The following is a 57,671-nucleotide window of genomic DNA, read 5'->3' as shown; positions in this document are numbered from 1 at the left end:
GCCACCTGATGCGCCCCGGCCTGCTCGAGCAGTACGGCCGCGAAGTCCGACACGCCCGCTTCTGGCCAGAGGTCTGGGGCAGCGTCCGGCTGGTTCTGCGCTGGCTGGTCCTGGCGCTCGTCCTTGAGGCGTTCTTGCAACGTTTCGTACCCGCTGCGTGGGTGGCCTCGCTCTTCAGCGACGACGCGGGCGCCTCCATTCCAATGGCCGCGATCATCGGCGCGCCGATGTACTTGGACGGCTACGCGGCACTGCCCCTCGTGCGCGGGCTAATGGAGAAGGGGATGAGCTTCGGCGCCGCCCTAGCGCTGATGGTCTCCGGCGCCGCGGTGAGCCTCTACGTCGCGGTGGCGGTCGCCTCGATCGTCCGCATCCGCGTCTTCGTGCTTTATGTGGGAATTGCGATGTCCGGCGCCTGCGCGGCCGGTTACGTGGCCGCCTTGTTCGTCTAGATGCGCCAGCGGGTGATAGCGGTGAGCGGACGACCGGGCACTGCCGTCCACGGTCAGGCAAGACGCGGTATTGCCGCTGGCCCCGCCGTGGCTTCACGCTCCAACCGAACGAAGACGACCCTCCAGCTCAAGATGGTGGTCTCCCGTCCCTGCCGCCAGCCAGAGACCTCAATTCGAAGACACCCGCATTCAGTTTGGTGACTGATCCTCCATTTCCGGCTTGTCCAAGCTTGGGAGCACGAACCATTTATCATGTGATTACAGATTTTTATATGATTTATGTGATATCTTTTCCAGATTAGTTCCGGCGACCGTTACCCAAGCCTCCTGCTCCCATCGCTACTATCGAGGGACACAACACAGGCGGGGGCGATCAGCAACCATGCCGCAAAAGGCGATCGGATTCATCGGCCTCGGCAACATGGGGAGGCCGATAGCGGGAAACCTCGTCCAATCGGGGCAGGACACCATCGTGTACGACGCTGCCGGCACGGCAGCGCGGGCGCCGCAGGGCGCGCAAATTGCCGATTCCACTGAAGCGCTCGCAGGCGTGGTCGACGTGATTCACCTCTGTGTGCCTGACGGACGCGCCTCGGAAGCGATCGCCCGCGACATACGCGGCGCGACCGACCGCCAAACCCGGCTTGTCGTGGATCACTCGACCATTGGTACCGAGGCCGCCCAACGCGTGCACAGTTTCCTTGCTGGCGCCGGCATCGAGTACGTGGATGCGCCCGTCTCAGGCGGTGTGAGTGGCGCGGTGAACGCCACCCTGGCGATCATGTACTCGGGCTCAGAAGATACGTTGGCGCAGCTGCAGCCGACCTTCGAAGCCATGGCCGGCAACGTGTTTCGCGTGGGCAGCAGGCCCGGCCAGGGCCAGGCCATGAAGGTGCTCAACAACTTTCTTTCGGGCACCGCGATGGCGGCAACCGCCGAGGCTGTTGCGTTCGGCGTGAAGCAGGGTTTGGACATGAGGATGATCCTTGACGTCGTGAACGTGTCGAGCGGCCGCAACACTGCGACCGCCGACAAGTTCCCCAATCGGGTCGTGACAGGGACCTATGACGCAGGCTTCTCAAGTGCTCAGTTCGTCAAGGATCTCCGGCTCTACCGCAACGCGGCCGGCGCAATCGGCGCATCCTGCCCGATCAGTCCCGCGGTGTCGGAAATCTGGCAGAGCCTCGACGCCGACGAGCCGAACGCGGACATCACCCGCATCTACACGTTTGTACATCCCGAGGACGGCGAATAGTCGTTCTCCGCATTGCCGAGTCCGTGTTCGAATCCCTTCGGTCGCCCGCACGGCCCGCAAGGATCGCCGTAAGCCCGGCACACCTCCCCGGCCGCGGTTTCCGCCGAAACGGAGGCCCTGCAATCCTCGTCCATCTGGAAGTGCAACGCGGACCCGACCCCACCGACAACGGGCGACCGAAGGGCGGTGAAATTGCTGCTCGGCGGGCCGGCTTGGGCGCCCAACTCCCCTTGCACTAACATCCGCGTCGACCCGTGCGAGCGGCGCGGACCGACGGATGGCCCGTCGGAAGGTTGTTCCGGTACGGATGCACCGGAAGCTGACCATCAGCGGTCCGGCGTTTGCCTGAGTGCGACGACACGCATCACGGCAACGAGCGTCACATGGGTTCGACGGGAGCCAGACTCAGGCTGGGCGAACTTGGCGGAGCAGGACATGTCGCGACACGCCGAACCAGATCGGGGGCCCGGCCGGAGGACCAGGGTCACCACCAGTCACTGGGGTGCGATCGAGGTAACAACCAAGAACAACCGCGTGATTGCCGCTGGCCCCTTTTCGGAAGACCCGAATCCGCCGCCCATCTCCGACATTGTTCCCGCCGCCATCCACCACCGCACGCGGGTCGCTCGCCCGTCGGTCCGCAAGGGATGGCTGGACGGCGGCCCGGACCGCGCCCGTGGGCGCCGGGGGAAAGACGCGTTCGTCGAGCTTCCATGGGACGAGGCGCTGGATATTGCCGCCGCGGAACTTCGGCGGGTCCGGGACGAACACGGCAACGGCGCGATCTTCGGCGGCTCCTACGGCTGGGCAAGTGCCGGCCGTTTCCACCATGCCCTGAGCCAGGTCCACCGCTTCCTGAGCTCGATCGGCGGCTACGTCGCGTCGGTCGCGAGCTACAGCACGGCCGGCGCGCAGGCGATCATTCCGCACGTGTTCGGCATGCCGTTCCTCAAGTTGCTGTGGGGCTATCAGAATTCGTGGCCCATGATCGAAGCGCATACCGAGACCCTCGTGATGTTTGGCGGGATCAACCCGAAGAACTCGCAGGTCAGCATGGGCGGGGTCACGCGGCATCAGGCGCTCGGGTGGCTGGAACGCTATCGGGCGAAGGGCATTCACCTCGTCAACGTCGCCCCGCAACGCACGGACACGATCGCGGGTTCAGAGTGGCTGCCCGTCATTCCCGGCACCGATACCGCGCTGATGATGGGAATCGCCCACGTTCTGGAAACCGAGGGGCTCTTCGACCGGGCATTCCTCAGCCGGTGCGCGGTCGGCTACGACCGGTTCCGCCCGTACCTTCTCGGCGACGTGGACGGCCAGCCCAAGTCCCCGGAATGGGCAGCCGAGATCTGTGGAATCGAAGCCGAGACCATCCACGGCCTCGCTCGCAGGATGGCGAGAACCCGTACGTTGATCACCGTCGCATGGGCGCTGCAGCGGGGACAGCACGGAGAGCAGCCCTACTGGATGGCGGCGGTGCTGGCGGCGATGTTGGGACAGATCGGCCTGCCCGGCGGCGGCATCGGCTACGGCTACGGCGCCATCGGCGGTGTCGGGGTTCCGCTCAAGCGCCTGTCCGGTCTCAGGCTGCCGCAGGGAGATAATCCCGTCGACGATGCGATTCCCGTGGCTCGGATCGCCGACATGCTGCTCAATCCGGGTGGTCCATATGACTTCAACGGACAGAGCAGGACCTACCCGGATATCCGGCTGGTCTACTGGTGCGGCGGCAACCCGTTCCATCACCACCAGGACCTCCACCGGTTGAACCAGGCCTGGGAGCGGCCCGACACGATCATCGTCCATGAACCCTGGTGGACGGCCACGGCTAAGCGGGCTGACATCGTCTTTCCGGCCACGACTCCGTTCGAGCGCGAAGACATCGGGCGCTCGCCAAACGATGCCTACCTGTTTCACATGGACCGGCTGATTGAACCGGTAGGCGAAGCCCGTGACGACTATGAGATCTTCGTGGAGCTGGCGCATCGCCTGGGCCATGGCGAGGCGTTTTCGGAGGGCCGGACCGCCACCGACTGGCAGCGCCACCTCTACGACCGATTCCGTCAGGACGCGGCCCGCCACGGAGTCGAAACGCCGGGCCTTGACGAGCTACGCCAGCGGAACTGGGTTGAGCTTCCCATCGAAGGCGCCGAATTTGCGCCGGTTCCCCTGGCCGACTTCCGCGACGACCCGGCGACACATCCGCTTGACACGCCTTCCGGCCGAATCGAAATCTTCTCCGAAACGATTGCGGATTTCGGATATGACGAGTGCCCAGGCCACCCAGTTTGGAATGCTCCCGACGAATGGCTGGGCGCACCGTCCGCCGCGACCCACCCGCTCCATCTCGTGTCACCGCAACCGGGTGACAAGCTGCACAGCCAGATGGAGAGCGCCCTCGCCGACCTCGAGGGCGCTCGCCCGATGCCGGTCATCATGAATCCCGAGGACGCCCGGGCTCGTACGATCAGCGATGGGGACATGGTGATCGTCTTCAATGACCGAGGCCGATGTCGCGCCAGAGCCAGGCTTTCGGACGACATTCGGGAACGCGTGGTCGCCATATCCACAGGCGCCTGGTTTGACCCCGACGACGAAGACACCGACCGTCAGGGCAACCCGAACGTGCTCACGCGTGATATCGGCACGTCGCGCATCGGCCAGGGCTGCACCGCGCACACGACCCTGGTCGACGTCGCCAGGGCTTGAACCATTCGCATCGGGCGGTGCCAAGGCACCGCGTCAGGCTACAAGGTCGGAGCACTGCAACCGCCGTATGCGCCCTCAGCGGGGCAGTCAGGCCGCCTGCGCGCGACCACTCCGAACAGCGAAGACAGCGGACTCGAGGCAGCTTCCGGTGCGGCGCTACCCGCTGCCGAGCACCGCTTCGGCGGGCTGGGCAGCGAAGCTGTCCTGGGTCGAGCCTGGAACCGGTGTGAGGTAGTCCAGCACGTTGCGCTGAAAGAACTCCAGCGGTGCCTCGGCGCCGGCTCCGGCGGCGAGGCGCCCACACCGGTACGCCGGCGAGCGCAACGAGCGCTGCAGCTTTTCGCAAATCCACACGTCTTCCCAGTGGAAGTCCCCGATCTCGAGCGGATGCTGCTTGAGGCACGAGAGTCGAAGCAGACCGCTGGCAGGGTCGTAACCGGGCATGTCCTCGACGTTCTCTCCGCCGAGCCACCTTCTCCACTCCCCGCCCTTCCGTCCCCACGCGCGCGTGTGCAAGCGGGTGAGGTCGGCCGTCACGGCATCCAGTCTCGACACGACCAGCTCAGTTGGCGTGGCCGTCACGATGGTGTTCGGAAACAGTACGAACACACCGCCGTATTCGCCTGTTTCAGCGCCCTCTATGGGAAGTTGACCGGTATCGATCCCGGCCCGAGCGATCCCTTCGGGCAGGCAGGTCTTTCGACCGGTCTCCGTCGAGTACCAGACCAAATGGCGGCCGTGCACATCCCAGACATTGCGGTCGGCACGCGGGCCTCCGAGCGTCTCGCTGTGCAGGTACGCCAGGTGGTACCCGTCGATGGCGTTTTCCAAGAATACCTTCCAGTTGCAGTGGATCTCGTAGGTCAACTCGAGCCCGGCGCTCATTCGCTCGAACCGGTGCGGCCAGAGAACTGATTCCAGGTCGGCGTGCCAGGCCACGAAATCCGCTTGGGGATCTGGGTTTACGAAGATCAGCCCCCCCAGCTCGCCGATTGCCGCCGGGAGCAGGGAGTACGCATCGGTGTCCAGGTCGGCGAAACATCGCGCATGCATCGGCACTGCACGCAACGACCCGTCTAGGTCGTAGGTCCAGCGGTGATACGGGCACGAAATGCGCGCCCGGTCCAGCCGTCCGGAGCCCTCGACGAGTTCCGTCCCCCGATGTCGACACAGGTTGTGAAAGGCGCGGAGCGTTCCGCTCTCATCACGGAGGACCATCAGGGGATAGTCGCCGACCGACACCGTCACGTAGTCGCCGGACATCGCAAGATCCTGTGCCACTCCCGCGTAGGTCCAGCAGCGCCCAAACAAGTCGCGACGCTCACGCTCAAACCACGCCCGACTCACGTAGGCGTCGCGCGGCAGCTGCTGCGCGGGCTGGTCCGGCATCGTGTGGCCGGTCCGGCCTCGCCCGCCCGCTGCGTTCTTCATTGCGTGCTTGGTGTCCATTGTTTGCGGGAACGCTGCTCCTTCGCTCGACCTGCGCCTAGGCCAGCCGCCAAGCCAGATCTGCGTACAGAGTCCAGAGGCCAAACCAGGCCCACATCCCGTTGATGCACCAATAAAGGATGGGGTTGCGTCCCTTCGCAATGCGCTCGATCAGGAATGCCTCCCGCTGCCGGAGACCGACGACCACCCAGTAGAGAAAGAGCAATCCCCACGGCCAATACCATTCCAAGAGCGTCGCGGTCAGCAGTGCCACAAGCACGGTGACGGTGAGCGGCTTGAAGCCGAGCTGGGCGGCTCGCCGGCGCACATCGGAAAAGGCCATCATCCGCCCCTCGACAGGCCGGACAGGAATGTGCGGCAGGCGAGCGCGGCCGCGTGCCGCGGGGCAATGGAGCCGTCGCGCACAGCCGACCAGGCCGCATAGATCAGGGAGTCGACGATCAGCACTGCCCAGTCGATCGGCACGTCCGGCGCCAGCGTGCCGTCCCGCCTCATCCAGTGCATCATTTCTTCGACTTCGCGGAGCTGGCGGGCGTAGGCCTCTCCCACCTCGCTGCCGGCGGCAGCAGGCGCCATCACCATGAGAAAGTGGTAACGGTCGCCAAGGGGAACCATCGCTTCGAAGACGGCGAGGAGGAACTCGCTGCTGGTCGTGTTTTCCCAGCGGATGGCGCGCACGGCTGCATCGGTTTCCTCGATTGCCTGCCGGCTGATCGCGTCGATCAGATCGCTTCGGCCCGGAAAATGCCGATAGAGGGTGGCGCGGCCTACCCCTGCTGCCTCGGCAATCGTCGTCAAAGACGCATCCGGGTTTCCCGCAAGAACACCCACGGCAGCATCGATAATGGCTGCGCGGCTTGGTCGTCGCCTTGGCGGTGACAGGGTCTGCGAATCTCTTGGTTGCACAGGAGACACTCCCGACATGACACTCTAATGATACAATTATGTCTCATATGATTCAATAGTGTCTCTCCTGATCTTGATGATGCGAGTACCCGCGACGTCCGCCGGTCCAGTCGGTCGGGTTCGTTGACCGCTAGGGCAGTTTCGGCGCTTCGAGAAGTACGGCTGCGTTGGAGCGCGCCACGCTCTCGCCGAACGGCAGGTGCAGCCAAACCAAGACAACAGCCCTCAGGTGATCGCTGCCCGGGTACCGCCCCGGCGGCAGGGGGTGCCGGTTGCGCCGGCTGTGGACGATGCGTCGCTCCGATCGGCGGGCGCTTGACACATGCCCCGGTTCGGGGAGCCGTCGGCCGCACTATCTTGTTCAGGAATCCGTCCAATCCGCGCACCGCGAATCACTCGAAGCGTCGCCTCGCTCGCGGAATCAATTCAGGACGAGCAGCCGTGAAGCAGGTCCGGCCGTGACTCCGCGATTGGCCGGTCGCAAACGTCCAGCAAGCCGGCCGGGCTACCTGAAGCCTCAGCTCCGTGCGGCGAGGAACTCCACCATGTCGATCTTCGAGATCACGCCGACGACATCGCTGCCTTCGACCACCATGGCCACGTTCTCCTCGTCGAAGACGTCCTGCACCTTGGCCAGCGAGTCATCGAGCCCCACCATCCCGTGCATGGGCTTCGCGGCCCGGAGGACATCGCCGTCGGCCGTGCACTCGCCCCGTACCATGCCCTGGAGCAAGTCGACCTCGTGGATGATCATCAAGGGATCACGTGCGTCGCTCGTGTGGATCGGCATTTGCGAGATGCCGAGCTCTGCCATGCGCTTGGCGACGTCGGCGATGGTCTCGTCACCACGCGCAAACTCAACCTGACCGGGCTTGAACTCGAGCAGCTCCCGCACCGTGCCCAGACGCTGCTCGGGGCCGAGATAGCCCATGTCGCGCATCCACTCGTCGTCGAAGCACTTGCTGAGGTAGCGGTCACCCGAATCGGGGATGATCACGACGACGATCTTCCCAGGGCCCAGGCGGCGGGCGACATCGAGTGCGCCGTGCACCGCGGTACCGGCGGAACCGCCCGCGAAGATGCCCTCGCGACGGGCCAGCTCGCGCGCGGCGACGAACGAGTCCTTGTCCGATACCTCGATCACCTCGTCGATGACCGAGAAGTCCAGGGTCCCGACCATGAAGTCATGGCCGATCCCCTCGACCCGGTAGATCCCCGGCTCGCGAATCTCGCGCTCGTTGAACGCGTCGTAGTACATGCTGCCGATCGGGTCGGGGCACGAGACGAACAGCGAGCGACCCGCTTCGGCGGCCTTCTCCCGCAGGTACTTCGCCGCACCCGAGATGGTGCCCCCAGTGCCGATCCCGCCCACCAAGGCGTCGATCTGGCCATCGGTCTGCTCCCAAATTTCAGGGCCGGTCGTCAGGTAGTGGGCCTCGGGGTTGTCCATGTTGTAGTACTGGTCGGTGTAGAAGCCGCTCGGGGTTTCCGATGCGACGCGCTTGGCGACTTCCACGTAGCTTTCGGGGTGATCGTGCGGCAGGTCGGTGCGGGTGATGATGACCTCGGTGCCGTACGCCTTGAGCATGTCGACCTTCTCCTTGCTCATCTTGTCCGGCATCGTGCAGATGCAGCGGTACCCGCGCACCGCTGCCGCCATCGCGAGTCCGAGCCCGGTGTTGCCCGAGGTGCTTTCCACCAGCGTCGATCCCGGCCCGAGCAGGCCTGCCTCCTCTGCCCGGCGAATCATGTTCCAGGCCATTCGGTCCTTGACCGATCCCGCAGGGTTGTATTGCTCGAGCTTGGCCAGGACCGTCGCCATGCGCGAATCAGCCATGCGATTCAGCTTGACCAGCGGCGTATTGCCGATGAGATCGAGAATGGTCTCGGCGTACTGCATGCCTGGTACCCTCCCCCGGCGACCGTCCCGGACAATCGCGGCGCCCAAATCTTACCGAATGCGACTCCGACGTGACCGGCTGCCCATGGCGGTTGCCGGATCCCCGGCATGAACGGGCGGGCGGCCGAAGTCGTCATCGTCGGCGCGGGGATCGCCGGCGTCTCTGCGGCGTTCCATCTCGCGGTGCGGCAGGGCACCAAGAGAGTGGTCATCGTCGACGCCGGCGATCCGCTGGGGCTCACCAGCGATAAGTCGACCGAGTGTTATCGCAACTGGTGGCCGGGCCCGGGCGACGCAATGGTCGCGTTCATGAACCGCAGCATTGACCTGCTCGAGCGGCACGAGCGAGAGAGCCATGGAAGACTGCGGCTGAACCGTCGCGGCTATCTCTTTGCCACGGCCGAGCCCTCGCGCATCACCACGTTGCATGCTCTCGCAGGCGAAGCGCAGGCGCTGGGCGCCGGACCGCTTCGCGTCCACGACCGCCCCGTGTCGAACGGTTCCTATCTCCGATCGCCGGCCCATGGCTTCGAAGGCGTCCCGTCCGGGGCTGACCTGATCACCGACCCCGCCCTCATCCGCGCCGAATTTCCCTACCTCGATTCCTCGGTCGTCGCGGTGCTGCATGCACGGCGGTGCGGTTGGCTGAGCGCGCAGCAGCTGGGCATGTGGATGCTCGAGCAGGCGCGGGCGCACGGCGTGGATCTGATTCGGGGACGCGTGACCGACGTCGACACGCGCGGCGGTCGCGTGCGCTCGGTGGCGGTGGAGGGGCCAGGCGCGGCGACGACGATCGCCACCCCAACACTGGTGCTGTCGCCCGGCCCGCACCTCGCCGACGTCGCTGGCCAGCTCGACGTCAAGCTTCCGGTTGCCTGCGAGTGCCATGTGAAGGTGTCGTTCCGCGACAGCGAGCAGGCCGTTCCCGGCGACGCGCCCCTCCTGATATGGGCCGATCCCGTTCAATTGGAGTGGTCGGACGAAGAGCGGGCCGATCTCGCTGCCGATGCCAGGACACGCCGGCTCATCGAGATTCTGCCGGCCGGCGTGCACGGCCGACCCGAAGGGACGCCCGGCAACCAGTGGCTGCTGATGCTGTGGTCCTACGACACCGACAGCGTCCCCCCGGTGTTCCCGATACCGACCGACGAGCATCTGCCGGAGGTCGCGTTGCGCGGCTGGTCACGCATGCTGCCTTCGCTGAAGCGCTATTTCTCGCGGCTGCCGCGCATGACTCTCGACGGCGGCTACTACACGAAGACGCCGGAGAATCGACCCCTGGTGGGTCCCCTCTCCGTCACCGGCGCTTTCGTGAACGCTGCCTACTCGGGCTTCGGAATCATGGGTGCCTGCGCGGGAGGCGAGTTGCTCGCGGCCCATGTCTGCGAAACACCCCTGCCCCGCTACGCCCCGGCCTTCCTGCCGGCCCGGTTCGATGACCCCGCGTATCTCGATGCCTTCACGGATGCAGGTGCGGCCGGCCAGCTCTAGCCGCCACTGCTGTCGATCTGCGGATCAGGACCCGCATTCGCCGTAATCCGGTGACCGGCGCACGTTCGAACGCGCAGGTCGCCGGTCTCCTAAATCACCGTGCCGGTCCCCTTGCGCCCACTTCTCGATCAATTCGCGCGATTGCCGTGTGAAGCCAGTCTTGTTAGACCTGCAACCCCGCAGTTCGGAGCGTCGGTACCATGGTCGAAAGAGTGCGAGTCGGACAAAGCCAGATCGCGGTCGAGCTGCACGCCTTTGTCCAGAATGAGGTTCTGCCGGGACTTAACCTCGCGAGTGACGCCTTCTGGCAAGACTTCGACGCTCTCCTCCACGACCTCGCGCCCGTGAACCGCGACCTCCTTGCCCGTCGCGGGGCGCTGCAGGCCGAGATCAACGCGTGGCACCGCGCCCGCCGCGGCCAGCCCGTGGATCCCGACGACTACCGTGGCTTTCTCGCCGACATCGGCTATCTCGTGCCCGAGGGGCCCGATTTCAGCATCGAGACGTCCCATGTCGACGAGGAGATCGCGCAGATTGCGGGGCCCCAGCTCGTCGTGCCGGTGACCAACGCACGCTACGCCCTCAATGCCGCCAACGCGCGCTGGGGCAGCCTTTACGACGCCCTCTACGGAACCAATGCCATTCCGGAGGAGGAAGGCGCGACCCGGGTCGGCGGGTACAACCCGGCCCGCGGCGAGAAGGTCATCGCGTGGACGCGGAATTTCCTGGACGAGGCAGTGCCACTGGCCAGCGGCTCGCATGGCGACGTCCTCGCCTATCGGGTCGAGGGCGGGACCCTGTCTGCGGACATGCCAGGCGGTGCGACCCGCCTGGCCGGACCCGGCGTCCTCGCCGGCTACCGGGGTGACCCGGCGGCTCCCGAGGCCGTGCTGCTGCGCCACAACGGGCTGCACATCGAAATCGCGATTGACCGAACCCATCCAGTCGGCCGGACGGACAAGGCGGGCGTTTCGGACGTCGTGCTCGAATCGGCCGTGACGACGATCGTCGACTGCGAGGATTCCATCGCCGCCGTCGACGCCGAAGACAAGGTTCTCGCGTATCGCAACTGGCTCGGCCTGATCAAGGGCGACCTCACCGCGAGCTTCGACAAGGGCGGGCAGACGGTCGAGCGCCGCCTCAACCCCGAGCGCCGCTACATCGGTGCCGACGGCGGCGAGATCACGCTGCCGGGCCGCTCGCTGATGCTCGTCCGCAATGTCGGTCACCTGATGGACTGTCCGGCGGTCCTGGACGGAGAAGGCCGCGAGGCGCCGGAGGGCATCCTCGATGCGGTGTTCACGTCCCTGATCGCGCTCCACGACCTCAAGGGCGATACAGCTCATGGTAACAGCCGGGCCGGCTCCATCTACATCGTGAAGCCCAAGATGCACGGGCCGGAGGAAGTCGCGTTCGCGAATACCCTGTTCGGCCGTGTCGAGGACCTGCTGGGCCTCGAGCGCTACCGGATCAAGATCGGCATCATGGACGAGGAGCGGCGCACCACCGTCAATCTCAAGGAGTGCATCCGAGCAGCGCACCGGCGGGTGGCGTTCATCAATACCGGCTTCCTGGATCGCACTGGGGACGAGATCCATACGTCGATGGAAGCCGGTCCAATGATCCGCAAGGCGGACATGAAGGCCGCGTCCTGGCTGCGCACCTACGAGGACTGGAACGTCGACATCGGCATCACCTGCGGCCTGCGCGGCCGTGCCCAGATCGGCAAGGGCATGTGGGCCATGCCGGATCTCATGGCCGAGATGCTGGAGCAGAAGATCGGGCACCCGACGGCCGGCGCCGACACGGCGTGGGTGCCCTCGCCCACCGCCGCCACCCTGCATGCGACCCACTACCACCGAGTCAGCGTCGCGGAGCGTCAGGAAGAAATTGCCGGCCGGACGCGGGCCGATCTGCGCAGCATCCTGTCAATCCCGGTGGCGCCCCGCCCCAACTGGACGCCGGAGGACATTCGCGCCGAACTGGAGAACAACGCCCAAGGCATCCTTGGCTACGTCGTCCGCTGGGTGGACCAGGGCATCGGCTGCTCGAAGGTTCCGGACATCAACGACATCGGCCTCATGGAAGACCGTGCCACCTGCCGGATCTCCAGCCAGCACATGGCCAACTGGCTGCGCCACGGGGTCTGCTCCGAGGACGAGGTACAGGCGACGATGCGCAAGATGGCCCAGATGGTCGACCGGCAGAACGCCGACGACCCGGCCTACACGCCGATGGCGCCGGGCTTTGACGGGCCCGCATTCAATGCCGCCTGCGAGCTCGTCTTCCAGGGCCGGGAGCAGCCCTCCGGTTACACCGAACCAGTGCTCCACCGGCGGCGGGCTGAGCGGAAAACCGGCGACGCGGCCTGACGAAGACGGACACACGCGTGTCGCGGCGCGGCCGGCTATCACCCTTGGCGCTTGTCCCCAGTCGAGGGCGGGTGGACGCCCGCGGCCTGCGCGAGCCGGGCCGCAACGGCGCTAATGCCGCGACCATGGCGCCGGCCAACGCGATGCCGGCGCAAAGGACGTTGCCGTGAGCTACACCCTCTACAACCGCCCGGGTTCAGGCGGGTTCGTGGTCGAAGCTGCGCTCACGCTGGCGGACGCGCCGTTCGTGCTGATCGAGCTGGATTCGAAGGCGGGCACGCCGCTGCCCGCGAGCTTTCGCGAAACCAATCCCTGGTGCCAGCTACCGACGCTGATCCTCCCGGACGGGACAACCATGACGGAGACGTCGGCGATCCTGGTTCACCTTGCGCTTTGCTTCCCGAACAAACGCCTCGCCCCCGAAGCAGGCACGCCGGCACATGCGTCGTTCCTGCGCTGGACAACCTTCGCGAACGTCAACCTTTACGAAGCTGTACTGCGGCGGGGCTACCCTTTCCGCTTCACGCATGACTCCGACGGCCATGATGCGCTGCGGAGCGCCGCCATCCAGCGCCTGGACGAGGCGCTCGCCCTGGTCGAGGCGCATGTCGAGGGACCCTTCCTGCTCGGCGAGGAGCTGACCGTTGCGGACATCTATCTGGCCATGCTCCTCGTCTGGCATCACGGCGAGGTCGAGGTGCCGCGCCTCACCGAAATCAAGAACCGGGTTCGCGAACACCCCGTCGTGGGACCCATCTGGAAGCGGCATTTCGGCGACCACTAGGAAGCGGTGGACCAGCTCGACAGGCCGCTCTTTCCACCCGACACCACCCTCCGTGATCCATGGCGGCAGGACCCTGAATACTCCCTAAGACTCTCCAGATAAGCATCGAAGGGAAAAGACGTGTCAGATCCGTACACGATCACCGCGACGGAGGCGGCGGTCCGGATGGCGAGCGGCGAACTCACCTCGGTGCAGCTCGTCGAATCCTGCCTTGAACGGATCCACGCCAGGGAAAGAGAAGTCTGCGCCTGGGCACATCTCGATGAGAACTTGGCGTTGAACGCCGCCCGCGTCGCCGATGCGACCGAACCCAAGAGTCCGTTTCACGGCATACCGTTTGGCGTCAAGGACATTATCGACACCGTGGACCTGCCGACCGAATGCGGCACGCCGATTCGCGCCGGACGCCGGCCAACCAAGGACGCGGCCTGCGTCGCCAAGATGAAGGCGGCCGGGGCAGTCATGATGGGGAAGACCGTCACCACCGAGTACGCGCTCTACCATCCGGGCAAGACCCGGAACTCGCTCAACCTCGCCCACACCCCCGGCGGCTCTTCGAGCGGATCCGCAGCCGCGGTCGCCGATTCGATGGTGCCGGTCGCATTCGGCAGCCAGACCTCCGGTTCCCTCATTCGGCCGGCCGCGTTCTGCGGCATCTGCGCATTCAAGCCGACGCGAGGCATCACGGACATTTCCGGGATGCTGCAGCTGGAACCCGACTTCGACACGCTTGGCTATTTCGGACGGGATTTCGACGATCTCGCGACCTTCTTCGCCATCGTCCATGACCACACGCCGCGGCCGCTGGACGACGGCATCGGCCGCAAACCGAGAATCGGGCTCTGCCGGACGCCGATGTGGCCCCATGCAGAGCAGGCGAGCATCGATGCCGTCGAGGCGGCGGCGGAGCAGCTGAGATCGATCGGTGCCGACGTCCAGGAGGTTCGCCTGCCGTCTTCGTTCGATAGTTTGCTCGAGACCCATGCCACCATCCTCAAGGCCGCGCTCACCCGGAGCCTGGGCGAGGACTACCGGCACCATCGGGACCGAATGAGCCCGGTGCTTCGCGGAATGATCGAGGCCGGTTTCGCTGTGCCCAAGGATCAGGAGAAGGCCCTGCGCACCCACACTGAGGAGTGCCGGGCTTCAATCAACCACGCCTTCGGCGATCGGGACGCTTTTCTCTGTCCGAGTGTCGTGGGCGAAGCGCCCGAGGGCATTTCGGCGACGGGAAGTCCCGTTTTCCAGGCGATGTGGACACTTCTCAACGTCCCGATTGCCGGGATTCCTGGCGCGGTGGGGCCGGCCGGGCTGCCCGTGGGGATCCACCTCGTCGGCCGTCGGGGTGATGACGAGACAATTCTCCGTCTTGGAAAGTGGTTCCACACCCGGCGCGTCGCCGATTCGCTTTCCGCCAACGGCCCCCGTCACACGAACCACGGAAATTGAGCGTTGTTACAGACCGTTGCGCCTCCCCCCGTCCAGCGAGGAGACTGTTGCAAAGGTCTGACTGATCTGGGCGACCGTGTCAATCCGTGGTGGCTTCAATTCTCTGCCTCCAGGTCTCCAGCGCCCGATTCAGCAATCATCCGCTAGGAGGCAGTGGTCCGTCAGCTAGACGAAGGAAAGATACTCCCTCCAAGGATTTGCTTTAATGGTTATTCCAGGAAAGCAGTGAAGGCTTGCGGGAGCCAACGATCCCGGTGACCTACAGCAACGCCCGCACCGCCTCCACGATCCGTTCCTGAGAAGGGATGACCTCGAGCTCGAGGCGGTCGTTGTAGGGCATCGGCGTATGGGGGGCGCCCAGCCGCGCCACCGGGGCATCAAGATGATCGAAGGCCTTGGTCCCCACCATGGCGGCAACCTCTGCGCCAAAGCCGCCGCGCACGCAGGCTTCGTGCACGACGAGGAGGCGATTGGTCTTGCGCACGGACGCGAGGATCGTCTCCTCGTCCAGCGGCTGCAGCGTGCGGGGGTCAACGACCTCCACACTGATGCCATCGCGCTCCAGCACCGTGGCGGCGCTCAACGCCCGGGGCACCATCGCAGACGTTGCCACGACGGTCACATCCGTGCCTTCGCGCTTGATGTCCGCCTTGCCGAGGGGGATGGCGTAGAGTTCCTCCGGCACCGGACCCGTCGCGCCGACATAGAGAAGCTTCTGCTCGAGGAAGATCACCGGGTTGTCATCGCGGATTGCGGCAACGAGCAACCCCTTCGCGTCATACGGGGTCGACGGCGCTGCCACCACCAATCCCGGCACATGGGTGAACCAGGCTTCCAGACTCTGGCTGTGCTGGGCCGCGAGGCGGATCCCGCCACCCTGGGGACCGCGCACCACCAGGGGCACGGACGGCTTGCCGCCCAGCATGAAGCGGAATTTCGCCGCCTGGTTGACCAGCATGTCCATGGTGAGCGCCACGAAGTCAAAGATCTGGATCTCCACTACCGGCCGCATCCCGGCGATGGCAGCGCCGACGCCGCAACCGACGAACGTGGCCTCGGAAATCGGCGTGTCGCGAACCCGCTCCGGCCCGTACCGGTCCATCAGTCCGGTGGAGACACCGAAGATGCCGCCGGTGGCGCCGACGTCCTCGCCCATGAGGAAGACGCGGTCGTCCCGCAGCATTTCCTGGTTCAGCGCCTCGTTGAGCGCTTCGGGGTAGGAAAGCGTTCGCTCCGTGTCGGGCCCTGGTTCGGTATGCGCCGCGTGCGGGGCGTAGACCGCATCCAGCATCACCTGGACCGGAGGCTCCGGGCTGTCACGGCCGTAGCTGACGGCGGTTTCCAGCTCCTCTTCCACCGCCCGGCCGGTTTCGCTGAGCTGCTCGTCGGTGAAGCCGCCTTCGCCGGTGAGCCGCTTTTCCATGCGTGCGATGGGGTCGCGGTCCAGCCACGACTCGAGCTCTTCCTCCGGACGCGGATCCCGCAAGTTGACGCGGAGCGAGTGTTGGCCGTGACGGTAGGTCATCGCCTCGATCAGCGTTGGGCCCTCCCCGGCCCGGGCGCGCTCCACCGCTTCGCGCAGCACCAGGTAGACCTCCACCCCGTCGTTGCCGTCCACCGTGATGCCGGGAATTTCGTAGGAAGCCGCCCGGTTCGCGACCTGGGAAACCGAGGTTGTGTTCCGGTACGAGGTCGAGAGCGCGTACTGGTTGTTCTCGCACACAAAAATCACCGGCAGCTTCCACACGGCCGCCAGATTGAGCGATTCGTGGAAGACGCCCTGGTTGGAAGCGCCATCGCCGAAAAACGCCACCGCTACCCGGTCGGTCCCCTGCAGCTTGGCGGCCAGGCCCGCGCCAGTGGCAAGCGGCATGGCGGCCCCCACAATGCCGTTGGCGCCCATGATGTTGAGCTCCATGTCGGCAATGTGCATGGAGCCGCCGAGCCCCTGGCAGTAGCCGGTCTGGCGACCCATCAACTCGGCCATCATGCGGTCGATGCGAGCGCCCTTGGCGATGCAATGACCGTGGCCCCGATGGTAGGAAGCGATGATGTCGTCATCGCGGAGCGCTTCGCAGACCCCGGCGGCGATGGCCTCCTCGCCCTTGTAGCTGTGCGCCGTGCCCTTGACGACGCCTTCCTCGAACAGGTCGGCAGTCTTGTCCTCAAAGGCGCGGATGCGGCGCATGGTGACGTAGAGGTCCTGGAGTGTCTCGGCCCCGATGGTGACGTTGCTCATCGCGCCTTCGTTCATCGCCTGTCGCCTCCCGCATTCGCAGCTTCGCCCGGATGCATGGTTCTGGACAGCCGTCCGGCCCGCCACTCCAGGCTGATCGCCGCGGTTTCCCTCTCCCCTACTCTACCGTCCCGCGATGGCCGGTGTTCGCCGATCGCTTGCGCAATGAAAGCCCGCGATCGACGCACGATGCCCTGGCGCGACGTGACGGCCTGGTAGCCGACCCAGATGGTCCCCTCACTGAACGTGCCGGCGACGCCGACCTGGCGCGGGACCTCTTCCAAGATCCGCAATCGGTTCGGACGCCGACTGGTCGACCGGCCTGAAGGATCGGCTCAAAGCTGCGGGCGGTGCTGGGCCCAGGGCCGCGCCGCCTCAAAGGCGGCCGCGGCCTGCAGGACGCCGAGATCGTCCAGCCGGCGTCCCACGATCTGCAGCCCGACCGGCAGGCCGGCAGGCGTGAATCCGCAGGGTACCGACGCAGCCGGGTTGTGCGACATGTTGAACGGGTAGCTGAACTGCGCCCATTGCAGCCAGTTCCATTCGTGCTGCGGCCAGTCCGACGGCGACAGCTGGTCTGCCGGAAATGCCGCGACCGAGACAGCGGGCGTCAGCAGGAAATCGTAATCCGTGAAGAAGCGCTGGATCGCCTCCACGTAGGCGAGCTTGCGCCCCCGCATGGCCAGGTAGTCCTCGGCGCGATAGCCCTGGCCGTCCCGGATGCAGGCGACCAGTCCGGGATCCATCCGGTCACCGTACTCTTCGAGATACCCGGCGAAATTGGTTTCATGCGCTGCCCAGAAGAACCGGCCGATCTCTGGGCCGTCCGGTCCCCAGGCCGGGACGATCTCCTCGATCTCGGCGCCGAAGCCGGCAAACACCTTGACCGCCGCCACCACCAACTCCGCCACCTCGGCGTCGACGCGGGCATGGCCGAGGTCGGGGCTGTAGGCGATCCTGGCGCCCGACAGCTGCTCGCCCTCGCCAAGGAGGACCGGGTAGTCGGCAGGCTGTGCCTCGAGACTGTAGTGATCAAGCGGATGCGGGCCTGCGATCGTGCGGAGCATCAGCGCCGCGTCCATGACCGTCCGGGTCATCGGCCCCACGTGACTCGCCTGGTCGACATTGCCGATGGGAAGATGCGGCACGCGACCATAGCTCGGCTTCAGGCCGAAGACGCCGCAGAAGTGGCTCGGCATGCGAATGGAACCGGCGCCGTCCGAGCCCTGGTGAAGCGGGCCGTAGCCGGCGGCCGCAGCAGCCCCGGCGCCCGCCGAGGATGCGCCGGCATTCATTCCGTGGGCCCAGGGATTGTGCGTGATGCCGGTCAGCGGACTCTGGCTGACCCCCTTCCACCCGTGCTCAGACGTTGTCGTCTTGCCCAGCGATATCGCGCCGGCCGCCTCGAGGCGTTCCACACACGGAGCGTTCTCGGTGGGGATCACCCCTTGCGAAGTGAAGGAGCCTCGTTCGGTCGGAATTCCGGCCGTATTGGTCAGGTCCTTGATCGTGACCGGAACGCCGTGGAGGGCGCCGAGCGCAGCGCCCGACATCACCTTGGCTTCCGCCTGCCTCGCAGCGTCGGAGGCCCGTTCGGCCGTGAGCGTGGCGAATGCATTGAGCCTCGGTTCAAGCCGCTCGATGCGGCTCAGCACCGTGTCAACGATTTCCACTGGTGAGAGTTCGCGCGCCGCGACGGCCGACGCCAGCACGCTCGCGGGAGCGAAACAGAGATCCTCTCCGTTCATCGGCTCCCTCCGGCGCCCGGTTTCCCTGGCAGATACGAATCGGGCCCAGGACTGCAATCCAGAATAAGGTGCGGGCGCCGCTCCGGATAGGGCCGCTGCGGCGGCAGGCCGGATGACCAACTGCAGCACTGGGAAGCCACGATCATGTGGGGAGCGATCATCGTCGACGTGATCGGGGAAATGTATACGCGAAGCGTCACCGCGTAGAGCAGCCGCATTGAAAGTTTGACACATGCGCACAGACCCGAGAGGGCGGAACCGACCCTGTATGACCAGGGGCCCGGAACCAAACCGCGACTCGATGCGCGGCGGGGCGCAGCCCCCCAAGCTAACCCCCTGAATCGGTGCTGAGCGCCGCGGCCGCCGGGTCGATCCAGCGGCGCGCAGCTGGCCTGCCGAACCGCTAGAAAATGCAGGTCCGGTGTGCCACGATGGGCGACCTTCGGCGGGAGAACGCATGTCATGGACCAGCACGAAGCCATCGAGACCCACGTTGCGGCGGACGCGGAGGCAGTGTCGTCGGCCTACGTGCCAACCTTCGAACTCACGGAAGGCCAGCCACCGCCGATCGCCGCAAATGGCGGCGTGTCCTACATGTCATTCGAACGCGGTGGGGACGCGGGCACCGGTGCTGCGCTGGACGCGGCCTTCAAGCAGATCGCGGATGGCCAAGCGCGGGCGTTTGTCGAGGAGCTGGGAAACGCACCTCCGGGCCCGATCCAGACCAAGTGGGGGGTCGGGTTCCGGAAGTACGCGGAATGCCTGGACTACATTCGGGCGAACGGGATCGAAGCCCCCGAGGGCGGCCTGGCGCTGCCGCTGCGCTACACCGTTTACGAGGAGCCGTCCTACACCGTCGTGCCCTCCAACTCGCTCTGGCGCGACCCGGCCCGCTCCGACGAAACGAAGATACTGCGACAGGCCGAGGACGACCTCCAGCGGCGCAACCTCTATTTCCCGCAGGTGATGCGCGACGCCCGGCGGATCGGCGAGTACTACCCCGGGCTGTCCGTGAACAGCCCCGAGTGCATGGACAAGCTCGGTGTGTCGCTGGCCCACCTCGAATCCAAGTGCGCGGACTTCTACGACTCAGCTGAGGTTCAGCGCGTCTTCTATCCGGAGATCGAGAAGCTTCTCCTGGAGTTCTTTCCCGGTGCGACCGACGCGCTGGTCTACAACCACGACGTCTTTAACAAGAACTACGAGGGCGACCGCACGGAGGACCAGGACGCCAAGAACCCGGGCGTGAACGCCAGATACGCCAACCTTGTGCACAACGATCTGAACGACAACAGTGGCCGCGTCCGCTGTCGCGAACTGCTGACGAAGAACCTGCGGAACTTCGGACGCACGCAGCACTACACCGAGGCCGAAGCCGACGCGAAGATGTCGCGGCGGTTCATGTCGATCAATCTCGCCAAGCCGATGGAGACGGTGGGCCAGTTCCCGTTCGTCCTCTGCGCCTGGCCGTCGTTCGCGGACCAGCCCTACATCACCAATTACCGCATTTACGACGACCGTGTCGGTGAGACCACCCGCTTCACCTACCGGTCCGAACACGAATGGTACTGGATTCCCCAGCAGAAACCGACCGAGGTGTCGATGCTGAAGTGCTACGACTCGGTCACGGACGGCTCGGTTTCACGCTGGTCGTTCCACACCGCCTGCATCGATCCGACCACGCCCATCGACGCACCCTGCCGCAAGAACGTCGTGGTCCGCTCCTACGTGTTCTTCTAGGCGCCGGTCGGAGGCCCTTGCCGCCACCGTGATTTCCTTGGGCGTCGACCCGGCTGCGGGCTAGCCATCCGCGAAGCTGGCACGCCGCGGGGCGGCGGAGTCGTCCGTTCGGCCGGACATCAGGCGGCGCGGCCAGGTGCGTCAGCGACCGCAAGCCACCGGTCGGATACCGGAACATTCGCGTTCTTCGTGTTGCTCGGCCATGCGAACGATGTGTCTACCGCCGCCCGATCCGACCGGCGGTCTCGACCACGCAACCGCCGTTGCGATGGACGCGGAATGCGTCCTCCACGCCAATGCCCCGGCAATCTATGTTCGCTGCGGTGGGTCACCTGAGCAGCGCGTGCTAGGTTGCGCGACTTCTCCGATCCTGAGCGGTCGTGGCACCCGGCACGGCGGCAAGACCGCGGTGCTCGAGACATCACGTGAAGTCGTGACGCTTCGTGCCCGTTTTGCCTTGCGATCAACAGGCCAAGGACAGTGACCATGAAGATCACTGAAGGTTTCTCGATCGAAGCGCTGCCCAGGACAGCGGCACTGGAGACCGACTTTCGCGAGCTGCTGCCGACAGGAACCCGAATCTATATCGCCCATGTCCCGGGAACCCCGATCGAGGACATGGTCACTGCCGCCCAACGTCTGTGCGAACAGGGCTTTCCAGTGATGCCTCATGTTCCCGCGCGCCTGGTCGACAGCAGATCGACCCTGGAGAGCTGGCTGGGACGGTACCGAGAGGCGGGCGTCGAGGAAGCGCTGGTGATCGGCGGGGATGTGTCAGTCCCGGCCGGCGCCTATTCCAGCGCCATCGAACTTCTGGAAACGGGGCTCTTCGACCGGCTCGGGTACACCAGGCTCCATGTCGCGGGCCATCCCGAAGGCAACCGCGACATTGACCCGAACGGCGGTACCCAATTGGTCGACGAAACGTTGCTCTGGAAGGACAGGTTCGCCCGGGACGGGACCGACTGCCGAATGGCCGTGGTCACCCAGTTCGCCTTCGATCCGGCACCGATCGTCGCTTGGGCCAACCGCTTGCAGGCCATGGAGGCGACCTTGCCGGTCCACGTGGGTGTTGCGGGCCCCGCCAAGCTCAAGACGCTCATCCGCTATGCGCTCAGTTGCGGAATCGGCCCGTCCTTGTCGGTTCTGAGGAAACGGGCCCGTGATCTGACGAAGCTGCTCCAACCCTATTCGCCGGACGACCTGGTGGCCGCCGTTGACGATTTCACAAGCCTTCGCCCCGACAGCAATATCGAACAGATTCATCTGTTCCCCTTCGGCGGTATCGCGGCCAGTGCGCGTTGGGCCGCTAGGGCGCAGCAACCGACAACGCGCGAACATCCCGACAGCATCAGGTCGGCCGTGTAGGCACCAGCCACCCGCATCCGGTGGGGACGCGCCTACGAGTTCACCGCGACCACCCTGTGCCGCTGTCGGGAGTCCCGGCACGGCCAACCGCGTGCAGTGACGGTCCGAGACCCATCACGCCGGCGTAAACGTGAATGGCGTGCTGCGCCGCACGTTCTCGTCGATTTTCAAGCGATAGTTGAGCGGCGGATGCGCCCGCTGCTGGCAGTCCAGGCGCTCGCAGACACGGCATGCGACACCGATCGGCGTCGCTGTCCGCTCGCTGCCGAGGTCGAGGCCGTCCGCATAGACGAGCTGTCCGGCGTCCCGGATATCGCATCCCAATCCGATGGCGTGTTGCGGCGGTTGTTCCCAGGTGCGGGACTCGATCTGATCGACGGTTCGAGCGATTGTGAAGAACCGCGAACCGTCCGACATGGCCGCGATCTGGGTACGGATCTGGCCGGGCATGCGAAACGCATCGTGCACGATCCAGCGCGGACAGGTGCCGCCGAATCGGGCGAAGTGAAATCCGCCGCCGCTCAGACGTTTGGAGACGTTGCCGGCGTTGTCGACCCGGATGAAGAAGAAGGGCACCCCGCGGGCGCCGCGCCGTTCCAGGGTGGTCAGGCGGTGGCACACCTGCTCGAAGCTGGCGCCGAAACGGCGCTGCAGGATCTCGATGTCGTAACGCAGGGTCTTGGCGGCGTCGAGGAACCGTCCGTAGGGCATCATGACGCAGCCCGCGAGGTAGTTGGCGAGCGACAGGCGGCAGAGGCGTTCGGCCTCCGGACTGGAGAGTTCCGCGCGCTCCACGTGGCGGTCGAGCAGGTCACGGTGCGCCCAGTAGGCGACCTGGACCGCCAGCTGAAAGCATCGCCCTGCGGGCGCCAGCAGTTCCGAAAGCAGCACGCGTCGTCGGTGGAAGTCGAAGCGGCGCATGGTCTCGGGCATCACGTCGACGGGCAGCACGCGGACCGAGATTCCGTGGACATCGAGCAGGTACTTGCTGAGACCGCCGAACACGTCGGTCGGATCCAGACCGGCTTCGGTCCACAGGGCTTCGGCACTCACTTCGATCTCGGGGAAATGATTCGATTCTGACTGCAGGTAGTCCCGGACCTCCTCCACGGGGAAGACCGCACCACCGATCCCCTGCGCCGCGTCCCGGCTTGCCACCTGCTCCGCTAGGACCTGGGAATCCTCCCGCAATTCCCGGTAGGACTTGTACAACCTGAGAACCGCCTCGGCCGCCGTCGGCCCCGCTTCCGCGACGGCGCGGACGTCCGCCTCGCGCACCGGTCTGTCCCCGAACAGCGGATCGCCAAAGACCTCACGGAGGGCCGCGTAGAGCCGTGCGTTGTCGTCCTCGGCGAATTCCTTGAGATCGATGTCAAACGCCTGTCCAAGCCGGAACAGGAGCTGGACCGTCACCGGGCGCTGATTGTGTTCAATGAGATTCAGGTAGCTCGGCGAAATCTCGAGCTGTTCCGCCATCTCGCTCTGCTTGAGGCCAAGCCCGGCGCGGAACCGGCGAAGCTTGTGTCCCAGCAGGACTTTTCGTTCGATGGATCGGTCGTTCATTGGCGCGGTCCGCAGGCGAGGGATTTTCAATATTTACTACTTCACAAAATACAAATTTGCAAAATTATCTTTGTGACTCGTTTTCATACAAAAGGCTATGGACTATTCCAGATTTTGTGAACTAGATTTGGCGTAGATAACGGACCAGCGGGAGCTGGGAGCGGAGGACCGACCGATGCAACGGGAAATGGAGCAATTCACGCGGGCCCCTTCCGGCCGCTTCGCCAACATCCGCCGGGATTACACAGTTGCTGATGTCGAACGGCTCGCTGGCAGCCTTCGTGTCGAGCACACCCTTGCGCGCCGGGGTGCGGAGCGACTGTGGCAGCTGCTGCAGTCCGACGAGCCCGTGCGCGCGCTCGGCGCCGTGACCGGCAACCAGGCTATGCAGATGGTGCGGGCCGGCCTCAGGTCTATCTACCTGTCCGGATGGCAGGTTGCCGCGGACAACAACAAGGCAGGCTCGATGTTTCCCGATCAGAGCCTGTACCCGAGCGACAGCGGGCCCGAACTCGTCCGGCGCATCAACAACACCCTGCGTCGGGCCGATCAGATTCAGACGCTCGACGGCACCGGCGGAATCGACTGGTTCGCCCCCATCGTCGCCGACGCCGAGGCAGGGTTTGGCGGTGTCCTGAACGCGTTCGAAGTCACCAAGGCCTACATCGAGGCCGGCGCCGCAGGTATCCACATTGAGGACCAGCTCGCTTCCGAGAAGAAATGCGGACACATGGGCGGGAAGGTCCTCATCCCCACCCAGCAGCACATCCGCAACCTGCAGGCGGCGCGCCTCGCGGCCGACGTCATGGGCGTGCCCACCGTGATCCTCGCGCGAACCGACGCGGAAAGCGCCAAGCTCATCACGAGCGACATTGACGAAAGGGATCGCGAGTTCCTCACCGGCGAGCGCGCGGCAGAAGGCTTCCACCGCCTGAAGGAAGGAACGAGCTTTCAGCGCTGCGTGGCCCGCGGCCTAGCCTACGCGGAGTATGCCGACCTCATATGGATGGAGACGTCGACCCCCAACCTGGACCAGGCGCGACGCTTCGCAGAAGCCATTCACGAGGAATACCCGGGCAAGCTGCTGTCCTACAACTGCTCGCCTTCATTCAACTGGTCGGCCCACCTCGACGTTTCCGCGATGGAACGTTTCCAGCGCGAACTTGGCGCCATGGGCTACAAGTACCAGTTCGTGACCCTGGCCGGGTTCCACGCGCTGAATTACGGCATGTTCGAACTCGCCGAGGCGTACCGCGACCGGGGCATGGCCGGGTATGCCGACCTGCAGGGATCCGAGTTCGGGGCGGAGGCCCGCGGATACACCGCGACGCGCCACCAGCACGAAGTGGGCACCGGTTACTTCGACGCCGTGGGCGAGGTGATCGCGGGCGGGCACTCATCGACGACCGCCCTCGGCGAGTCGACCGAAACCGCCCAATTCCAAGCGCCGGCCTTGGCCGCCGCATAGCGCGCATCAAGCGACAGGAGACAGAACGATGAACACGAGGTTCTGGGTAATCGGTGGAAAGTACACGGACACGGGCTTCAGCAAGCTCGTCAGCGGAAGCGAGCGCGTGATGGGCCCCTATTCTGATCGCGACGCTGCTCTGGTCGCGTGGCGCCAAGTGGCGGAAGAAACTCGGGGCGATTGCTGCTCCCGCTTTGCGGTGGCCGAGGAACCCTCGCGCAAACACGCCTGATCAGCCGCCAGCCGGGCTCCGCAGCGGCTTGGGGACAACGTGTGTCAGGGTACCTTTCGCACGATCCGGTGCTGAGTGTGTCCTGACGCCGCGGCACGACAGACTGGCGATCAGGGCCGGGGATCGACCGCGGGTCATCTGCTGCCGCCTGGCCGTCTCTCCGGCCCAATGCGGCGACGCCCTAGCCGGGCGCTGGGGCCCCGATCCCGGCCGCTAGGTGGCCGACCAGATCGCGGGCGTCGTCCCCTGCTCCGTGAATGAAACTCGACTTGCGGCGCCGGAGGAAGTTGAGGCCGATCCGATAGAGACCGGGTAACTTGCTCACCACCCCGCCGTCATGGTGGAGCCTCCCCTTGTGATCGAGCACGGGCAGGTGGAGCCAGGAGTGGTCAGCCTCGAACCCGGTCGCCCAGATGACCGTCCGGATGCCGTGCCCGGCGAGGTCGAGGGCCAGCGGCGGTGAATCCTCGACCCTTGTCGGCGGGAAACGGCGCGCCGGCTCCACTTCATCTTCGAGGCCTTCGTCGTCGACCCACTCGTCGATCGTGTCGAGCAGCCGGCCCAGCTTGAGGTCGGCAAGGGCGCACTTGTTGCGAAGCGAGCCCGAGAACTGGGCCTTCCCGTCGGCGATCCCGGCAAACCGGCCGACCAGGCGGACTCCCTGTTCGGTCAGCGCATTCAGGTCCAGGGTGGTCCTTTCCGGTTTCCCCACCAACTGGGGTGCCGGCACTCGCCGCGCCCGCTTGATGTCGTCGACTTCGTCGTACCGCTCGTCGTGGAGCCCGGTCCGGTCCATCCACCACAGGATGTCCTTGCCGCGATACGTTCGGGGCATGCGGACGTGCTCGCCGACCGCCAGCGTCACCGGGCGGCCGGAGGCGTGGACTTCCTCCGCAATCTGAACGCCGCTGGCCGACGCCCCCACGACCAGAACGCCCCCGTCTGGCAGCGCGGAAGGGTTCGAGTAGTCCATCGGCGTGCAGGAGGCGATCGAGCCAGGGAGATCCGCCGCAAGTGCGGGAACCTTCGGGATGTTGCAGCTGCCCGTGGCGAGCACCACGGTGGGGGCGTGCCAGACCCCGCGATCGGTCACCACCTGATAACCGGCGCCATTCTGACGAACCGATTCGACATTCGTGTGGGTCTCGAGCGAAGGTCCGACGAGCCCGGCATACCGCTCGATGAATGACACCACTTCGCTGACGTCCATGAAGCCGTCGGGATCGTCGCCGTCGTACGCAAGTCCCGGGACCCGTGCCTGCCAGTTCGGCGTAAGCAGCGTCAGGGAATCCCAACGCTCCGTTCGCCACGAATTGGCGACCTCGCCGCGCTCGATCAACACGTGGTCGATCGAGCACGCCGCGAGATAATGACTGACGGCGAGGCCGGCGTGGCCGGCCCCGACCACGACCGTGGTCGCGCGCATGGTGACGATCAGCTGACCTGGACGGTTACATTCGTCGGGTTGGTCAGGATGTCGAACACCGCGGAACGCTTCTGCGATTGCGCGACGAGCGCTTCGATGTCGTTCGGGCTGGCGTCGGCATCGATGTCGTACGTGACCCGGATGTCGCTGAACCCGTTCCGGATGTCGGGGTCGGCACCCAGAATGCCCTGGATATCCATGTCACCCTCGACCGTTGCCTTCACCGAACGAAGCTGGATGTCCCGGTTCTGGGCAACGGCGGCGACGCCCGCGGTCAGGCAGCTCGCCAAGCCCACCAGGACAATCTCGACCGGTGTCGCCGCGTTGTCCTCGGCCGCGAACACGAGCGGATGATCGGACTCGAAGCCGAACGTGGCCTTGTGCTCGTGCTCCTCACCCAAGCCGAAGTAGCCAGCTACCGAGGATCGGCTATGGGTGCCGTGCAGCCACTCGTTGGTAGCCCGCCAGGTAAACTTGGCGGCCTCCGGAGTCTCGCCCAACGCATTCCGTGCACCGAGCAAAGCTTCGACGTTAACGCCATTTACGGCGGGTTTTTCAGAAGTTGAGGTCATCGGATCCTCCTCACTGGGAAATCGCACTAGGGAGTGGGAGGGTTCGGTGCCAGGACGGTCATGAAACGACCGTCCCTGAAGCCCGGAGACCCTTCCCTGCTCTCAGGCAGCGAAGTGAAAGAGGTGCCGTCGACCAAGTGTCCGAATGCGGACTCGCCGCGCCATTCGGCTTCGAACAGTGCACATTGGGGCAGCATCTGGCGGCCTCCTCTCTCGCTTCCTACGCGCTCTCTCAAAGAGCGCCGAGAGCGGAGTTCCGCCTCCGGCTAACTCATCGATCAGGCATTGGCACCGCTCAAAGCGGTTGCCGCGGCTTCAAAGGGCCTGTCCCTCCGCCGCTCTGGATGAGCGCGTCCTGATGCCGTAGTTGAAGCAAAATGGGATCAAACAGTCAACCCCCGACGCAGAATGGGCTTACGGCCCGGTGTCAGAGGCTCAACGTGTAATCGGTCACTGCTCGGCGCGATGGGCAGAACCGACGGCCTCTATCGGCTCCAGTTGCGGCGGGCGGGTCATTCACGATTCCTTCTGCGACAGGTCGGCAATCATTCTCCAAATCAATCTCCAGCCGGTTGACCCCGAGCGCGAAGGTGCCCCGCCCCCCTGCGCCGGGGAGTTCGCTAGCGGGCCGGCGGTGCAACGGACAGGCGGCCCGCCACCCCGTGCTGTTCGATGAGCTCGGCGACAAATCCAGAGGCCTTCGTCTCTTCCACGAACTCTTTGAGGAAGGCAGCACCGGCATCGCGCCCGCGGGTGCAGCCGATGGCCTGCTGCACCGCGGTAAACTGACCTTCGAGAATGCGGGCGCCGGGCAGGTTCTCGACATCCGCCGCCAACCGGGGCCGCAACCCGGCAAGTGCATCGAACCCTTCACTCACGAACAACTCAAACGACGCATCGATTCCATTGCTGCGCACCAGTTCCGCGTGCTTGATATTTCGTTCCAGCCACAGGTCATAGGCACTGCGGGCAGAGACTGAGATGCGCGTTCCCGGACGGTCTACATCTGCGATGCTTTCGAACGGTGATCCGGCCGGCACCAGGTATGTCGCCTGGATTTCACAGTAGGCCGCCGTGAAGTCGATCTTTTCGGCACGTTGCGGTTCCGCGCCGATATTGCCGATGTCCCAAGTGCCGGTTCCGGCATCGTCGGCGATCTCGCCCGGAGACGCGTATGGCAGCAGTTCGACGCCGACGCCAAGGCGGCGGGCAAGTTCGCGCGCCATGTCGGGCGAAACGCCGTCCGGATCTCCGCTTGTCGTGCGGCCGGTAACCAGAAGAAAGTTGGCCATGTTGATGGCGGCGCGCAACGTACCGCTCGGGGCAAGGTCTTTCACGATCTCAGGAGACATGCTGGAATCCCATTGGGTTGCAATGCTCACCCCATCTTGGCGCAGGGGAGGCTCCTCGGCACCGCGCTTCTCGCGGGCCAGCGCGCAGGAGACGACGGAAACGGCACCACCCGCCAATCTTCATCGTCGTCCGAAACAGCCGGCATTCCGGGGGCTAACGCTCCCCGTAGGCGGCGATCTCCAGCAGGTTGCCCTCCGGGTCCCGGAAATAGACTGATGTCATGTCGCCCAATGCGCCCTTCTGGGCGACAGGGCCGTGGACGATCTCGATCGCCTCCGCACGCAGGCGCTCGATTGCAGCGTCAAGACTGCCTTCGGTAATGAAACAGAGATCCAGCGCACCAGGCGGATCGACCTCGCCGGTCATCCAATTGCTCGCTCCGCTCGGGCGAAGATTGATTTTCTGCCTACCGAACTTGAGCGCTATCCGTGGAATGGGCCCGAAGAAGTCGACTCGTTCAAACCCCAGTACGCGTTCATACCATTCCGCCATCGCGTCGACATCGCGACAGTTGAGCACCACGTGGTCAATCCGATCAATCATCGCCCGACTCCGATTCTCATACCGCTCCTCGCGGCCTTGGCGCCGCCGCAATGACGACAATCCCCGGGGAGACTACGAACAGCCTACCCGCTCTCCCGCCGGCGCCTGATGTGGACTACTGTACCCAGAGGGCGCCGGATATCGTCCGGCAGTGTCGCGACACAACCATCATGACCACGAGCGGAGTTGCGGATGGCCTCACCTAGGCCAATGGCACCTGCCGCGGGGGTGAGATTCGAGCACAAGGGGCGCAGAATGTCTGAAATCCATTACCTGTCGGCCGCCGAACTGATGTCGCTGCTCGATCGGAGAGAGATCGGTGCCCGGGAGCTGCTCGATCACTTTCTCCAAAGAATTGAGCAGCACAATCCAGCGCTTAATGCGATTATCTGGCAGGGCACCGAGCGTGCTCGGGCGGAAGCGGACGCTTCGGACCAGCGCCGCGCGGCAGGCGAAGACACCGGCCCCCTGGATGGGTTGCCGGTGACCGTGAAGGAAAGCTTCGACCTCATAGGTGCGCCCACGACGTGGGGGGTTCCGGAGCACCGGGACAACATCGCGGCCGCCGACTCGGCCCTGGTCGGGAAGTATCGCCGTGCGGGCGCCGTCGTCTTCGGCAAGACGAACGTCCCGTCCATGCTGTCCGACTGGCAGAGCTTTAACGTGATCCACGGAACCTGCAACAATCCCTGGGATCTAACCAGGACGCCGGGCGGTTCTTCCGGCGGATCGGCGGCGGCGCTCGCCACGGGAATGACGGGGCTGGACGCCGGTTCCGACATTGGCGCCTCGATCCGCAACCCGGCGCACTATTGCGGCGTCTTCGGTCACAAGCCGACCTGGGGGATCATCTCGGGCCGGGGCCAGGCACTGCCCGGCGACCTTGCCCCTACCGACATCGCGGTCGTTGGCCCGCTGGCCCGATCGGCCGTGGATCTTGAGCTGGCGTTCGGCCTTCTGGCCGGAGCCGACGGCCCTGCCGCGCGGGGATGGCAACTGGCGCTGCCCCAGCCGCGGAAACAAAGTCTCCGGGATTACCGTGTCGGGGTCATGCTGAGCGATCCGCAGGCGGAGGTCGAGCATGCCTACCAGGACGCCATTGCCGCGCTTGCCCGCTGGCTGGAGGGTGAAGGGGTGACCGTTGAGCTTGACGCCAAGCCCGCCTTCACCCCTGCGGAGGCGATGGAGACCTACACCATGCTGCTGCGAGCGGCGACGTCCAAGCGCTTGGGCGACGAGGTGATCGCGAAAGGCAACGAAGACCTGGCCCGTCTCCCGGCGGAAGCGACTCCCTACCGCCGCCGGATGCTGGAAGCCCAAGGCATGCTGCACCGGGACTGGCTGAGGTGGAACGAACGCCGATACAAGCTGATTGCCGGCTGGGAAGAGTGGTTTGAGACCTACGATCTGCTGCTCTGCCCCGCCGCATCCTCATCGGCCTTCCCGCACGACCAGGCGGGCGAGCGCCACGACCGAACGATCACCGTCAACGGCAGAACCCAGCCGGTCGTCGATCAGCTCTTCTGGGCCGGTTATCCCTGCGGGTATTTCCTGCCTTCATCCGTGGCACCGATCGGGCTGGCGAACGGCCTACCGGTCGGGATTCAGATCGTCGGGCGCCAGTACGACGATCGCACCTGCCTGCACATGGCCGCGCTGATCGAAGAGGGATATCACCGCTTCGCTCCACCGCCCGGTTATTGATCACGCTGACAATGCCGGCAGTCGTCCGGGCGAGCCTAACCGCGTTGCCTCGCAGAAACTCGCCCATCGAGCAAGTCGAGACGCTTGCACACGCAAGCCGACCGAATGTCGGGAACTGCCAACACGTGTGGCAGGCTGCCGTCGCATCACGGTGGACCTCTGTCAGGATGGGCGGGCGCGCCGCAAGACGAATCGGGTTCGACCCCTCAGCTCGAATTCTGATCGATGAACCTCATCAGGAGCACGTTTCTTGATCGACGCCTACTACTGGCCAACACCGAATGGCTGGAAAATCTCCATCGCGCTCGAGGAGATGGAGATCGACTATCGCGTTGTCGCGGTCAACATTGGCCGCGGCGCCCAATTCGAACCGGAATTCCTCAGGATCAGCCCCAACAACCGTATGCCGGCGATCATCGACCACGACCCGCAGGGCGGCGGCGAGCCTGTGTCGGTGTTCGAAAGCGGGGCGATACTGCTGTACCTCGCCGAGAAAACCGGCCGGTTCCTGCCGTCCGACCTGCGAGGTCGCGTGGAGGTCATGGAATGGCTCATGTGGCAGATGGGTGGCCTCGGGCCGACGCTGGGCCAAGCGGGACACTTCCGCCTCTACGCGCCGGAGACGATTCCCTATGCGGTAGAGCGGTACAGCAACGAGATGCTCCGCCTCTACGGAGTACTTGAACGACGCCTGAAAGGGCGCGAATTCATTGCCGGTGACTATTCCATCGCCGACATGGCCTGCTGGCCCTGGGTCATCACCTACAAGCGGCAGGAGATAGACCTCGACAGCTTTCCCAACGTCAAGCGCTGGTACAAGGCGCTCCAGCAGCGCCCGGGGCTCAGGCGGGGCTACGAGGTCGGCCGGGAGTTTGGGCGTCCCACCGGCAACTGGGACGACGAGGCCCGCAAGCATCTGACGGCCCATCCGAATCCGGGAGCGACGCAATGATCGAAGTCAACGGCATGGCCCACGTGATCCTGACCGTTAGCCGGTTCGACGAAGCACGGGAGTTCTATTGCGAGCTGCTGCCCTTCCTTGGCATGCAAATGGTCTATGAGGGCAACAACTTCGTCTATCACGTTGGCGGGCGCACCGCGCTCGGTATCCAGCGCGCCGCACCGGAGTACGAGGACGAACGCTTCGTGCCGAACCGGGTCGGGCTGCACCATCTCTGCCTGAGGGCCCGATCGCGAGAGGACGTGGATCGGGCGGCAACGAAATTACGCGAGATGGGGGCGAAGATCGACCGGGGGCCGCTCGAGGGCAACTGGGCTCCGGGCTACTACTACTTCGTCTTTGAAGATCCGGACGGGATCCGTCTCGAAATCAACCACGTCCCGGGAAAAGGGCTGCTCGTAGGCGACACGCCGCTCTCGCCGAGCGACGACCCGGACTGGCACCAGGATCCCTGAAGGGTCCCGCAGACGGCGGCAATGCCTCGCTTGCGGTTCAGGACAAGCTTTACGGTTATTCGGCACTCGGCCAATCGATCCGACATCCAGGCGCCGACCGGGTTTCCGGCCATCGTGGATCCGGACAACCTGCACACGCTGGGGCTGTTGATGTAGCCTGCAGGAGGTTCGTTCAGTTCCGGATCGCTCTCCCTCGGGGCACGATCGCGAAATGAGACTGTCCAACCCCGGAGCGCCCACTGCGCATATCGTCGCCGGCGACGTGACCGGCGATACCCGCGCACTGCTTGCGTTCGCCGCGCGGTCGCACGGCAGTGACCATTTTCTGAATTTCACCGCAATTGGGGGCGAATTGGATCGTCGCTGCCGCACCAAGCATGGAGCGGCGGTGATCAGCGTCAGTGGTTTGTGGGCCCATCAGCAGCAGCCCGTTCGCGAACGAAGGCAGCTGCCCGCCCGCGCCGACACGATCACTTTGGTCGCCCGCGCGGCGAAACTGCGGCGCCGTTCCGGCTCCGCACTGATACGGGACGAAATGCTGCCTGCCAGGTGCCGTCGCGGCCTGGATGACTGCCATGCGTGCGTTCCAACTTGCGGGTTGCTTCATCTCCGGGTCCTGGATCAGGATTCTCCGCATTGCGGGGGCATCCAGGCCGCACCCGTCACGTCTCCAATGAACAAGGGGTCGCCCAGCGGCCCGTTGTAACACCGGGAAAACCATAGGGAAGGAGGATCCCGCCATGGCCCGCCACAAGCATGTGATCAACGTCAACGACGTCGAGCCGAAGGAAATCTCGGTCGCCGACAAGTTCCACCATGTCGTCAGGGGGCTGGGCAGCTCGACCGGCAACGTCGAGCTGGGCTGCAGCCATTTCAGAGTCGCACCCGGAAAATACGCCTTTCCGAAGCACTCGCACATTCGCAACGAGGAGGCCCTCTTCATCCTCGAAGGGACCGGCACGCTGACCATCGGCGACGACGATATCGTGGTGTCGGCGGGCGACTACGCCGCCCTGCCGATCGGCCGGCACCTAGCCCACAAGCTGGTCAACACCGGCGACAGCGACCTGGTCTATCTCTGCCTGTCGACCAACCTCATGCCGGAAATCACCGAATATCCGGATTCGGGCAAGGTCGGCGTGCTCGGAGGTGCGGACTGGAACCAGGGCCTGGCCGACTTCTATGCCGGGAAGGACATATCGGACGACTATTTCTTCAGGTTTTACGAGGGCGACACCCACGTCAACTATTTCACCGGCGAGATCGACGAATAGGTTCAGCCGGTAGCAAGTGACAGGCCTGCCGCCCTGGTCTTCGTCACCGGGGCGGCAGGCGGTCGCCTGATGAAAGCGGGTTGCAAAGGGAGCAATGAATTGAGCTTCGTGGCGTTAGGCGTTTGACTGCTCAATACTCCCTCGACCGAGCTTGGCAATGCTCTGCTTGAAGCACACGTCCGCCTCGATGATCTGAGAGTCCCGCCTGCCAACCGGCCGGAAGCCCTTCGTGGCGACCGACCGGCAAGAATCAGCGTTCGCGTCAACGAGCAATGGCGTATCTGCTTCGTCTAGCGTGGTGGCGACGCCTGGGAGGTCGAGATTGTCGACTATCACTAGGAGCTGAACCAAACATGATTATCGACAGAGAAGAATTGGACCGGCTCGGGGTTGATTTCTCTGATGTCGCCTCCGGGCGGCGGTTGCCCCCCGTGCATCCCGGCGCGATTCTGCGCGATGAGTTCCTGAAGCCGATGGAACTCAGCGTCTATCGGCTGGCTCGAGACATCAAGGTTTCGCGCCCGCGGCTGAACGACATCGTCCTTGGACGCCGCGCTGTAACTACCGACACTGCGTTGCGACTGGCACGCTATTTCGGGACAACGCCGGAGTTCTGGATCAATCTGCAAGCGCGTTACGACCTAGACATCGCCGAACGCACGGTGCGGTCAAAGATTGACCGGGAAGTAGCACCCCGTGCAGCGTGACGTCGATGCGATCCACCTGCTTCGCACAAGACGTGTTCGACCTAGCCGCGGGTCGGCTCGAACTTCGGCGCTGAACGATACCTGCGGGGAACTTGATCACAGGGACTCCAACTGCATGACCGGGAACAGCAAACCCAAAACAGGCCCGCGCACTCCCGCGCCGCAGCCAACGATTGCCATCGTGGCGGCAGTGGAGGAGGTTGCCGGGTCGCGCGCCTGAATCGGCTCTGACTGACGTCAGCGTCTACAGGTCAACTCGGTAAGCAACGCAACGACACAAGTTTCGGGGCGGTCAGGCTTCGTACAGATTTCCAGCGACGACATCCTCGTCCCAGTCCAGGCCCATCCCAGGCACATTCGGGATGTGCAAATGGCTGTCCTTGATCTCATAGGGCTTTTGCAGGATCGGATCGGCCCAGTCCTGCCACTCCAGCCAATGCGCGGTTTCGGTCACCCGCATCACATGGGCGCCGACTTCGGGATAGAGGTGCGTTGACATCGGGATTCCGGCCGCACCGGCGATGGCTGCCGCGCGCATCCATCCGGTGACGCCGCCGATGCGCATAAAGTCCGGCATCACGTAGTCGGAGGCCTGGCACTGCAACGCCTTATGCAGGTCGCGCGGTCCATAAAAGTTCTCGCCGATCTGCAGCGGCGTCTTGAGCTCCCGGGCAAGTTGGGCGTACCCATCGAAATTATCGTAGACAACCGGCTCTTCCAGCCAGGTCAATCCAAGGTCGTCAAGCATGTGGCACCGGCGCAATGCCTCCGCCATGTCCAGACCCTGGTTGAAATCGATCATCACATGGATGTCTTCGCCAACCGCCTGACGAACCGCATCGATCGTGGCGAGGTCGTCCTTGGGATCTTCCCTGCCAAGACGCAGTTTCACGCCATCGAATTGTCCTTCGTCACGGATCTCGATCGCCTCGGCAGCGACTTTGGAAGGCGACTGGAGCCAGAGCCCATTGCTGTTGTACGCGCGCACTGGTCCGGGCGAGCCGCCGAGCAATGTGCACAACGGCAAGCCAGCGGCTCTGGCCAGGGCGTCCCAAGCTGCCATGTCGATGCCAGAGACAGCGATCATCGTCATGCCTTCGTACCCTACGAAGTGCAGCGATTTTCGCGCGGTTTCATAGATTTCAGTCGGTGCCAGCTTTTTGCCTTTGAGCATCGCCCCCATGTCACGCAAGGCTGGCACGAGATAGTTCATCGACTTGACGATGTAGGGTTCGAGATAGGCGCGCCCGACGACCCCTTCCTCGGTCTTCAGGTCGATCAGGATGAGAGGCCAGTCCGTAATGGTCGCGATCTTGGCGACTACAGGGCGATTCAGCTTGAGAACGACAGCACGCACATCGACGCTGTGGAAGGTCAGTGATTCGAGCGGCATCTAACGGCACTCCATCGGTATTGCTGAGGCTCTCAGCTCATGAACGAAAATTTGGGAAGCGGGATTGCCGGACGGCATCTCGGCCGGGCCAGAGTATCCTAGTTCGTCAACAAGTTGGCCGGCTTCCCGACAGAGCAGTGTTCGGCGCGCTAGCCCTTTGACTTTCCGCAGTACCATGTAAACAGACTCGGGCGCCGAGCAACGGGCCAGCGACAAGCTAGAGCGTCGGCATTCCAGAAAGCGCGGTCCAGCCAGTTCAGACGTACCTCCGGTTGCGTCTCTCGATGACTTTGTCGCCGTCCCTGGTCCGAGCAACCCACGTGCCGTATAGCCGGATGCCGTAGAGGGTTCCGTCGGCCTCTGCCGGGGCCGCGAGTTCTGCCTTGATCCGGTTGCCCAGTCCTTCATCGAGCTGAGCAGGTCCAGCGGCGAGAAAGCCGTGCTCTTGTTTTCGTGCATACCGTCGACCGTGCGGCCGACCGCGCTTCGCCAATGGGACGGTTTCGGTTTGCTCGTTGTGCAGAGCAGCACCGGTCGCAGCGAGCGTTGTACTTCAGTGTGCCGAAGGCTCGCTCAAGGATCCGACAGCAGCCCCGGACATCTCCCTCCATGAAGGCGGGCCCTGGCGGAACTGAGGTTGACGTTCGGGAGCAAAGATCGGTTGATTTGGCCTGACCATCTTGCTTCGAGGGCTCGGCGCCAGACAGCTTTCTGCAGCCTTTACCCCCCTGCGAGCCTAAACTCATAGGGATTGGCAGCCGAGAGCCTGGCAATTGATCCGAGAATCTCAATGGTTTGATCCTCGTCAAGCTTTCGATCGCTGATCACCTTGCGCATGTCCTCCCGGTCGAGGGGAGGGATGCGAGTCGCGAAGAATGGCCAGAGGTATTGGGAGCGGTATTCCTGCCCAACTTCGGGAAATGCGGAGATCGGCTTCCCCGCATAGGAAGGCTCGTACCGGAACACATACTCTCCCTGTTCCCAAGAGAGACAACCTACCAACGTCGGCTGTCCGGCCGACTGGAGATAAACTTCCAAGGTGCTTTCGGTCGGCATTGTCGACGGTGCACGAATCCGCTTCGTTCCCCAAAACCTTGCTGAGGTGAGAAGGTCGAAAACACTTTTCTTCATTTGCGACTCTCCTCACGAAGACGGACTATGCGGAGTGAAAGAAGATCCCTTATGAATGAAATGCGTTCCTGAGTGATAATACGCCGAAAATACCTCTGTAACATGTGTTCGATGGCAGGAATGTCAACCGCGTCAAAGACGGTGCACATGGCGTCGCGGTCCGGTTCTTGGCAGTTGGTAGCGATCCATTTGACCAACGAGAAGTGATTCGGCTGCGACGCCTCGCCTGTACTGAAAATAGGGCGTGAACGGTTTGCGTAGCTTTCCAAGAAACGCTCCCTGCCTTGCTGCCGCTCTTTTTTGAGCAAATCGGCGTCCGCAATTTCTCGGAAGAGGCCTCGCGCGGTATCGAAAATGGGGGAATAACGGACAGGCTCTGAAGGTGCCTCCAGCGGGGACAAGACACCCCAATTCATAGCATGACGATCAGGTGCCCCAATAAAGGCGTCGAATGCAATCATCTTGAAAAACCCTTTTTTCAGATCGGCGCTTTCTTCTGGGAATACCGACTCCAGTATCGTCACAATGTCATGTATGTTGTAAAAGCGCTGCTCTGCTGCTTTTTCTTTTAGGTCGAAGGCTTTCTCCACTTCGGATGGGTTCGCCTTGAAGTATAGTGCCACTATTTCGATACCATGGAGTAACTCATAGTGGCCCCGCACAACGAAATTACGGGAAAGAAAGCGGACATCGTTCGTTGAGAGTCGTACCAGCTTTGAACTAGCCATCTCCAGTGGCAGCATGGCGCCAATCTTCGATATTATTTCCTCGGTTACGCATTCCCGTGCGTCAGCCCCCGTTCGGCCTTTTTTCGCAAAGTAAGCGAGCGTGCTCGGCGAGTTAGGGTTTCCGTACGCCAGGTAATTCTTGGGGACGGTTCCGACCGTAGGGAATTCGTCCAAGTCGTACAGCCGCCAACCGTATCGCGGAAGGATCGGAATCGCACGAACATTCACTTCAACACGGCTAGGTGTCGCCGTGTATCGTCGCTTGCGCGGCGGTCTAGCCATCAGTTGTACATGCCATTCAACACAGTTTATCGAGGGCAAGGGCCGACTCGTATTCCCAACTAGAATGGCAGTGACGGAGTAGCGATTTCCTGGAGATCCTCGCCCGACAAAAGTCTTAGGCTAAAAGGGGTTACTCTAGAGAGCGTCGTGCACTGTTCTCTGCCATGACCCGCCGGCGTCGGTCGATAGTGCAATGCTTACTGCACTTCACGCGGAGGCACGCAAACTCCCGAAAGTTAGCTCATTCTGCGCGTTATACGAACATATAGGACGGTAACTTAGATTGCTTTGCCCACAGTATCCGGCACGGCCGGCTGCACCGCGAGGGCTACCCCTGATGGAGCAGGACCACGTCCACCGTGCCGATCCGGAAAGCAACCTTCATTGCCGATTGACCACTTCAACTGTTCCGGGCGGCCAGGGCGATCGCTTCGTCCGCAAGGCGTGTGATTTCGTCGAACCTGGACTCCCGCACGAGTGCCGGACTTACGATCCAAGTCCCACCGCATGCGAGGACATTGGGCAGTGCGAGATAGTCGCGGAGGTTATTCAAGGCGATGCCGCCGGTCGGCAGGAACCGGACCGAGGGATATGGGCCGGACAACGCTTTCAGGAACGACACGCCGCCGCTGGCCTCGGCAGGAAAGAACTTGACGGCCTCCAGACCGAAGCCCATGGCCTGTTCGACGCCAGTCGGATTGTTGATACCGGGGAGGATTGGCACATCAAGCTCAATGCAGGCTTCAACGACCGCGGGGTTGAAGCCGGGCGTGACGACAAACTGGCTACCTGCGCGATAGGCCAACTCCACCTGCTCGACGTTGAGCACCGTCCCAGCTCCCACCAGCATCTCTGGAATTTGCTCCCGCAGGATCCGGATCGAAGCCGCCGCCGCTTCCGATCGGAACGTAATTTCGGCAACTGGCAAACCGCCCGCCAACAACGCTCTCGCGAGAGGCACTGCAACTTCGCAGTGTTCCAGTTCGACCACCGGCACTACCCCGGCCTCGCCGAGGCGGGCCAACACATTCCGCGCAATGTCGGTCATGGTTCTTGATCCGAATTGGGCTTGCATCGGGACGGCTCCGACCGGGTGTTTGACTGCCGGGACCGGAAGCTCGTTTCAACCGCGCGCAATCAACGCTCCCGACTCGCCAACCACCCGGGAAGCGATCTTGTGGCCGGCCAAGAGGCATCGCCCTTCATCTTCGCCGCGAAGGAATGCCGCCAGGTAACCGCCGTTGAAACTGTCTCCGGCCGCAGTCGTATCGACGACGTCGGGAGCGGGAGCGAATGCGGGATGCGCGCGGCGCGCGAGCCGCGGCGACACCGGGCCGAGCACCCCTCGCTTGATGGCGCAGGCACGCCAGTCTGAAGCGGCGAAGCGCGCGATTACGGCCTCTTCGTCCGCATCGCCGAACAAGGCGATCTCGTCGTCAATGGAAGGCAGGGCAATGTCCGCAACCTGCCACATCTCACGGACGGAGCGGCGCGCGGTCTCGGCATCCTCCCAGAGCCGCGGCCGGTAGTTCGAATCAAAGGCCACATGGCACGCGCTGCGTCCCCGCAACTCGCGCAAATGCGCGATGAGACGCCGGCGGGCCAAAGGACGAAGGATGGCCAGCGTGATGGCCGACAGGTAGACAACCCTTGCGGGCGGCAGCGAAGCAAGGGGCTCGGCGGATGCGAACAGTCGGCGCGCCGGGGAGTTGCTGCGCCAGTAGTGAAAGATGCGTTCGCCGGTGCTGTCGGTCGACACGGTGTAAATGCCGAGGTTACGTTCGCGATCGAAGCCGACCTGGGAAACATCGATCCCCTCATTCTTCGCTGCGCTCAGGAAGGCGTGGGAAAGGGGATCACAGCCGACGCGCGTGCAGTAGCCGATGCGGGCCGATGGGTCGGATTCCCTAGCGCAATAGACCGCGGTGTTGAACGTGTCGCCTGCAAACCCGACGCGGAAGCCGGCCGTCAGATCTTGCCGGATCTCGGCCATGACTTCGCCGATTGCGAGCAGATCCACTGTCACGAGTCCGGTGCAATGGCAGACATGCTCGGTTCCCAGCGTTTCGTATGGATATTGTCGCAGTGTGACACCGGCCGGACGGCATCGTCCTGCGTCCGTTCTACAGCATCTTTGATCAAGCAATTGATCGTATCGACGAGCCGCTGCCGTGGAGTACCTCTGCCGGCCCGCACGCAGGTCACTCGAACGCAACGGTTTCCGGTCGCATCTCCGCCTACGGCCTCGGTTGGTGCGCAGTCCCTTCTCCGCCCGCCCGTTCCGCCGCCCATGGATCACCCAAGAACGGACTTCGCGGCGGTGCGCATCACGTCCTGGCGGTTCAGGTGAGCGTCAACTTGTTTACCGACCTGCCGATAACACCTGTCTCAGACATGAGACATCTTGCATAAGTATCAAATTAGAATGGGGTTATGGCTGGTAGTTGGGATTCGAAACCACTGAACTCGGCATCTTCTGATCACGCGGCGACAACGATTTCTTCGCGATCGGCGGCTACTTAGGCGGGGGCAATCATCAGAAAAACGACCGGAGCCCGGTGATCGGACTCCGGTCGCAAAAGTTCCCGCGTTCAGGGTTGGGCCTCAGGGCGGCACTTGCATCCGCAACGCCGCCCCAAGAGCCATCTGCAAGCCCTACGGAAGCGCGAACACCCAGATCACGCCACCCTGCGGTACGTGCACGTCATACCCGGGAATGATACCGCGCAGGACGTCCTGCTTGCGCTCGGCGTCCACGCCCCAGCCCGACTGTACGGCAACGTACTGCTTGCCATCGACGCTGTAGGTGCTCGGCGAAGCGGTCACACCCGAGTTGGTCGGGTATTCCCACAGCGTTTCGCCGGTCGCCGCATCATGGGCACGGAACATATGGTCGTTGGTACCGCCGGAGAACAGCACACCGCCGCCGGTCGCAAGAATCGGACCCCAGTTCTGGTGATCGAAGTTCTTGCTCCACACTTCCTCGCCAGTGTCGACGTTCCAGGCCTGGATTTCCCCAATGTGGTCCCACCCCTCACGGAGGCTGAACCCGCCGAGGATCACCGGGATCGGCACCCCGATGTACAGCTCGCCCGGCACGTATTTCTCTTCAGCACCTTCCAGGGTGCTGCAGAGGTTCTCGTTCGCCGGAATGTAGAGCAGGCCTGTGTCCGGGCTGTAGGCCGAATACGGCCAGTCCTTGCCGCCCCAGAGCGACGGACAGAACAGCGCTGCCTTCCCGGTGCCCGGCCAGTGGTTGTCGTCATACGACACGCGGCCCGTGTCGGGATCGAACCCGGTGATCACGTTGCTGTAGACGTAGTCCCACGCGTCGACGAACTCGATCGGACCTTCAGCGGTCGGCTTGAGGAGGTAGATGTGACCGTTGCGGGCCACGTTGACGAGCGCCTTGAAGGTCTCCCCGTCTCGGGTGACGTCGTAGATGAGCGGAGGCGAGACCTCATCCCAGTCCCAGGAATCGTTCCAGTGGTACTGGTGGTGTCCCACGAGCGCCCCGGTCTCGACGTTCAATGCCATCACCGACGTGGTGTAGAGGTTGTCCATGCCGCCACGGGTGTCGCCCATCCAGGGCGCCGCGTTGCCGATACCCCAATAGGAAATCCCGGTCTCGGGGTCGTAATTCCCCGTCAGCCACACCGATCCGCCGCCGGTCTTCCAGGCGTCGTCGTCGGGCCAGGTATCGCTCCCCGGCTCGCCAGGCGCCGGCACCGTGTACGTACGCCACGCCTCGTCACCGGTCTCCGCATCGTAGGCCGCGACGTAACCGCGGATGCCGTATTCGCCGCCCGACACGCCCACCATGATGTTGCCCTTGGCAGCGAGCGGAGCGAGCGTCATGTAGTAGCCCGCCTGGTAGTCGTCGACGGCGACCTCCCAGATCACCTCGCCGGTTCGAGCATCAAGCGCGACCAGGAAGCAGTCGGTGAGCGCCACGTAGAGCCTGTCGCCGAGCAGCGCAGGTCCGCGGTTGGTGGGGTGCAGCTGGAAGAGGTCTTCCGGCAGCTCTCTCTGATAACGCCACAGCCGCTTGCCGGTGGCTGCATCGAGTGCCAGGACCTGGTTCATCGGCGTGGTGACATACATCACGCCGTCGTTGACCAGCGGCGGAGACTGGTGTCCTTCCGAAACGCCAGTCGAGAACAGCCACGCCGGCTGCAGGGACCCGACGTTCGATGCATTGATCTGGTCGAGCGAACTGTACCCCCAACCCTCACGGTTGCCCCGAACCTGGAGCCAGTTGTGCGGCTCCGGGTTGTCCAGTCGATCCTCGGTGACCGGGTTGTAGTTCTCGATGGCGTCGGCGCTGGTCGCGCTGCTCACCATCAGGGCGAGAAGTGCGGCCGCTAAGACCTTGCCCGTCAATAGGCTCCTCATGTGAATCTCCCCAATGGTTGTCCTTCGTGGGATTGGTTGAATGGTGAATGGGGTGCCGAAGCACCGCCCGGGCGTCTCTTCCCACGGAGACACACCCGACATTCACGTCGCGACATCAATTTCCGACCCTTCCACTGAAGCCGCCCGCGATCCTGAGCTCGTTTTCGCCCTCCAATCGCAACGGCAGCGTGGGAAGTTTCCGCACGGCCGGCCCATTCACGACCTTGCCGGCGTTCCACGGGTCGAAGCGGGACCGATGACAGAAGCAGAACAACGCCTCCGCCTCGACGTCCCACGCGGTCACCGGACACTGCTGGTGGGTGCAGGTGGCCGAAAAGGCAATGATCCCGTCCACGGTGCCCGGTCGGGTCCGGTCGTCAAATCGGGCAGGATCCACCCGCAGCAACGTGATCTGGTTGAGGCGTGATCCATCCCGGATCACGCCGGAAGACGGATCACGTGGATAGGCGATAAAGGGCTGCTCTCCCAGGGAGAGATCGGCGGGCGCGATGACTTCGCCGTCGCGGTCGCCGCCGAAGAACGTCAGCTGATCGCCGTCCTGCGGACGTTGTCGTGCGATCTCCGCCGCATCGGCACCTGCCATCCAGGCGTCGGGGGAAACCAGTCCTACCGCGATGCCAAGGCCAAGAACGCCCTGTACCACACGACGACGATTCCAACGGATACCGAAGTTTTTCGCAGGCCTGAATGCCTTCATCGGTCTCGCATCTCCCCCTCTGACGTGACGGCCCCTTCTCGCATATGCGTAGCGTGGCCCCATCATAACGGAATCGGTCCGTCTGCAATCAGCCAAGCTCCTGATGACGTATCGGACCACGGCTGACCCAAGCTTGTTTCGGTTTTGTTGATGTTCACGACGCCAAGAGGACAAGGCTCGGGACGCGGCCCCCCCGAAGTCGGTACCCCTCCGACCGACTGTCTCGGCGCGACGTCGATGCGTTTTTCTCCTGCCCGATTCGTGAACCGTGAAAGTGGAGGCCGTTGCGATGGAACCCCGAACTCGAAGGTCCTCAAATTTGACGTTGTCATTGCACCGCCGGGCGGGAATGATCAATCCTCGATGCCGCCCCGCCCGAGCCGCCATGCAACTTTCGATCTGCCAGACCGGTTGTCTCGCCCGAGAGCTTCGGGCGTGCGCATGATCCACGCTAGCGACGGCGTCCGCTGGCGGCGGATCGAGAGAAGGTTCGCCCTTCGTGCGGAGCGCCTTGCATCCTTCTCTACCTCGACGCGGCCTGCGCCGGTGCAGCATCGACGCGCGGACGATGTTCTGATCGGCATCGCGCGGAGGCGGTGCAAGCGGTGACGGTGAATGCCTCGGAGCGTGCCGGCCTCCGCTCGATCCTGCGCCGGGCGGTGCTGAGACTTCGGCTGGCAAGAGGTATTTTCGGCACGGTTCTCGCTGCGCTTGCCGTCCATGTCGTCCTCATACCGTGGTTGCTGCTCAAGTCGGTGTGGCCGATCGACGGGACCGAGTACGGGCTCGCGGTGGTGGCGGCGATCGCGCTCGGGGCAATGGCCGGCTTCCTCGTCCCGGTTCCGCTTCGGCAAGCAGCCCGGACCCTGGACCGTAACCTCGGACTGGATGAGCGACTGAGCGCCGCCCTCGAGTTCGAATCCAGCGCCCATCTGCCGCTGGCCGGCCCGCTCCTGTCCGACGCCGCCGCCCACGCCGGCAGGCTCTCGGTACCGGCGGGCGTCCCGCTGGCGCCGTCCTCGCGGCCGACACACGCTGCCCTTGCCGTCCTCGCCGTCTCCGCCCTCCTCGTCTGGCTTCCGCCCGTTCCCCTCGTCTCCCCCGCCTCCGTCCAGGCGGCGCCGGAGGCGAAACCGGTTGCCGACACGAGACCCGTGGAGCTTGGCGCGACAATGGCTCCGATTCCTCCCCTGCGGCGACCGCCCCGACAGCCGGTTCTGGACACGCCTGCCGTCGCGTTTCGGGATTCGCCGATCGAAATCGATCCCGAAACCCTCGAACATGCCCTCCGCCTGTCCGACCAGCGCCGTCCGTTCCGCAATCTCGACGATCGCCTGCCGAGCCTGCGGGTCGGGGGAGCACCGGGGAACCTCCTCCCTCTCCCGGCCGACACCGTGTCCGGGCCCGACACCGAACTGTCGGCCCGCCGCTACTCGCGGGCCGAGGCCGCCGCGGCCCTCGGCGAGCTGGAATCCCTGTGGGGCGGCGCGCGGCAACGCGACACAACCCGGCCGCCGCCGCTGGAGGTCGTGCGGGAACGCCCCGAGGAGGGCGGCCCGGCCAGCCAGCCGGAGGGAGGCGAGCCGGTGCAACGCGAGCCCTCGGACAGCGAACCACCGGAGGCCATACCACTCTTTCCCGATGAGGAACGCCTGACCCCGCCGAGCGACCGCTTCGCGAGCCTCCCCGAGTCAACCGACACCACGACGAGCGACGTACCGCCGTGGCCCAAACACGGGCCCGGCGAGGGCATCGACGATGACAGCCCGAGAGACGAGGAAGGAACCGGACGAAACGCCGGCGAACCCGGCACCGGTTTTGCCATCCTGCCGCCCGGCTCGATTGCAGACCGGATCGACACCGAACAGGCACCGGAAGTCGAGCTCGCGGGCCTTCGCCAGGATGGCGCCCATCGGTCGTTCCTCGCCGATTCGGCGGGACAGGCCGCCCGAGGGCAAGCCCGGCGCCCCATGCAGGACATGCGGGCACGGTTCACGCGGCGCGCCGAGCAGACGCTGAACGAGGAGTGGATTCCGCTGGACGCCCGGACCCGGATCAAGCGGTACTTCCAGGCCATCCAGACCCGACGATGAACATCGCGGAGCGCTTTGACGCGGCCTTCCTCTACCGGCTCGCCCGATTGCGGCTGCATTCCGCGCGCCTCTTCGATGGGCGCATTCCAGGCGAGCGACGCAGCCCGCGCTACGGCGCAAGCCTGGAGTTCGTCGACGTCCGGCCGTACGTGCCGGGGGACGACACGCGCTACGTGGACTGGAACGTCTACCGGCGACTGGACCGGCTCGTCGTCAAGCGCTTTCGCGAACACCGGGATCTCTGCCTGCATCTCCTCGTCGACACCAGTGCCTCCATGGGGGCAGGCACGCCATCCAAGCTTGACCACGGTCTGCGCACCGGGGCCGTGCTCGCCTGCGTCGCGCTCGCCAACCACGAACGCGTCTCCGTTGGACTGCTCGGCGATGACGTGTCGCGTTATCGCCGGATGACACCGCGTCGCGGTCATCGACGGATGGCGCCCCTCCTGGACCGGCTCGGCGCCGTCCGGGCGGGCGGGCGCACCCGGCTCGGCGACGCCCTGACCGAACACGCGCGTTCGTCGCTCGCGCCGGGCGTGGCCGTCATCATCTCCGACCTCATCGAGCCGGTGACCCGCATCGAGGCCGGTCTTCGGGCCCTGCTTGCCCGCGGGCTGGATGCGCGCGTGGTGCAGGTGCTCGCCAACGACGAGATCTCGCCCGACATCGAAGGCGACGTGGAGCTCCTCGACATCGAAGAACCCTCGCCGGCGACGGCGAAGAGGCTGACCGCCGAGCGCGCGACCCTCAGGCGGTACGGGCAGAATCTCACCCGTTTCCTCGACGAGCGGGTGGCCCTGTGCCGGCGCCTCCAGGTACCGTACGTCCGACTGGCCGGCACCGGCACGCCCGACGTGCAGCTCCTGCAGCAGCTTCGCTCGGCAGGATTCCTCGCATGAGCCTCGCCAACCCCGCAGCGCTCTGGCTGCTCGCGGCCGTTCCGCTGGTCCTCCTCCTGCACATGTATCGCGTGCAGCGCCGGGAGGTCCGGGTGACCACTCTGTCACTGTGGGAGGCGGTCGACGACCGGCGCGGCTCACCACGGCCGGCCTGGCTCCGGTTGCGTCCGAGCGTCTCCCTCGGGCTGCAGCTCCTCGCCGTCGTCGCGGCGGCACTGGCGATCGCCAACCCGCTCTGGTCGACCACCCAGTCTGGCTGGCCCCGGGTGGTCATGATCGTCGACACCTCGGCCAGCATGCAGGCGACCGACGTTCCCGAAGGGCGGTTCGAGGCGGCCCGCCGGATGGCCCGGGACGTCGCCGACGGGCTCGACCGGAGCCAGTCCGGAATGCTGATGACCTCCCGGGGGGAGATCGTGGTCCCCTTCACCACGGACACCGACCGGCTCCGGGACGGGATCGACGCCCTCGCTGCGACCCACCGGCCGGATCGCCTGTCCGATGCCGTGGATGTCGCCCGTCGTCTCGTCGCCGCCGGACCGGCCGCGCGCATCCACGTCTTCACCGACGCCGCGGAGCCGTCCACGGAGTCGATTCCCGACACGCCCTTGGTCTGGCACTTGGTTGGCGCGTCGTCGGCCAACGCTGGCATCACCGAGTTTGCGCTTCGCCGGGACCCCGCGCCCGAGGTGGACTACCAGCTCTACCTCACAATCGCGAACTTCGATGATGCCGCGCGCGCCGTCGAGTTCGAGGTTGCGTTCGAAGACGCCCTGCTCCATCAGCAGGGGCTTTCACTGCCGCCCGGCGTGCAACGAGGCGTGGTCCTGCCGTTCCGGCACGACTCGGCGGGCGTGCTCACCGCCCGCATCGCTGGCGGCGACGCGCTGGGCGCGGACGACGCGGTGCACGCGGTGCTGCCGGCGCCGCGCTCGCGACGGATCGCGCTGGTCGGTGAAGGCGACCTGTTCCTGGAGGAAGCGCTGCGGGCGGACGTGGCCGGCCAGCTGTACCGGGCACCGTCCGTCGCCGCCGCCCACGCCGCCGGGGCCGATGTCGTGGTGATCGATACCGCCGCGCCCGAACGCCTGCCGCCGGGGCGGTACCTGCTCCTGGGGGCGCTCCCCGACGATGCACCCATTGCGGCCAGCGGCCGCGTCGAACGGCCCGCCGTCACCAGTTGGGACCAGGCCCATCCGGTGATGCGCGACGTTGACCTGACGGACCTGCTGGTCGAGGAAGCGCTCGCCGTGCAGCGGAAGGAGCCGGAAAGCCGCGGCACCGTGCTCGCGGAGTCGAGCGACACGCTCCTGATGTACGCGTGGGATGGCGGGGTGGCGGAGAACGCGGCCGACCGGAACACTGAGCCGCGCGAAAGCGACGCCGGCACCCGCGAGAGCGCGGCGCCGGGCGATGGGGCCGTCCGGGCCGTGTTCCTCGGATTTCGCTCCCTGCAGTCGGACCTGCGGGTGCGGGTCGCCTTTCCCCTCCTCGTCGGCAACGCACTGGAATGGCTGCATCCCGTGCGGCTCGACTCGCTGCCAGTGCAATATCGGACGGGAGCGCCGGTTCCAGGGGAGCGTCCCGACATCGGGCTCCTCGCCGGCATTCATGCGCGCCAGGACACCGCCGGCGGCGCACCGGGCCAGATCGCGATCAACCTTCTCGACGCAACCGAGTCGAACATCACTCCGGGCAGGGCCGAGCCGGTGTCCGACCCGTCCGCTACCGACGTCGCGCCTCCGACCTACCCCCACCAGCAGGCGCTCTGGCTGATCCTCGCCGTGATCGCGCTCGCCGCGGGCGGTGCCGAACTAGCCCTGTACCTGTACCGCCGGCGTCGGCAGGTGTCGCCCCTGGCAACCGGCCTTCGCCTCGTCACCCTCGCCCTTGCGGCGGCCGCGCTGTGGCAGCCCCGCATGCTGCTGGATACAGAGGCCCGCCACGTGGTGTTCGTTGTCGACGAGTCGGCGAGCGTCGGAGCACCCGCCGCGGATGCGGCGGTCCATGCGGCGGAACTGGCCGCAGCCCATGCCGGTCCGGACGACACCATCGGGATCATCGGTTTCAGTGGCACCACGAGGGTGATCGAGCCCGGCCCCGGCGTCGCCGGACCTGCTGCGCCCCTACCCGACCCGGCGCCGGATTCGGCGTCGGCCCCGGGTCCCGCGCACGATGCCACCGACCTGGCACTGGCCCTGCGACGCGCGCAGACGCTCCTGCCCGAGACGGGTGATCGCCGCGTGGTGCTGCTGTCCGACGGCCACGACACGGTTTCCAACCCGGCCCGCATTGTCCAGAGCGCACACGGCAGCGGGATCGCGATCCATCCGGTGGTGATCGGGGGGGCAGCCCCCGGAGAGATTTCCGTGGAACGCGTCGACGTTCCCGCCGACGTTCGGCAGGGCGAGCCTTTCGACATCCGGGTCACGGTCCGCGCGAACCAGGACGGGATGGCGCGGATCGGACTGTTTCGCGACGGCACGCTGGTGCGTTCGGGCCAAGTTCAGCTCCACCGCGGGGACAATCCGCTGATCCACCGGGAGGTGATGGACCGCGAGGGGTTCGGCATTTTCGAGGCGCAAATCGAATCGGCCGAAGACGCGGAGACAGGCAACAACCACGCGGCCGGGGTTGTCGCCGTCCGCCCGGCGTTGCGCGCCCTGTTGTTCGATCCGGTGCCGGCCGAGGCCGAGTACCTCGCCCGCGCTCTCAGGACCCAGAACATTGATGTCAGCGTGCATGCGGAGCCGGCCGCGTTCGCGGCCGCTGCCGCCGCGGCCGGCCGGGTCGGACCGGAGATGTTCGCCGGCTTCGACGTGGTGCTGCTCAGCAACCTCTCGTCCCTTGCCCTGACCGACGCGCACATGCGGGCGCTGCGCGATTTCGTGCGCGACCGCGGCGGTGGACTGGTGATGCTGGGCGGCGAGCGGAGCTTCGGTCTGGGCGGGTACTACGACACACCGGTCGAGGAAGCGCTCCCGGTCAGGATGGTGGCCCGGCGCAAGCTCGATGCACCCTCCACCGCCATCGTGCTCCTCATTGACCGGTCCGGGAGCATGAACCAAGCCGATGACGACTATCACCGCCTCGCGCTCGCCCGCGAGGCCGCGCAACGCGCGGTTTCGGTGATGGATCAGCGCACCGAGCTCGGGGTGCTCGCCTTCGACATGAAGTCGACCTGGGTTGTCCCCATTGGCCCCATCGGAGCGCCGCGCAGGACGCTTGACGCCATCGCGTCGATGCGCGCCGGAGGCGGCGGCACGCAGCTCATGTGGGGCCTCCAGAAGGCGTACCGGGCCATCGACCGCAGTCCCGCCGTCATCCGCCACGTGATCATCCTGTCGGACGGCGAGGTGTACTCCTCGAAGTTTCCGGAGCTTCTCGGACGCATGGTCAGGAAGAAGATCACCGTCTCCGCCGTCACCATCGGCTCGGAAACGGGCAAACCGCAGTTGCAGAGCATCAGCGAGATGGGCCAGGGCCGGTTCTACTTCACGAGCGATGCATCCAAGCTGCCGCGCATCTTCACCATGGAGACCCAGCTGGCGACCCGCAGCGGCCTAGTCGAGGAATCGTTCCGGCCCGTGGCGCGGGCGCTCCATCACGAGGTCGCACGAGGCAACGTGCTCGATGCGGTACCGGTGCTCGATGGCTATGTCGCGACCACGGCGCGCCGCGGCGCCGACGTGCTCCTGGAGGGTCCGGCGCAGGATCCGGTCCTCGCCGCCTGGCGCTTCGGACTCGGCAGGACCGCAGTGTTCACATCCGAGATCAAGCCGCGCTGGGGCGCGCAATGGGTCGAGTGGGAATCACTCGGGCCGCTGTTTGCGCAACTCGTTCGCTGGGCGGCAAGGAGTGAGCGCCGGGACGACCTGGCGGTCCGGACCCAGGTCAATACCGACCAGGTGGACATCACGGTCGATGTCGCCGGCGAAGACGGACGCCCGGTCAATTTCGCGGACGTGCAGGCCGAGGTAATCCGTCCGGACCGGGAGAGCAGGGTTCTGCAACTCCGCCAGATCGCGCCGGGGCGTCACCAGGGAACGGTGGCCGCCGCCGGTCACGGTGCGTACCTGGTCGCCGTCTCGATGAACCATCAAGCTGGAGCCGGATCTGTCCCGGACGATGATCGAACCCGCGATCCGGGTCTCCGCGACCCGGATCCCGGCGCCGACGTCCTCTCCACGATCACAGGCGCCGTGGTCTCCTATCCGGACGAATTCCGCCATCGCCCACCCGACCGCACGTTCCTGCATATCCTTGCGGCGCAGACCGGGGGACAGGTGCTTGCCCGTGCGGCAGATGTATTCCAGTTGCCACGGGAGCCGTACCCGCATCCCGTTCCCGTTCGGGAGTGGCTGCTCGCGGCTGCACTCGCCATGCTGCTGCTGGATCTCGGTGCCCGGTGGCGTGCCAATCGAATGAGGGAGAGAACATGACGACAGCGACACGTGCGCAGGCTGCCGCGGTCACGGACCTGGCGGCTCCTGGCGATGGCACGGAACGCGTCCGGGAGTTCCTCGACACGTTCGAGAAACTGAAGGCCGGAATCGGCACCACCATCGTCGGCCATGATCGCGTCGTGGAGCAGATGCTGGTCTGCCTGTTCACGGGGGGGCATGCGCTGATCGAGGGACTTCCCGGACTGGGCAAGACCCGGATGATTCAGGCCCTGTGCGGGTGTCTCGGGGTCGACCTTGCCCGCATCCAGTTCACGCCCGACCTGATGCCCGCCGACATCATCGGCTCCGACGTGATCGCGGATCTCGATTCCGGTCGTGAGCTCCGCTTCCAGCCCGGACCCGTGTTCGGACAGATCCTGCTCGCCGACGAGATCAACCGCGCCACGCCCAAGACGCAGTCCGCCCTGCTGGAGGCGATGCAGGAACACGCGGTGACGGTGGGTGGAAAGCGCCATCCGCTCCCGCGACCCTTCTTCGTCCTCGCGACCCAGAACCCGATCGAGATCGACGGCACCTATCCGTTGCCCGAAGCGCAGATCGATCGCTTCATGCTGAAGCTGACGGTCGGGGCGCCTGCTGCGACGGAAATCGCGGAAATCATCGATCGCACTACCGGCCGGAAGGAGCCGGCCGGGACCCAGGTCACTGGCATCGACGAGGTCGAGCGCCTCAAGCTGCTGGTCCGCGACGTGCTGGTGCCGAGCGAGGTCAAGGAGCACGTGGCAGGACTGATCCTGGCCACCCACCCGGATTCCGAAGGCGCGCCCTCGAGCGTCAAGCGGTTCGTGCGCTACGGGGCAAGCCCCCGCGGTGCGCAGGCCCTGGTGCTCGCCGGGAAGGTGGGGGCGCTGCTTGACGGTCGCTTCAACGTGAGCCTCCGCGATGTCAACGCAATGGTGCCCCCCTCCCTCCGCCACCGGATCATCCTGAACTTCGAGGCGGAGGCGGAGGGGATAACAACCGATGCGATCCTCGAGGATGTGGTGCGGCAGGGTGAGTCTGGCTAGCGCTCGGATCCGCCAACGTCGCCTCGAGGCCCTCGCCTGACGCCTCCGGCACGCCGGGCGGGGCGGTGCCTAGGGCGGCAGGGAACCGGGCACGCCAGTGGTCGGCCTGCCGGCTGGACCGCCACACCTCCCGCATAGCCCGCCTTCCTTCGTGGAAATTGGAAGTGCCAGTGGAAGCCGCCCGGACTCCGCACGCGAATCCGTGTCTCCATACGTGTCCGGTCCGTACCTGCCTATGATCCGATCGATACCGCAACATCGTCTGGGCAAGCGGGCAGGTGGATTTGCGAGACCGAGCCTCAAGGAGCAGCGTCATGTCAGGTGAAGCCGTTCGGCAACCCTTGCGACGAGGTCACGGCGCGAGGTTCGCTTCCCGCGTCGCCGTCGCGGCAACGTGGGTCATGTTGGCGCTGCCGGTGCAGGGCGCCACGGGCGATGACGAGATCGACACGTTCATGCGGAACTACCTCGAGACCTTCGACCACGGGCACGCCTGGGAGATCGTGCCGCTGTACGACGCACCGCTGTTCATGCTCGCTCCCAACGGGGACCTGCGCGCCTACGAAACGCCGAAGGACATCCGCCTGACCATCAAGAAATGGAAGCGCTACATGTTCCACGGCGGTTTCGAGGATTCCCGCTGGGTTGTGCTCAACGTCAAACGGCTCACCGAAGGCACCGCAATCGCGAGTACCGCGTTCGAACGCCTGAATTCCCGCGGGCAGGTCTATCAGCGCGGCGGCGCCACCTACACCCTCAGGAAGAAGGACGGCAAGTGGGTGATCATGCTCATCCACATTCACGACCCCGATGCCGTGATGTCCGTCGACTGAGGCCCCGCGAGCAGCTTGGACGCCGATCGGCGTCACCAAGTGATCGATCACCTGGCGCCCTGGCTGGACAGGGTCCTACACGCAACAACCATGTGATCGGCGCGAAGATCATCCCGACTACCGGACCGCATTCCGCGACGCGCTGCACCGTCAGTGATCCGCGCAGTACTGGCACGATCAGAAGTCCGCGGCCGGCTCCCGCTGTGACGTCGTCAATCGGCACGCCGTCATGCGTTCCGGCCGAAACGAGCTCTACACGGGCCTTCAGTCAATTTCGTCCTCGGGCACGATCCAAGGCTCCTTCAGCGCTGCCTCGCGCCATTCCGTGAAGGCCGGCAGGCTCAGCACGGCACGACTGTAGGCATCGCAGGTCTCGTCGAGATCGATGCCGTAGGTGTCCAGCCTGGTCACCACCGGCGCAAACATGGCGTCGGCCGCGCTGAAGGCCCCGAACAGGAAATCGCCGCCCGCGCCCCATCGTGCCCGGCAGTCTCGCCAGATCTCGCAGACCCGCGCGATATCGCCGTCGACTCCCGGCGCGCGGCCCTTCCCCTTGAGGTCACGACGGCGCAGGTTCATGGGCATGTGGGTGCGCAGGGCGATGAAGCCCGCGTGCATCTCGTTCGCGACCGCACGGGCCTGGGCGCGGGCGTCGCGGCCGGCGGGCCAGAGCCCGGCGTCCGGGAACAACTCATTGACGTATTCCAGGATCGCCAGCGTTTCCCAAACCGTGCGCTCGCCGTGCAGCAGCACCGGCACGCGGCCGGAGGGCGAAACGGCAGTGATGGCCTCCTTCCAGTGGTCATCGAACAGCCGCAGCAGCCGCTCGTCGAAGGGGATTCCGGCGTGGCGCATGGCAAGCCAGGGCCGGAGCGACCAGGATGAGTAGTTCTTGTTGCCGATCACCAGTGTCAGGTTGCTCATGGCGTTGCTGGTCCCTTCTCGGTTTCGCGCGGCGCGCCGGGACACAAACACGGCACTGCCCCGGCCCGTCAGGTGGTTGCCGCTCGCCACTCCAAATGCTCGGCGTCAACCTCGCGTGATGAATTGGCGATGTGGGAGAAACCGCCCGGCGTCCTCAAAGCGTGCGCGGGAACTGAGCGCCTCGTCGTCCGCTGTGCATATTCTGAAACCGGATGGTTGCCATCGGTTTGCCAAGTTGCAAATGCAACGTTCCTAAGGACACGAAATTACCCTCGAGAGCAAGTCCGTCCTCTACGGCCCGCTTCGGCTGCAGGGCCGTGCAACTATCAAGACCGACATCTTCTGACGACCTTGATTTGATCCGCTGCAGCCTTCGGTTGTTCCCGAAAGGTCTGGCTCGGTGACGTCGCTGAGTTCGCTAGGGTGTATTACACCCTCGCTGCCGCCCTTACGGGGATAGCGTCGTCACCCGTGCGATTGCGGCATCCGCCCAGGTCGGAAGTTGCTTCGCCGTCCACCAACTCGCTTCGGCGTGGACCGCAACTTCGCGGTGCGGCCGGTCATGGTCGGTGTTGTCGTACAGACGAACCGCGTCGGCCAGCGCGACTGCGGCAGGCAGGTTGGCCCGCGACCGGGCGAACCGCCTTCGCGCGTCCGGTTCCGGGACATCGTGACCGCCGAGCGCAACCCGGTTGCGGATGCGGCACAACGCCAGGTCGGGCGACTCCAGACACATGTAGTGCAGTTCGATCCGGTACCGTGCCATTCGGGCGGTGTCCATGTGGCGGAGGACACCGGAACCGGCCAAGGTGGTTTCCAGCAGATGCGCCCGGTCCGCGCGGAGCGCCGCCCGGCGGCGGCGCGCCGCTTCACGGGCGGCCTGGCCCGGACCGTCGGGCAAGCGAAGCGCAATCGCATCGGGGTCGATGATCTCCACTTCCCCGCGCCAAACGGTACGCGTCAGGGTGGACTTGCCGCACCCGTTCGGGCCGGCGACAACGTAGAGCGTCGGCATCGTGGAAAGCGCCGACCAGCCGATTCAGGCGGACTTCCGGTCTCGTCGTTTGATGACCCTGTCCCCATCCCTGGTCCGGGCAATCCACGTGCCGTCGGGCCGGATGCCGTAGAGGGTCCCGCCGGCCTTGACCTGGGCCGCGAGGTCGGCCTTGATCCGATCGCGCCAGTCCTTCCGCCGACCCGGCATGTCCGGTGGCGGGGAATTTGTGTTCTTGTCCTTCTGCATGTTGCCGACCTTAGGCCGGTTCAAGGGCGCCTTCAACACACCGTCGCCGGGCTGCTGCGTTGGTAGCCTCCATTGGCCAGACCGCCTCGCCGGCGCAGGGTGCCGGCTACTACGCGCGGAATAGCCACTGCGCGGTGGACGGTCCAGCGCAGCAGTGGAAGCCCGCTCAGACGAGAACATGGTCGACGCATTATAGTTTGTTATTGACGCATCAAACTATAGATTATATATGGCTACAATGTATTTTATTGCAGGATATCCCGATCCGTCATGCCCCGACTCGTCTCCGCGCCATTCTTCAGCGCCAACGCGGTCTTTCGGCGACCGGAGTATGCCGCGGCCGTTGGCCGCCGGCCTGATGACAAGGTCGTCACAGCGATGCTCGCCCAGCATCTCCAGGCCGGCAACATCCGGCGCATTGCCCGTGGCGTCTTCGCCTCGGTGCCCAAGCATGCCGACGCAGCGACCTGGTCGGTCGACCGTTTCCTGGCCGCCTCCCGTCTGCGCCATGGCGGCACGATCGCCTATCACTCGGCCTTTGAGCTGCAGGGTTACGCCTACACAGAGGGGCATGATGTGCAGGTCATCGCGGAGGGAGTGCCCGGCATGTTCGAGGCAGCCGGTTTCGCTTGCCGGTTCGTCAGGCCGCCACGCGGCTTCGAGCCTCCGGAAGGCGTCACGGCGGTCGACCGCCTGGGCCAGGAGGTCAGCGTAACCACGATCGAGCGGACGATCGCTGATGTGTTCGACCGTTATGACCTCGCCGGGGGCGCGGAGGAACTCTTCAACTCCCTGCATCTGGTGGTGCGGATCGACGCCCTGGCGCTGGTCCGCTACGTGCGCGCGCTCGGCAAGGCCACTGCCGCCGGCGCCGTGGGCTTCTGGTTGGAGCGCGAGCAACGGCGGCTGAGCGTCCCGGGTGCGGCGCTCGAGGAACTTGGGACCCTCATGCCGGCTCAGCCCCGATACGCTCTCGGCGCCAGACCGGGCGCGGGCAAGACAGCCAAGCACTGGAACGTCATTCTCCCCGTCGACGTCCTCGAACACCACTTCGAGGGGGTGTAGATGGCATTGCCGTCTGCCCAGCACCGTACTTGATAGGTAATAGAAGATGATCATTCAATAATGATCTATAGAAATAGATCATGGCTAGCCGGTAGTATTGGTCATGATATACTTTATTATATTGTTGTGACATGGAGATATGGAAAAACATATCAATGCGTCACGCAACACAGGACATTATCGTCGCGCTCAAGCGCGCAAGAGCAACAAAAGGCCTCAGCCAGAGGGCCTTGAGCAAGCGCACAGGCGTCCCGCAAAGCCATATTTCCAAGATCGAGAGTGGCGGAGCCGACATCCGCCTGTCGAGCCTGACTGAACTGGCGCGCGCGCTCGACCTTGACCTCAGGCTGGTCCCACGCAAGGCCGTGCCCGCAGTGGACAACATTGTGCGCGCCACCGTACCAACCGCCACAGCCACGCCAGCAGTCAAGGAACTCAATCGCACTCTGGATGCCGTCAGGGACCTCAGCACCATCTATCCCGGCCTAAGCAAACTGAAGCAACTCCAGGACAACCTCCACGCTCTCAGAACGTTAGGCGACGTCAATAAAGAACTGGAAGCACTGCGGGATGTAGGCAGGCGGTTCGGCAAGCTGCAACAGACGTACAAGGTTCTTGCGAAAGCACGGCAAGGATCCGCAAAGCAGCTGGAGGCAATCGACGAGACGGCAGGAATTCCGCCGGAATACCTGGAGTCACTACAAAGAGTGGCGAGCACCGTACAGAACTTGCGGGACCGGCTCGTGCACGCCCAATCCGAGCAGCCATCGCCGCCTCGACCGGCTTATCGCCTTGATGATGACAGGGAGAACGACGATGGCTGACGTCTCAGTCCTCAACGTCAACCTCCATGGCGAAACGATCGGCACGCTGGCGCATGTCGGCGGCGACCGCACACTCTTCAGCTTCACGGCCGACTACATCGCCGACGGGAACCGACCGACTCTTGGACTAGGGTTCAAGGACCAGTACGGGCAACTGATTACCGAACTTCCGGTCAAGCGGACACGCCTGTTGCCCTTCTTTTCGAACCTGCTACCCGAGGGACATCTACGGACATATCTCGCGGGCCTTGCCGGTGTGAAGCAGGAGCGCGAGTTCCACCTGCTCTGGGCCCTGGGTCACGACCTCTCGGGCGCGATCACGGTCGATCCCGCGGATGGCAAAGAATGGCCACCCGGTCAGATGGACGACAGCGCCGAAGACACCAGACTGAAGCGCGCGAATGCGCTCCGCTTTTCGCTCGCAGGCGTGCAGCTGAAATTCTCGGCGATCCAGACCGACCAATCCAACAAGGGCCTGACCATACCGGCATCCGGCGTCGGTGGCTCATGGATCGTCAAACTTCCGTCCGTGAGATTCGAGGGCATACCCGAGAACGAATATGCGCTCCTTACCCTGGCCCGCCAGGTCGGCATCGATGTGCCCGAAATTCAGCTCATCGATGTGGAAGCGATCGGAAACCTGCCAAAGGGGATCAGCGATCTCAAAGGACAGGCCCTTGTGATCAAGCGTTTTGACCGCACACCGGACGGGCCCGTCCACACGGAGGACTTCGCGCAGGTCTTCGGGGTTTACCCCGAGAAGAAATATGACACAGCGAGCTACCGCAATATTGCAACCGTACTTGGAGTGGAGACCGGCGAGACCGACGTGGAAGAATTCATCAGGCGTTTGACCTTCTGCACGCTGACCGGCAACGCCGACATGCATCTGAAGAACTGGTCGCTGATCTATCCCGACAAACGGACACCCGCGCTGTCGCCGGCCTACGATCTTGTCTCGACCATTCCCTATATCGAGGACGAGAACGCGGCACTCAAGTTCGCGAGAACAAAGCGCTTCGACGGCTACACAAGCGACGAACTGTCCTACCTAGCCGCCAAGGCCCGTCTGCCTGAGACACCGGTGCTCAAGACTGCTCGACAGACGATGGAGCGGTTCCATGAAGTGTGGGAAAAGGAGAAGCACCACCTGCCGCAACGCAGGCAGGTAACGGACCGAATTGACGCCCATCTCCGTAAGCTACGATTGAAATAACAAGAGTTCCCAACGCGACTGATTGCAGGACAACCTTCGCGCTGACGCCAACACCACGGTGTCATCTCCAAGCCATGCGTAGGCGGTGTCCTCGTCGCGAAACATATCCGCGGTCTGCAGAAGCGTCAGACCCTTTTGGTGCTCCTTTCCCGGTGCCTTCTGTGCCATGAACCGTGATTCCTCGGCAGAAATGTGATATATCCTCTTCTATCAATCAAACAAGATGAGACTATGTCACATAAGCCGGCCAAGCAGCGCGACACGGCCCTGCGCCACTTTCGTCGCCGGGGGCTAGTGCGCATGCCCGATCTACGCGACGCTGGGGTCGGCGCAG

49 protein-coding genes, 1 pseudogene and 1 riboswitch (2 of these 51 cut by a window edge) are annotated in these 57,671 nt (G+C 64.7%); of the genes and pseudogenes, 28 read left to right on the top strand and 22 right to left on the bottom strand.

The genetic code is table 11. The annotated features are described in order from the left end of the window. The 4 genes from OXH60_03175 to OXH60_03160 all read left to right on the top strand — a co-directional run. Positions 1–9, top strand: the 3' end of a protein-coding gene (locus tag OXH60_03175) for a permease (GenBank protein MDE0711116.1). Its footprint begins 522 nt before the window's first position; the window shows 9 of its 531 coding nt (coding positions 523–531); its start codon lies beyond the left edge, outside the window; it ends in the stop codon at positions 7–9. Continuing rightward, positions 9–452 (top strand): permease, encoded by a 444-nt coding sequence (locus OXH60_03170; protein MDE0711115.1) that lies wholly within the window; start codon positions 9–11, stop codon positions 450–452. Before OXH60_03175 ends, OXH60_03170 begins: the two co-directional genes overlap by 1 nt. A gap of 382 nt (positions 453–834) precedes the next feature. After that, positions 835–1,707, top strand: coding sequence for an NAD(P)-dependent oxidoreductase (locus OXH60_03165; GenBank protein MDE0711114.1), 873 nt, complete (start codon positions 835–837; stop codon positions 1,705–1,707). 435 nt (positions 1,708–2,142) lie between these two features. Next, positions 2,143–4,419: a molybdopterin-dependent oxidoreductase gene (locus tag OXH60_03160; GenBank protein MDE0711113.1), complete on the top strand. Its 2,277-nt coding sequence runs from the start codon at positions 2,143–2,145 to the stop codon at positions 4,417–4,419. 156 nt (positions 4,420–4,575) lie between these two features. Here the strand turns inward: OXH60_03160 and OXH60_03155 are convergent, their stop codons facing one another. From OXH60_03155 to OXH60_03140, 4 genes are all read right to left on the bottom strand, one after another. After that, the gene (locus tag OXH60_03155; protein ID MDE0711112.1) at positions 4,576–5,850 is read right to left on the bottom strand and encodes an aromatic ring-hydroxylating dioxygenase subunit alpha; all 1,275 of its coding nucleotides are present in this window, start codon (positions 5,848–5,850) and stop codon (positions 4,576–4,578) included. A gap of 55 nt (positions 5,851–5,905) precedes the next feature. Then, entirely contained in the window at positions 5,906–6,193 is a 288-nt protein-coding gene (locus tag OXH60_03150) for a hypothetical protein (protein MDE0711111.1), read from the bottom strand. Beyond that, complete coding sequence (locus tag OXH60_03145; GenBank protein ID MDE0711110.1) at positions 6,190–6,792, bottom strand: TetR/AcrR family transcriptional regulator; 603 nt, start codon at positions 6,790–6,792, stop codon at positions 6,190–6,192. Before OXH60_03145 ends, OXH60_03150 begins: the two co-directional genes overlap by 4 nt. 499 nt (positions 6,793–7,291) lie before the next feature. Then, positions 7,292–8,674 (bottom strand): pyridoxal-phosphate dependent enzyme, encoded by a 1,383-nt coding sequence (locus tag OXH60_03140; protein ID MDE0711109.1) that lies wholly within the window; start codon positions 8,672–8,674, stop codon positions 7,292–7,294. 108 nt (positions 8,675–8,782) lie between these two features. On the opposite strand from OXH60_03140, the gene OXH60_03135 reads away from it, so the two are divergent. The 4 genes from OXH60_03135 (at position 8,783) to OXH60_03120 (ending at position 14,770) form a co-directional block, all read left to right on the top strand. Next, positions 8,783–10,165, top strand: a complete 1,383-nt coding sequence (locus OXH60_03135) for an FAD-dependent oxidoreductase (GenBank protein MDE0711108.1) — start codon at positions 8,783–8,785, stop codon at positions 10,163–10,165. Positions 10,166–10,365: 200 nt separating this feature from the next. Beyond that, a complete protein-coding gene (locus OXH60_03130; protein ID MDE0711107.1) occupies positions 10,366–12,537 on the top strand; it encodes a malate synthase G in 2,172 nt (723 codons plus the stop codon). Between the two features lie 166 nt (positions 12,538–12,703). Further along, the gene (locus OXH60_03125; protein ID MDE0711106.1) at positions 12,704–13,321 is read left to right on the top strand and encodes a glutathione S-transferase family protein; all 618 of its coding nucleotides are present in this window, start codon (positions 12,704–12,706) and stop codon (positions 13,319–13,321) included. Positions 13,322–13,441: 120 nt separating this feature from the next. Further along, positions 13,442–14,770, top strand: coding sequence for an amidase (locus OXH60_03120; protein ID MDE0711105.1), 1,329 nt, complete (start codon positions 13,442–13,444; stop codon positions 14,768–14,770). A 259-nt stretch (positions 14,771–15,029) separates the two neighbouring features. On the opposite strand, the gene OXH60_03115 is transcribed toward OXH60_03120, so the two are convergent. The 3 genes and pseudogenes from OXH60_03115 to OXH60_03105 all read right to left on the bottom strand — a co-directional run bounded on the left by OXH60_03115 (position 15,030) and on the right by OXH60_03105 (position 18,754). Next, on the bottom strand, positions 15,030–16,061 hold the full coding sequence (locus OXH60_03115) for an alpha-ketoacid dehydrogenase subunit beta (GenBank protein ID MDE0711104.1): 1,032 nt from the start codon (positions 16,059–16,061) through the stop codon (positions 15,030–15,032). A gap of 18 nt (positions 16,062–16,079) precedes the next feature. Then, positions 16,080–16,958, bottom strand: a pseudogene (locus tag OXH60_03110) (thiamine pyrophosphate-dependent dehydrogenase E1 component subunit alpha). A gap of 383 nt (positions 16,959–17,341) precedes the next feature. Next, positions 17,342–18,754 carry an amidase family protein gene (locus tag OXH60_03105; GenBank protein MDE0711103.1) on the bottom strand — a complete coding sequence of 471 codons (1,413 nt, stop codon included), beginning with the start codon at positions 18,752–18,754 and terminating at the stop codon, positions 17,342–17,344. Between the two features lie 462 nt (positions 18,755–19,216). Here OXH60_03105 and OXH60_03100 point away from each other — a divergent pair, with 462 nt between their 5' ends. Together OXH60_03100 and OXH60_03095 are read left to right on the top strand one after the other, a co-directional pair. After that, on the top strand, positions 19,217–20,494 hold the full coding sequence (locus tag OXH60_03100) for a CmcJ/NvfI family oxidoreductase (GenBank protein ID MDE0711102.1): 1,278 nt from the start codon (positions 19,217–19,219) through the stop codon (positions 20,492–20,494). Positions 20,495–20,980: 486 nt separating this feature from the next. Then, entirely contained in the window at positions 20,981–21,862 is an 882-nt protein-coding gene (locus OXH60_03095) for a metFprotein (protein MDE0711101.1), read from the top strand. A 114-nt stretch (positions 21,863–21,976) separates the two neighbouring features. Here OXH60_03095 and OXH60_03090 read toward each other — a convergent pair whose 3' ends face one another. Further along, complete coding sequence (locus tag OXH60_03090; GenBank protein ID MDE0711100.1) at positions 21,977–23,425, bottom strand: short-chain fatty acyl-CoA regulator family protein; 1,449 nt, start codon at positions 23,423–23,425, stop codon at positions 21,977–21,979. Between the two features lie 175 nt (positions 23,426–23,600). Between OXH60_03090 and aceA the strand changes: the two genes are divergently transcribed. Both aceA and OXH60_03080 read left to right on the top strand, forming a co-directional pair. Beyond that, a complete protein-coding gene (aceA, locus tag OXH60_03085) occupies positions 23,601–24,893 on the top strand; it encodes an isocitrate lyase (GenBank protein ID MDE0711099.1) in 1,293 nt (430 codons plus the stop codon). Between the two features lie 28 nt (positions 24,894–24,921). Next, positions 24,922–25,125 (top strand): hypothetical protein, encoded by a 204-nt coding sequence (locus tag OXH60_03080; protein ID MDE0711098.1) that lies wholly within the window; start codon positions 24,922–24,924, stop codon positions 25,123–25,125. Between the two features lie 181 nt (positions 25,126–25,306). Here the strand turns inward: OXH60_03080 and OXH60_03075 are convergent, their stop codons facing one another. From OXH60_03075 to OXH60_03060, 4 genes are all read right to left on the bottom strand, one after another. Further along, complete coding sequence (locus tag OXH60_03075) at positions 25,307–26,551, bottom strand: NAD(P)-binding domain-containing protein (protein MDE0711097.1); 1,245 nt, start codon at positions 26,549–26,551, stop codon at positions 25,307–25,309. A gap of 8 nt (positions 26,552–26,559) precedes the next feature. After that, positions 26,560–27,123, bottom strand: a complete 564-nt coding sequence (locus OXH60_03070) for an OsmC family protein (protein MDE0711096.1) — start codon at positions 27,121–27,123, stop codon at positions 26,560–26,562. Between the two features lie 268 nt (positions 27,124–27,391). Next, a riboswitch (SAM riboswitch) is annotated at positions 27,392–27,474 on the bottom strand. A gap of 269 nt (positions 27,475–27,743) precedes the next feature. Continuing rightward, on the bottom strand, positions 27,744–28,475 hold the full coding sequence (locus OXH60_03065) for an ABC transporter substrate-binding protein (protein ID MDE0711095.1): 732 nt from the start codon (positions 28,473–28,475) through the stop codon (positions 27,744–27,746). Between the two features lie 154 nt (positions 28,476–28,629). Next, positions 28,630–29,019: a VOC family protein gene (locus OXH60_03060; protein MDE0711094.1), complete on the bottom strand. Its 390-nt coding sequence runs from the start codon at positions 29,017–29,019 to the stop codon at positions 28,630–28,632. A 255-nt stretch (positions 29,020–29,274) separates the two neighbouring features. On the opposite strand from OXH60_03060, the gene OXH60_03055 reads away from it, so the two are divergent. The 7 genes from OXH60_03055 (at position 29,275) to OXH60_03025 (ending at position 34,120) form a co-directional block, all read left to right on the top strand. Beyond that, a complete protein-coding gene (locus OXH60_03055) occupies positions 29,275–30,723 on the top strand; it encodes an amidase (protein ID MDE0711093.1) in 1,449 nt (482 codons plus the stop codon). 250 nt (positions 30,724–30,973) lie between these two features. Next, positions 30,974–31,675 carry a glutathione S-transferase N-terminal domain-containing protein gene (locus OXH60_03050; protein MDE0711092.1) on the top strand — a complete coding sequence of 234 codons (702 nt, stop codon included), beginning with the start codon at positions 30,974–30,976 and terminating at the stop codon, positions 31,673–31,675. Beyond that, entirely contained in the window at positions 31,672–32,139 is a 468-nt protein-coding gene (locus tag OXH60_03045; GenBank protein ID MDE0711091.1) for a VOC family protein, read from the top strand. Before OXH60_03050 ends, OXH60_03045 begins: the two co-directional genes overlap by 4 nt. Positions 32,140–32,169: 30 nt before the next feature. Further along, the gene (locus OXH60_03040) at positions 32,170–32,295 is read left to right on the top strand and encodes a hypothetical protein (GenBank protein MDE0711090.1); all 126 of its coding nucleotides are present in this window, start codon (positions 32,170–32,172) and stop codon (positions 32,293–32,295) included. A 584-nt stretch (positions 32,296–32,879) separates the two neighbouring features. Then, entirely contained in the window at positions 32,880–33,413 is a 534-nt protein-coding gene (locus OXH60_03035) for a cupin domain-containing protein (GenBank protein ID MDE0711089.1), read from the top strand. A 126-nt stretch (positions 33,414–33,539) separates the two neighbouring features. Beyond that, on the top strand, positions 33,540–33,707 hold the full coding sequence (locus OXH60_03030; GenBank protein MDE0711088.1) for a type II toxin-antitoxin system RelE/ParE family toxin: 168 nt from the start codon (positions 33,540–33,542) through the stop codon (positions 33,705–33,707). A 59-nt stretch (positions 33,708–33,766) separates the two neighbouring features. Beyond that, the gene (locus OXH60_03025) at positions 33,767–34,120 is read left to right on the top strand and encodes a HigA family addiction module antitoxin (protein MDE0711087.1); all 354 of its coding nucleotides are present in this window, start codon (positions 33,767–33,769) and stop codon (positions 34,118–34,120) included. 292 nt (positions 34,121–34,412) lie between these two features. Here OXH60_03025 and OXH60_03020 read toward each other — a convergent pair whose 3' ends face one another. The 7 genes from OXH60_03020 to OXH60_02990 form a co-directional block, all read right to left on the bottom strand. Next, positions 34,413–35,513, bottom strand: coding sequence for a hypothetical protein (locus tag OXH60_03020; GenBank protein ID MDE0711086.1), 1,101 nt, complete (start codon positions 35,511–35,513; stop codon positions 34,413–34,415). A gap of 720 nt (positions 35,514–36,233) precedes the next feature. Then, positions 36,234–36,644 (bottom strand): HipA N-terminal domain-containing protein, encoded by a 411-nt coding sequence (locus tag OXH60_03015; GenBank protein ID MDE0711085.1) that lies wholly within the window; start codon positions 36,642–36,644, stop codon positions 36,234–36,236. Then, positions 36,641–37,654: a HipA domain-containing protein gene (locus OXH60_03010; GenBank protein ID MDE0711084.1), complete on the bottom strand. Its 1,014-nt coding sequence runs from the start codon at positions 37,652–37,654 to the stop codon at positions 36,641–36,643. The genes OXH60_03015 and OXH60_03010 overlap by 4 nt, the downstream gene beginning before the upstream one ends. 400 nt (positions 37,655–38,054) lie before the next feature. Next, positions 38,055–38,702 carry a bifunctional 4-hydroxy-2-oxoglutarate aldolase/2-dehydro-3-deoxy-phosphogluconate aldolase gene (locus tag OXH60_03005; protein ID MDE0711083.1) on the bottom strand — a complete coding sequence of 216 codons (648 nt, stop codon included), beginning with the start codon at positions 38,700–38,702 and terminating at the stop codon, positions 38,055–38,057. Positions 38,703–38,777: 75 nt separating this feature from the next. Then, positions 38,778–39,680, bottom strand: coding sequence for a sugar kinase (locus tag OXH60_03000; protein ID MDE0711082.1), 903 nt, complete (start codon positions 39,678–39,680; stop codon positions 38,778–38,780). Between the two features lie 629 nt (positions 39,681–40,309). Next, the gene (locus OXH60_02995) at positions 40,310–42,049 is read right to left on the bottom strand and encodes a PQQ-dependent dehydrogenase, methanol/ethanol family (GenBank protein MDE0711081.1); all 1,740 of its coding nucleotides are present in this window, start codon (positions 42,047–42,049) and stop codon (positions 40,310–40,312) included. A 115-nt stretch (positions 42,050–42,164) separates the two neighbouring features. Continuing rightward, on the bottom strand, positions 42,165–42,713 hold the full coding sequence (locus tag OXH60_02990; protein ID MDE0711080.1) for a Rieske (2Fe-2S) protein: 549 nt from the start codon (positions 42,711–42,713) through the stop codon (positions 42,165–42,167). Positions 42,714–43,372: 659 nt separating this feature from the next. Here OXH60_02990 and OXH60_02985 point away from each other — a divergent pair. The 5 genes from OXH60_02985 (at position 43,373) to OXH60_02965 (ending at position 52,065) form a co-directional block, all read left to right on the top strand. Next, positions 43,373–44,860: a hypothetical protein gene (locus tag OXH60_02985; protein MDE0711079.1), complete on the top strand. Its 1,488-nt coding sequence runs from the start codon at positions 43,373–43,375 to the stop codon at positions 44,858–44,860. Continuing rightward, on the top strand, positions 44,857–45,759 hold the full coding sequence (locus OXH60_02980) for a DUF58 domain-containing protein (GenBank protein MDE0711078.1): 903 nt from the start codon (positions 44,857–44,859) through the stop codon (positions 45,757–45,759). The genes OXH60_02985 and OXH60_02980 overlap by 4 nt, the downstream gene beginning before the upstream one ends. After that, positions 45,756–50,201: a VWA domain-containing protein gene (locus OXH60_02975; GenBank protein ID MDE0711077.1), complete on the top strand. Its 4,446-nt coding sequence runs from the start codon at positions 45,756–45,758 to the stop codon at positions 50,199–50,201. Before OXH60_02980 ends, OXH60_02975 begins: the two co-directional genes overlap by 4 nt. Beyond that, positions 50,198–51,232, top strand: coding sequence for a MoxR family ATPase (locus tag OXH60_02970; GenBank protein ID MDE0711076.1), 1,035 nt, complete (start codon positions 50,198–50,200; stop codon positions 51,230–51,232). The genes OXH60_02975 and OXH60_02970 overlap by 4 nt, the downstream gene beginning before the upstream one ends. Positions 51,233–51,546: 314 nt before the next feature. Continuing rightward, positions 51,547–52,065: a hypothetical protein gene (locus tag OXH60_02965; GenBank protein MDE0711075.1), complete on the top strand. Its 519-nt coding sequence runs from the start codon at positions 51,547–51,549 to the stop codon at positions 52,063–52,065. A gap of 264 nt (positions 52,066–52,329) precedes the next feature. On the opposite strand, the gene OXH60_02960 is transcribed toward OXH60_02965, so the two are convergent. The 3 genes from OXH60_02960 to OXH60_02950 form a co-directional block, all read right to left on the bottom strand. Then, positions 52,330–52,989: a glutathione S-transferase family protein gene (locus tag OXH60_02960; protein MDE0711074.1), complete on the bottom strand. Its 660-nt coding sequence runs from the start codon at positions 52,987–52,989 to the stop codon at positions 52,330–52,332. A gap of 448 nt (positions 52,990–53,437) precedes the next feature. Next, entirely contained in the window at positions 53,438–54,004 is a 567-nt protein-coding gene (locus tag OXH60_02955; protein ID MDE0711073.1) for a hypothetical protein, read from the bottom strand. A 24-nt stretch (positions 54,005–54,028) separates the two neighbouring features. Next, positions 54,029–54,256 carry a hypothetical protein gene (locus tag OXH60_02950; GenBank protein MDE0711072.1) on the bottom strand — a complete coding sequence of 76 codons (228 nt, stop codon included), beginning with the start codon at positions 54,254–54,256 and terminating at the stop codon, positions 54,029–54,031. Between the two features lie 246 nt (positions 54,257–54,502). Between OXH60_02950 and OXH60_02945 the strand changes: the two genes are divergently transcribed. The 4 genes from OXH60_02945 to OXH60_02930 all read left to right on the top strand — a co-directional run. Then, positions 54,503–55,297 carry a hypothetical protein gene (locus OXH60_02945; GenBank protein MDE0711071.1) on the top strand — a complete coding sequence of 265 codons (795 nt, stop codon included), beginning with the start codon at positions 54,503–54,505 and terminating at the stop codon, positions 55,295–55,297. 155 nt (positions 55,298–55,452) lie between these two features. Continuing rightward, complete coding sequence (locus OXH60_02940; GenBank protein MDE0711070.1) at positions 55,453–56,121, top strand: helix-turn-helix domain-containing protein; 669 nt, start codon at positions 55,453–55,455, stop codon at positions 56,119–56,121. Then, positions 56,114–57,337, top strand: coding sequence for a HipA domain-containing protein (locus OXH60_02935; protein MDE0711069.1), 1,224 nt, complete (start codon positions 56,114–56,116; stop codon positions 57,335–57,337). Before OXH60_02940 ends, OXH60_02935 begins: the two co-directional genes overlap by 8 nt. 231 nt (positions 57,338–57,568) lie before the next feature. Then, positions 57,569–57,671, top strand: the 5' portion of a protein-coding gene (locus tag OXH60_02930) for a type IV toxin-antitoxin system AbiEi family antitoxin domain-containing protein (protein MDE0711068.1). It continues 521 nt past the right edge of the window; the window shows 103 of its 624 coding nt (coding positions 1–103); it begins with the start codon at positions 57,569–57,571; its stop codon lies beyond the right edge, outside the window.

This window comes from Rhodospirillales bacterium, from assembly GCA_028824295.1.
Taxonomy (GTDB): Bacteria; Pseudomonadota; Alphaproteobacteria; order TMED109; family TMED109; genus VXPW01.
Note: the sequence above shows the minus strand (reverse complement) of the source record. Positions and strands in the feature narration are given on the sequence as shown.

What these genes read in the sequence shown, in the direction of transcription:
- OXH60_03170 (MDE0711115.1), top strand. Translation starts at nt 9, where the DNA reads ATGCGCCCCGGCCTGCTCGAGCAGTACGGCCGCGAAGTCCGACACGCC.
- OXH60_03165 (MDE0711114.1), top strand. Translation starts at nt 835, where the DNA reads ATGCCGCAAAAGGCGATCGGATTCATCGGCCTCGGCAACATGGGGAGG.
- OXH60_03160 (MDE0711113.1), top strand. Translation starts at nt 2,143, where the DNA reads ATGTCGCGACACGCCGAACCAGATCGGGGGCCCGGCCGGAGGACCAGG.
- OXH60_03155 (MDE0711112.1), bottom strand. Translation starts at nt 5,850, where the DNA reads ATGAAGAACGCAGCGGGCGGGCGAGGCCGGACCGGCCACACGATGCCG.
- OXH60_03150 (MDE0711111.1), bottom strand. Translation starts at nt 6,193, where the DNA reads ATGATGGCCTTTTCCGATGTGCGCCGGCGAGCCGCCCAGCTCGGCTTC.
- OXH60_03145 (MDE0711110.1), bottom strand. Translation starts at nt 6,792, where the DNA reads ATGTCGGGAGTGTCTCCTGTGCAACCAAGAGATTCGCAGACCCTGTCA.
- OXH60_03140 (MDE0711109.1), bottom strand. Translation starts at nt 8,674, where the DNA reads ATGCAGTACGCCGAGACCATTCTCGATCTCATCGGCAATACGCCGCTG.
- OXH60_03135 (MDE0711108.1), top strand. Translation starts at nt 8,783, where the DNA reads ATGAACGGGCGGGCGGCCGAAGTCGTCATCGTCGGCGCGGGGATCGCC.
- OXH60_03130 (MDE0711107.1), top strand. Translation starts at nt 10,366, where the DNA reads ATGGTCGAAAGAGTGCGAGTCGGACAAAGCCAGATCGCGGTCGAGCTG.
- OXH60_03115 (MDE0711104.1), bottom strand. Translation starts at nt 16,061, where the DNA reads ATGCTGGATGCGGTCTACGCCCCGCACGCGGCGCATACCGAACCAGGG.
- OXH60_03105 (MDE0711103.1), bottom strand. Translation starts at nt 18,754, where the DNA reads ATGAACGGAGAGGATCTCTGTTTCGCTCCCGCGAGCGTGCTGGCGTCG.
- OXH60_03100 (MDE0711102.1), top strand. Translation starts at nt 19,217, where the DNA reads ATGGACCAGCACGAAGCCATCGAGACCCACGTTGCGGCGGACGCGGAG.
- OXH60_03095 (MDE0711101.1), top strand. Translation starts at nt 20,981, where the DNA reads ATGAAGATCACTGAAGGTTTCTCGATCGAAGCGCTGCCCAGGACAGCG.
- OXH60_03090 (MDE0711100.1), bottom strand. Translation starts at nt 23,425, where the DNA reads ATGAACGACCGATCCATCGAACGAAAAGTCCTGCTGGGACACAAGCTT.
- aceA (MDE0711099.1), top strand. Translation starts at nt 23,601, where the DNA reads ATGCAACGGGAAATGGAGCAATTCACGCGGGCCCCTTCCGGCCGCTTC.
- OXH60_03080 (MDE0711098.1), top strand. Translation starts at nt 24,922, where the DNA reads ATGAACACGAGGTTCTGGGTAATCGGTGGAAAGTACACGGACACGGGC.
- OXH60_03075 (MDE0711097.1), bottom strand. Translation starts at nt 26,551, where the DNA reads ATGCGCGCGACCACGGTCGTGGTCGGGGCCGGCCACGCCGGCCTCGCC.
- OXH60_03070 (MDE0711096.1), bottom strand. Translation starts at nt 27,123, where the DNA reads ATGACCTCAACTTCTGAAAAACCCGCCGTAAATGGCGTTAACGTCGAA.
- OXH60_03065 (MDE0711095.1), bottom strand. Translation starts at nt 28,475, where the DNA reads ATGTCTCCTGAGATCGTGAAAGACCTTGCCCCGAGCGGTACGTTGCGC.
- OXH60_03060 (MDE0711094.1), bottom strand. Translation starts at nt 29,019, where the DNA reads ATGATTGATCGGATTGACCACGTGGTGCTCAACTGTCGCGATGTCGAC.
- OXH60_03055 (MDE0711093.1), top strand. Translation starts at nt 29,275, where the DNA reads ATGTCTGAAATCCATTACCTGTCGGCCGCCGAACTGATGTCGCTGCTC.
- OXH60_03045 (MDE0711091.1), top strand. Translation starts at nt 31,672, where the DNA reads ATGATCGAAGTCAACGGCATGGCCCACGTGATCCTGACCGTTAGCCGG.
- OXH60_03035 (MDE0711089.1), top strand. Translation starts at nt 32,880, where the DNA reads ATGGCCCGCCACAAGCATGTGATCAACGTCAACGACGTCGAGCCGAAG.
- OXH60_03025 (MDE0711087.1), top strand. Translation starts at nt 33,767, where the DNA reads ATGATTATCGACAGAGAAGAATTGGACCGGCTCGGGGTTGATTTCTCT.
- OXH60_03020 (MDE0711086.1), bottom strand. Translation starts at nt 35,513, where the DNA reads ATGCCGCTCGAATCACTGACCTTCCACAGCGTCGATGTGCGTGCTGTC.
- OXH60_03015 (MDE0711085.1), bottom strand. Translation starts at nt 36,644, where the DNA reads ATGAAGAAAAGTGTTTTCGACCTTCTCACCTCAGCAAGGTTTTGGGGA.
- OXH60_03010 (MDE0711084.1), bottom strand. Translation starts at nt 37,654, where the DNA reads ATGGCTAGACCGCCGCGCAAGCGACGATACACGGCGACACCTAGCCGT.
- OXH60_03005 (MDE0711083.1), bottom strand. Translation starts at nt 38,702, where the DNA reads ATGACCGACATTGCGCGGAATGTGTTGGCCCGCCTCGGCGAGGCCGGG.
- OXH60_02995 (MDE0711081.1), bottom strand. Translation starts at nt 42,049, where the DNA reads ATGAGGAGCCTATTGACGGGCAAGGTCTTAGCGGCCGCACTTCTCGCC.
- OXH60_02980 (MDE0711078.1), top strand. Translation starts at nt 44,857, where the DNA reads ATGAACATCGCGGAGCGCTTTGACGCGGCCTTCCTCTACCGGCTCGCC.
- OXH60_02975 (MDE0711077.1), top strand. Translation starts at nt 45,756, where the DNA reads ATGAGCCTCGCCAACCCCGCAGCGCTCTGGCTGCTCGCGGCCGTTCCG.
- OXH60_02970 (MDE0711076.1), top strand. Translation starts at nt 50,198, where the DNA reads ATGACGACAGCGACACGTGCGCAGGCTGCCGCGGTCACGGACCTGGCG.
- OXH60_02965 (MDE0711075.1), top strand. Translation starts at nt 51,547, where the DNA reads ATGTCAGGTGAAGCCGTTCGGCAACCCTTGCGACGAGGTCACGGCGCG.
- OXH60_02960 (MDE0711074.1), bottom strand. Translation starts at nt 52,989, where the DNA reads ATGAGCAACCTGACACTGGTGATCGGCAACAAGAACTACTCATCCTGG.
- OXH60_02955 (MDE0711073.1), bottom strand. Translation starts at nt 54,004, where the DNA reads ATGCCGACGCTCTACGTTGTCGCCGGCCCGAACGGGTGCGGCAAGTCC.
- OXH60_02945 (MDE0711071.1), top strand. Translation starts at nt 54,503, where the DNA reads ATGCCCCGACTCGTCTCCGCGCCATTCTTCAGCGCCAACGCGGTCTTT.
- OXH60_02940 (MDE0711070.1), top strand. Translation starts at nt 55,453, where the DNA reads ATGCGTCACGCAACACAGGACATTATCGTCGCGCTCAAGCGCGCAAGA.
- OXH60_02935 (MDE0711069.1), top strand. Translation starts at nt 56,114, where the DNA reads ATGGCTGACGTCTCAGTCCTCAACGTCAACCTCCATGGCGAAACGATC.